General features: G+C 64.9%; 50 protein-coding genes. 20 read left to right on the forward strand and 30 right to left on the reverse strand.

What is annotated here, in order from left to right:
• Positions 1-1066 precede the first annotated feature (1066 nt).
• Complete coding sequence (locus ACNFG0_RS17675; RefSeq protein ID WP_196146325.1) at positions 1067-1324, reverse strand: DUF2790 domain-containing protein; 258 nt, start codon at positions 1322-1324, stop codon at positions 1067-1069.
• A gap of 260 nt (positions 1325-1584) precedes the next feature.
• Between ACNFG0_RS17675 and ACNFG0_RS17680 the strand changes: the two genes are divergently transcribed.
• On the forward strand, positions 1585-2043 hold the full coding sequence (locus ACNFG0_RS17680) for a GNAT family N-acetyltransferase (RefSeq protein ID WP_416765839.1): 459 nt from the start codon (positions 1585-1587) through the stop codon (positions 2041-2043).
• On the opposite strand, the gene def is transcribed toward ACNFG0_RS17680, so the two are convergent.
• Positions 1998-2534: a peptide deformylase gene (gene def, locus ACNFG0_RS17685; RefSeq protein ID WP_416765840.1), complete on the reverse strand. Its 537-nt coding sequence runs from the start codon at positions 2532-2534 to the stop codon at positions 1998-2000. The genes ACNFG0_RS17680 and def overlap by 46 nt on opposite strands.
• A complete protein-coding gene (locus ACNFG0_RS17690; protein ID WP_196146328.1) occupies positions 2531-3484 on the reverse strand; it encodes a YihY/virulence factor BrkB family protein in 954 nt (317 codons plus the stop codon). Before ACNFG0_RS17690 ends, def begins: the two co-directional genes overlap by 4 nt.
• A 251-nt stretch (positions 3485-3735) precedes the next feature.
• Between ACNFG0_RS17690 and ACNFG0_RS17695 the strand changes: the two genes are divergently transcribed.
• Entirely contained in the window at positions 3736-4116 is a 381-nt protein-coding gene (locus tag ACNFG0_RS17695) for a hypothetical protein (protein ID WP_196146329.1), read from the forward strand.
• Here ACNFG0_RS17695 and ACNFG0_RS17700 read toward each other — a convergent pair whose 3' ends face one another.
• Complete coding sequence (locus ACNFG0_RS17700; RefSeq protein WP_084858402.1) at positions 4117-4953, reverse strand: S1 RNA-binding domain-containing protein; 837 nt, start codon at positions 4951-4953, stop codon at positions 4117-4119. It lies immediately after the preceding gene.
• A gap of 130 nt (positions 4954-5083) precedes the next feature.
• On the opposite strand from ACNFG0_RS17700, the gene ACNFG0_RS17705 reads away from it, so the two are divergent.
• Complete coding sequence (locus tag ACNFG0_RS17705; RefSeq protein WP_196156270.1) at positions 5084-5941, forward strand: DUF6279 family lipoprotein; 858 nt, start codon at positions 5084-5086, stop codon at positions 5939-5941.
• Here ACNFG0_RS17705 and aceK read toward each other — a convergent pair.
• On the reverse strand, positions 5938-7653 hold the full coding sequence (gene aceK, locus ACNFG0_RS17710) for a bifunctional isocitrate dehydrogenase kinase/phosphatase (protein ID WP_416765843.1): 1716 nt from the start codon (positions 7651-7653) through the stop codon (positions 5938-5940). The two genes, ACNFG0_RS17705 and aceK, sit on opposite strands and share 4 nt — an antisense overlap.
• 273 nt (positions 7654-7926) lie before the next feature.
• Between aceK and ACNFG0_RS17715 the strand changes: the two genes are divergently transcribed.
• A complete protein-coding gene (locus ACNFG0_RS17715; RefSeq protein WP_196146332.1) occupies positions 7927-8799 on the forward strand; it encodes a DMT family transporter in 873 nt (290 codons plus the stop codon).
• A gap of 74 nt (positions 8800-8873) precedes the next feature.
• Here the strand turns inward: ACNFG0_RS17715 and ACNFG0_RS17720 are convergent, their stop codons facing one another.
• Positions 8874-9755 (reverse strand): DMT family transporter, encoded by an 882-nt coding sequence (locus ACNFG0_RS17720; protein WP_416765845.1) that lies wholly within the window; start codon positions 9753-9755, stop codon positions 8874-8876.
• 185 nt (positions 9756-9940) lie between these two features.
• Here ACNFG0_RS17720 and ACNFG0_RS17725 point away from each other — a divergent pair, with 185 nt between their 5' ends.
• The gene (locus ACNFG0_RS17725) at positions 9941-10105 is read left to right on the forward strand and encodes a hypothetical protein (protein ID WP_416765847.1); all 165 of its coding nucleotides are present in this window, start codon (positions 9941-9943) and stop codon (positions 10103-10105) included.
• Between the two features lie 216 nt (positions 10106-10321).
• Here ACNFG0_RS17725 and ACNFG0_RS17730 read toward each other — a convergent pair whose 3' ends face one another.
• Together ACNFG0_RS17730 and cysK are read right to left on the reverse strand one after the other, a co-directional pair.
• Positions 10322-11257 (reverse strand): aspartyl/asparaginyl beta-hydroxylase domain-containing protein, encoded by a 936-nt coding sequence (locus tag ACNFG0_RS17730; RefSeq protein WP_416765848.1) that lies wholly within the window; start codon positions 11255-11257, stop codon positions 10322-10324.
• 258 nt (positions 11258-11515) lie between these two features.
• A complete protein-coding gene (gene cysK, locus ACNFG0_RS17735; RefSeq protein ID WP_196146335.1) occupies positions 11516-12490 on the reverse strand; it encodes a cysteine synthase A in 975 nt (324 codons plus the stop codon).
• Between the two features lie 125 nt (positions 12491-12615).
• Here cysK and ACNFG0_RS17740 point away from each other — a divergent pair, with 125 nt between their 5' ends.
• From ACNFG0_RS17740 to ACNFG0_RS17750, 3 genes are all read left to right on the forward strand, one after another.
• The gene (locus ACNFG0_RS17740; RefSeq protein WP_196156272.1) at positions 12616-13689 is read left to right on the forward strand and encodes a DUF748 domain-containing protein; all 1074 of its coding nucleotides are present in this window, start codon (positions 12616-12618) and stop codon (positions 13687-13689) included.
• 202 nt (positions 13690-13891) lie between these two features.
• Positions 13892-14737: an AAA family ATPase gene (locus tag ACNFG0_RS17745; protein ID WP_196146337.1), complete on the forward strand. Its 846-nt coding sequence runs from the start codon at positions 13892-13894 to the stop codon at positions 14735-14737.
• A gap of 12 nt (positions 14738-14749) precedes the next feature.
• The gene (locus ACNFG0_RS17750) at positions 14750-15928 is read left to right on the forward strand and encodes a vWA domain-containing protein (protein WP_196156273.1); all 1179 of its coding nucleotides are present in this window, start codon (positions 14750-14752) and stop codon (positions 15926-15928) included.
• A gap of 92 nt (positions 15929-16020) precedes the next feature.
• Here ACNFG0_RS17750 and ACNFG0_RS17755 read toward each other — a convergent pair whose 3' ends face one another.
• The 4 genes from ACNFG0_RS17755 to ACNFG0_RS17770 are packed head-to-tail and all read right to left on the reverse strand — an operon-like array spanning position 16021 to position 19706.
• On the reverse strand, positions 16021-16938 hold the full coding sequence (locus tag ACNFG0_RS17755) for a biotin-dependent carboxyltransferase family protein (protein WP_196146339.1): 918 nt from the start codon (positions 16936-16938) through the stop codon (positions 16021-16023).
• The gene (gene pxpB / locus ACNFG0_RS17760; protein WP_416765870.1) at positions 16935-17630 is read right to left on the reverse strand and encodes a 5-oxoprolinase subunit PxpB; all 696 of its coding nucleotides are present in this window, start codon (positions 17628-17630) and stop codon (positions 16935-16937) included. The genes ACNFG0_RS17755 and pxpB overlap by 4 nt, the downstream gene beginning before the upstream one ends.
• Positions 17630-18409 carry a 5-oxoprolinase subunit PxpA gene (locus ACNFG0_RS17765; RefSeq protein ID WP_416765851.1) on the reverse strand — a complete coding sequence of 260 codons (780 nt, stop codon included), beginning with the start codon at positions 18407-18409 and terminating at the stop codon, positions 17630-17632. The genes pxpB and ACNFG0_RS17765 overlap by 1 nt, the downstream gene beginning before the upstream one ends.
• Positions 18410-18419: 10 nt before the next feature.
• Complete coding sequence (locus ACNFG0_RS17770) at positions 18420-19706, reverse strand: MFS transporter (protein ID WP_196156276.1); 1287 nt, start codon at positions 19704-19706, stop codon at positions 18420-18422.
• Positions 19707-19836: 130 nt separating this feature from the next.
• Between ACNFG0_RS17770 and ACNFG0_RS17775 the strand changes: the two genes are divergently transcribed.
• On the forward strand, positions 19837-20748 hold the full coding sequence (locus tag ACNFG0_RS17775; protein ID WP_084858387.1) for a LysR family transcriptional regulator: 912 nt from the start codon (positions 19837-19839) through the stop codon (positions 20746-20748).
• A 30-nt stretch (positions 20749-20778) separates the two neighbouring features.
• Here the strand turns inward: ACNFG0_RS17775 and ACNFG0_RS17780 are convergent, their stop codons facing one another.
• Genes ACNFG0_RS17780 through ACNFG0_RS17790 form a run of 3 tightly spaced genes read right to left on the reverse strand, consistent with a single transcriptional unit; the run spans position 20779 to position 22596 of the window.
• The gene (locus tag ACNFG0_RS17780; protein ID WP_196146342.1) at positions 20779-21300 is read right to left on the reverse strand and encodes a DUF2937 family protein; all 522 of its coding nucleotides are present in this window, start codon (positions 21298-21300) and stop codon (positions 20779-20781) included.
• 11 nt (positions 21301-21311) lie between these two features.
• Positions 21312-22085, reverse strand: coding sequence for a class II glutamine amidotransferase (locus ACNFG0_RS17785; RefSeq protein ID WP_196146343.1), 774 nt, complete (start codon positions 22083-22085; stop codon positions 21312-21314).
• Between the two features lie 16 nt (positions 22086-22101).
• Positions 22102-22596, reverse strand: a complete 495-nt coding sequence (locus tag ACNFG0_RS17790) for an MFS transporter (protein WP_196146344.1) — start codon at positions 22594-22596, stop codon at positions 22102-22104.
• 200 nt (positions 22597-22796) lie between these two features.
• On the opposite strand from ACNFG0_RS17790, the gene ACNFG0_RS17795 reads away from it, so the two are divergent.
• Positions 22797-24839: a S9 family peptidase gene (locus ACNFG0_RS17795; RefSeq protein ID WP_416765852.1), complete on the forward strand. Its 2043-nt coding sequence runs from the start codon at positions 22797-22799 to the stop codon at positions 24837-24839.
• A 60-nt stretch (positions 24840-24899) separates the two neighbouring features.
• Here ACNFG0_RS17795 and ACNFG0_RS17800 read toward each other — a convergent pair whose 3' ends face one another.
• Positions 24900-25175 carry a hypothetical protein gene (locus ACNFG0_RS17800; protein WP_196146346.1) on the reverse strand — a complete coding sequence of 92 codons (276 nt, stop codon included), beginning with the start codon at positions 25173-25175 and terminating at the stop codon, positions 24900-24902.
• 131 nt (positions 25176-25306) lie between these two features.
• On the opposite strand from ACNFG0_RS17800, the gene ACNFG0_RS17805 reads away from it, so the two are divergent.
• The 3 genes from ACNFG0_RS17805 to ACNFG0_RS17815 all read left to right on the forward strand — a co-directional run bounded on the left by ACNFG0_RS17805 (position 25307) and on the right by ACNFG0_RS17815 (position 26808).
• Complete coding sequence (locus ACNFG0_RS17805) at positions 25307-25678, forward strand: YajD family HNH nuclease (protein ID WP_084858381.1); 372 nt, start codon at positions 25307-25309, stop codon at positions 25676-25678.
• Positions 25679-25747: 69 nt separating this feature from the next.
• Positions 25748-26218: an RNA methyltransferase gene (locus tag ACNFG0_RS17810; protein WP_196146347.1), complete on the forward strand. Its 471-nt coding sequence runs from the start codon at positions 25748-25750 to the stop codon at positions 26216-26218.
• Positions 26219-26472: 254 nt separating this feature from the next.
• Positions 26473-26808, forward strand: coding sequence for a DUF2892 domain-containing protein (locus ACNFG0_RS17815; protein WP_196146348.1), 336 nt, complete (start codon positions 26473-26475; stop codon positions 26806-26808).
• 133 nt (positions 26809-26941) lie between these two features.
• On the opposite strand, the gene ACNFG0_RS17820 is transcribed toward ACNFG0_RS17815, so the two are convergent.
• The 6 genes from ACNFG0_RS17820 to ACNFG0_RS17845 all read right to left on the reverse strand — a co-directional run bounded on the left by ACNFG0_RS17820 (position 26942) and on the right by ACNFG0_RS17845 (position 33315).
• Positions 26942-28150, reverse strand: coding sequence for a hypothetical protein (locus ACNFG0_RS17820; protein WP_196146349.1), 1209 nt, complete (start codon positions 28148-28150; stop codon positions 26942-26944).
• A 47-nt stretch (positions 28151-28197) separates the two neighbouring features.
• A complete protein-coding gene (locus ACNFG0_RS17825) occupies positions 28198-28647 on the reverse strand; it encodes a YcgN family cysteine cluster protein (RefSeq protein WP_084858377.1) in 450 nt (149 codons plus the stop codon).
• Positions 28648-29160: 513 nt separating this feature from the next.
• Entirely contained in the window at positions 29161-30093 is a 933-nt protein-coding gene (locus ACNFG0_RS17830) for a D-2-hydroxyacid dehydrogenase (RefSeq protein ID WP_416765855.1), read from the reverse strand.
• Positions 30094-30171: 78 nt separating this feature from the next.
• Positions 30172-30465 carry a YcgL domain-containing protein gene (locus ACNFG0_RS17835; protein ID WP_043215465.1) on the reverse strand — a complete coding sequence of 98 codons (294 nt, stop codon included), beginning with the start codon at positions 30463-30465 and terminating at the stop codon, positions 30172-30174.
• On the reverse strand, positions 30465-31595 hold the full coding sequence (rnd, locus tag ACNFG0_RS17840) for a ribonuclease D (protein ID WP_196167099.1): 1131 nt from the start codon (positions 31593-31595) through the stop codon (positions 30465-30467). The genes ACNFG0_RS17835 and rnd overlap by 1 nt, the downstream gene beginning before the upstream one ends.
• A 79-nt stretch (positions 31596-31674) precedes the next feature.
• Positions 31675-33315: a phosphoethanolamine transferase gene (locus ACNFG0_RS17845; RefSeq protein ID WP_416765857.1), complete on the reverse strand. Its 1641-nt coding sequence runs from the start codon at positions 33313-33315 to the stop codon at positions 31675-31677.
• Positions 33316-33579: 264 nt separating this feature from the next.
• Here ACNFG0_RS17845 and ACNFG0_RS17850 point away from each other — a divergent pair, with 264 nt between their 5' ends.
• Positions 33580-33813, forward strand: a complete 234-nt coding sequence (locus ACNFG0_RS17850) for a YdcH family protein (protein WP_196156283.1) — start codon at positions 33580-33582, stop codon at positions 33811-33813.
• A 228-nt stretch (positions 33814-34041) separates the two neighbouring features.
• On the opposite strand, the gene ACNFG0_RS17855 is transcribed toward ACNFG0_RS17850, so the two are convergent.
• The gene (locus tag ACNFG0_RS17855) at positions 34042-35217 is read right to left on the reverse strand and encodes a PLP-dependent aspartate aminotransferase family protein (RefSeq protein ID WP_196167101.1); all 1176 of its coding nucleotides are present in this window, start codon (positions 35215-35217) and stop codon (positions 34042-34044) included.
• A gap of 156 nt (positions 35218-35373) precedes the next feature.
• Between ACNFG0_RS17855 and ACNFG0_RS17860 the strand changes: the two genes are divergently transcribed.
• Complete coding sequence (locus ACNFG0_RS17860) at positions 35374-35832, forward strand: Lrp/AsnC family transcriptional regulator (protein WP_196146355.1); 459 nt, start codon at positions 35374-35376, stop codon at positions 35830-35832.
• 118 nt (positions 35833-35950) lie between these two features.
• Here the strand turns inward: ACNFG0_RS17860 and ACNFG0_RS17865 are convergent, their stop codons facing one another.
• Positions 35951-38275 (reverse strand): FdhF/YdeP family oxidoreductase, encoded by a 2325-nt coding sequence (locus ACNFG0_RS17865; RefSeq protein WP_416765859.1) that lies wholly within the window; start codon positions 38273-38275, stop codon positions 35951-35953.
• Positions 38276-38554: 279 nt separating this feature from the next.
• Between ACNFG0_RS17865 and moaA the strand changes: the two genes are divergently transcribed.
• Both moaA and ACNFG0_RS17875 read left to right on the forward strand, forming a co-directional pair.
• A complete protein-coding gene (moaA, locus tag ACNFG0_RS17870; protein WP_196146371.1) occupies positions 38555-39559 on the forward strand; it encodes a GTP 3',8-cyclase MoaA in 1005 nt (334 codons plus the stop codon).
• Positions 39560-39578: 19 nt separating this feature from the next.
• On the forward strand, positions 39579-40478 hold the full coding sequence (locus tag ACNFG0_RS17875; protein WP_416765861.1) for a bestrophin family protein: 900 nt from the start codon (positions 39579-39581) through the stop codon (positions 40476-40478).
• A 351-nt stretch (positions 40479-40829) separates the two neighbouring features.
• On the opposite strand, the gene moaB is transcribed toward ACNFG0_RS17875, so the two are convergent.
• Complete coding sequence (gene moaB / locus ACNFG0_RS17880) at positions 40830-41369, reverse strand: molybdenum cofactor biosynthesis protein B (protein WP_416765863.1); 540 nt, start codon at positions 41367-41369, stop codon at positions 40830-40832.
• A gap of 180 nt (positions 41370-41549) precedes the next feature.
• Between moaB and ACNFG0_RS17885 the strand changes: the two genes are divergently transcribed.
• A complete protein-coding gene (locus ACNFG0_RS17885) occupies positions 41550-42440 on the forward strand; it encodes a LysR family transcriptional regulator (RefSeq protein WP_416765864.1) in 891 nt (296 codons plus the stop codon).
• A gap of 118 nt (positions 42441-42558) precedes the next feature.
• On the opposite strand, the gene ACNFG0_RS17890 is transcribed toward ACNFG0_RS17885, so the two are convergent.
• The 3 genes from ACNFG0_RS17890 to ACNFG0_RS17900 all read right to left on the reverse strand — a co-directional run bounded on the left by ACNFG0_RS17890 (position 42559) and on the right by ACNFG0_RS17900 (position 46105).
• Positions 42559-43893, reverse strand: a complete 1335-nt coding sequence (locus ACNFG0_RS17890; RefSeq protein WP_416765866.1) for an MFS transporter — start codon at positions 43891-43893, stop codon at positions 42559-42561.
• Positions 43894-43951: 58 nt separating this feature from the next.
• Complete coding sequence (locus tag ACNFG0_RS17895) at positions 43952-45022, reverse strand: C45 family autoproteolytic acyltransferase/hydolase (RefSeq protein ID WP_416765867.1); 1071 nt, start codon at positions 45020-45022, stop codon at positions 43952-43954.
• A gap of 153 nt (positions 45023-45175) precedes the next feature.
• The gene (locus tag ACNFG0_RS17900; RefSeq protein ID WP_196146365.1) at positions 45176-46105 is read right to left on the reverse strand and encodes a LysR family transcriptional regulator; all 930 of its coding nucleotides are present in this window, start codon (positions 46103-46105) and stop codon (positions 45176-45178) included.
• A gap of 244 nt (positions 46106-46349) precedes the next feature.
• On the opposite strand from ACNFG0_RS17900, the gene ACNFG0_RS17905 reads away from it, so the two are divergent.
• Both ACNFG0_RS17905 and ACNFG0_RS17910 read left to right on the forward strand, forming a co-directional pair.
• Entirely contained in the window at positions 46350-48071 is a 1722-nt protein-coding gene (locus ACNFG0_RS17905) for an amidohydrolase (protein WP_196156773.1), read from the forward strand.
• Positions 48072-48231: 160 nt separating this feature from the next.
• Positions 48232-48957 (forward strand): TorF family putative porin, encoded by a 726-nt coding sequence (locus ACNFG0_RS17910; protein ID WP_416765869.1) that lies wholly within the window; start codon positions 48232-48234, stop codon positions 48955-48957.
• 72 nt (positions 48958-49029) lie between these two features.
• Here ACNFG0_RS17910 and ACNFG0_RS17915 read toward each other — a convergent pair whose 3' ends face one another.
• Both ACNFG0_RS17915 and ACNFG0_RS17920 read right to left on the reverse strand, forming a co-directional pair.
• Complete coding sequence (locus ACNFG0_RS17915) at positions 49030-49641, reverse strand: helix-turn-helix transcriptional regulator (protein ID WP_196156775.1); 612 nt, start codon at positions 49639-49641, stop codon at positions 49030-49032.
• Between the two features lie 16 nt (positions 49642-49657).
• Positions 49658-50290 (reverse strand): hypothetical protein, encoded by a 633-nt coding sequence (locus ACNFG0_RS17920; RefSeq protein ID WP_196156776.1) that lies wholly within the window; start codon positions 50288-50290, stop codon positions 49658-49660.
• Positions 50291-51072 lie beyond the last annotated feature (782 nt).

A 51072-nucleotide genomic window follows, 5' to 3' on the forward strand; every position in this document is an offset into this window, starting at 1 on the left:
GCGCTCCGGGGTTCCCTCGCTCCGGCATTACTCCCGGTGGGGCGCGGCGAAGGGCCATCCATGGCCCTGCGCCGCTTGCCGGGCATCCATGCCCGGCACCCACCTCCGTAACGCCTCCACTCGGCCTCCTGACGTCGCGTTTGGCGGCGCCTGGACTATCGCGCATCGCAAGCAGAAGCAAAGGCAAAAGCCAGTCGGTTAATTTTGGGACATCTCATTGGGGCTGCTATGCAGCCCATCGCGGGACAAGCCCCCCAGGCAACCCGCCAGTGGCAAGCCTTGCATAACCCTGTAGGAGCGGCCTTGTGCCGCGATGGGGCGCGTAGCGGCCCCAATTATTAAGGCAAAGCAGCTACTTAATGCGTGAAGCGCAGTCAAAAGATTCGATCCCTCACAAGATCCTGCTCACAACAGCACCAGCGGCATGATCCTACCAAGCAGCCCTTCTGTTGCTCTTGATACGCGATAGCCCAGGCGCCACCAAACGCGACGTCAGGAGGCCGAGTGGAAGCCTTGCGCAGGTGGGTGCCAGGCATGGATGCCTGGCAAGCGGCGCAGGGCCATGGATGGCCCTTCGCCGCGCCCCGCCGGAGCAAGGCTGGAGCGAGGGAACCCCGGAGCGCAGCGCAGGGGCCGGATGCAGGAGCCAGCGTTTTTTGGTTACTTTTTGTCGCGTTTGACAAAAAGTGACCCGCCGTAAGGGCGGAAAGGTGAATAAGCGTCGCCATCGCAAATGGACTTTGCGCTTACGTCAAAACCAACAATTTATCGACTGCATTGAAATAGCGAAATATCCATTCGCCATGGCGGCGCTCACTCACCTTTTCGCCTTTACGGCGACCTACTTTTGCTCTTGGGCAAAAGTAGGCAAAAACCGCTGGCTCCTGCATCCGGCCCCTGCGCTTCGCTCCGGGGTTCCCTCGCTCCTGACGTCGCGTTTGGCGGCGCCTGGACTATTGCGCATCGCAAGCAAAAGCAAAAGAAGGTCGGTCGGTTAATTTTGGGCCATCTCATTGGGGCTGCTACGCAGCCCATCGCGGCACAAGCCCGCTCCAGGGGGGCGCATTCAGCCCTGGCTGCAACCTTCACCCATGGCGCGGTATTGGATGGTGTGCACCTGGCCCTGGTGGTCTTCGTAGGTCATGGTGGCGGGCACCACTTCGCAGACGTTGGGGATGGTCGAGAGGCTGATCACTCGCTTGATATCCAGGTTGGTGGAATAGTCGTACTGCTCGACAACAGGCTGGGTAGAAGCGGTCTTGACCTCATCTGCCAGGGCGAGTGAGGACATACCGACCAATGCAAGAATCAGTAATGGTTTCATGGAGTTTGGCCTTAAAAGCAATCAAGCTGATCGATTGACTTCATATGCCGGAAAGGGCGCGGAGAAGTTGTCATCGGAGTGCGAGATGACACGAAGTACCGATCCCGCTGTGTACGGGGGATGCAGAAAGTTTACTCCTGACAGGTAATAGTTGAACCCCGAAGTCGGACATTCACCCTTGCGTGATCTGCAACAATTCATGACAGCAGGTTGATTCTCGACGAACTGCACAACCGTGCTCGAGGTGTCACAATCCTCCCATGACGACCCTGCCTGAACTTCACTGCACGCCTTTGAACAGCCTCGAGCGCAAGTTGCTCGACCACTTCTACCGCCAATACGGTTCGCGCATGCGCGCAGCCGCCGATGGCGAGCTTTGGGTGGCGCGGGCCAAAGGTATCGTCGGCGGCATGAGCTTGACTCCCATGGCCGGTGGCCGCTGGCTCACCGGCCTGTTCGTGGCACCGCAGTGGCGTGGCCGGCAGGTTGCCACGCAGCTGATCGAGACCGCGCTGAAGGATGCCTCGGCGCCCATCTGGCTGTTCTGCCATCCGGACCTGCGCACCTTCTACCAGCGTCTGGCTTTCACCGACACCGACGCGCTGCCCGAGGCCCTGGGCGCTCGCCTGGCGCGCTACCAGCGCAGCAAGCGCCTGGTGGCGATGGTGCGAGATCAGTCGTCGCGGGCATCCAGCCCAGGGAACAGCACGTCGGTATAGCCGAACCGGCTGAAATCCTGGATGCGCGAGGGGTACAGGCGACCTATCAGGTGGTCGCACTCGTGCTGCACCACCCGGGCGTGGAAACCATCGGCGAAACGGTTGATCGGGTTGCCTTGTGGGTCAATGCCTTCGTAGCGGATATGCCGAAAGCGCGGCACCACGCCGCGCAGGCCCGGCACCGACAGACACCCTTCCCAGCCATCCTCGACCTCCATCGCCACGGGGGTGATCACCGGGTTGAGCAGGATCGTCTGCGGTACCGGCTCGGCATCGGGGTAGCGCTCGCTGCGCTCGAAGCCGAAGATCACCAGCTGCAGGTCAATGCCGATCTGCGGCGCAGCCAGGCCCACGCCCCCCACATGGCGCATGGTCTCGAACATGTCGTCGATCAACTGCTGCAGCTCGGCGCTGCCGAGCAATGCCTGCGGCACGGGCGGGGCGATGCGCAGCAGGCGATCGTCGCCCATCTTGAGAATGTCACGGATCATCGCGGGTTCGGCTCGCTGGGCTGGGGCTCGACCGGGTGCTCATGGCCGAGCACGGTGAGGGTTTGCTGGGTGGCATGGCCAGCGGCTTCCTTCTCGCCAGGGTTCTTGCCTTCGCTCGACATGTGCTCGATGACCGCATTCATCTCAGCGCCCAGCAGCAGCACCGCGGCGGAAATGTAGAAATACAGCAGCAGTACGATGATCGCACCGATGCTGCCGTACATCGCGTTGTAGTCGGCGAAGGTCTTCACATAGTACCCGAACGCCAGCGAGGCGATGATCCACACGACGACCGCCAGCACCGAGCCCGGTGTGATGAAGCGAAACTCCTGCTTCACGTCGGGCATCACGTAGTAGATCAATGCCACCGCCACCATCATCAGGATGATGATCGACGGCCAGCGCAGAATGGTCCACACCGTGACGATCACTTCCTGCATGCCGACCTGGGCGGCGATCCACTCCATCACCTGTGGCCCGAGCACCATCAAGGCCGCAGCGGCCAGGAGCATGCCGGCGATGCCGACGGTATAGATGATCGACAGCGGCAGGCGCTTCCACACCGGGCGCCCCTCGGGCACGTCGTAGGCGGCATTCATCGCGCTCATCATCAGGCGTACACCGGCCGAGGCGGTCCACAGGGCAATGACGATACCCACCGACAGCAGCCCACCCTTGGACTGCTGCAGCTGGTCGATCACCGGGTTGACCTGTTCCAGGGCCTGGGGCGGCAACACCAGCTCCGACTGCAGGCGCAGCCAGGAGAAGAAGTCCGGCAGGTGCAGGAAGCCGATCAGGGCGATGAGGAACAGCAGGAAGGGAAACAGGGAAAACAGCATCTGGTAGGCCAGCGCAGAAGCGTAGGTGGACATCTCGTCATCGAGGAATTCTCGGACGGTGCGCACCAGCACGCGGTGCAGGGGCAAGCCGCGCAGGTCGGGGAAAATCATAGCGTCTCCTTTCGCCGCAGGATCGTGTCAGGCAAGGCCAACTGGCAGGGGTAGGCCCTTTCAATGGTGCAAGTCTAATAGACCACGCCGGGTGCGGTGCTGCTCAATTGCTGTGGTAGCGGCGATCCGGGGGCAAGCCCGCTGCACGCCTCTGCAGAACCAGGGTGTTGCCCGACCACATCAGGCTTGTTCGCCAGCAGCGCCCAACGCACAATACCAGGCCTTTCTAGCGTCAACCCGCAGGAACCTGCATGAAACTCGACAAAACCACCGCCATCGCCCGCCGCAACGAAGTGCTGGAACGGCCGGTGCTCAACCGCGACAACACCTTGTTCGCGATCCTCGACCGCAAGCGCAACCTGTGGTGGTTCGATGTGCCGACGGCGCTGCTGCGCAAGGGCCAGCCCGACTGGGTCAACCTGCTGCTGCACACCCCCGAGACCGACACGCTGCAGCACCTGAAGGTGCCGACCAACTTCCTGCGTGCCCATCAGGAGCAGATGGAAGTCCGACACCCCGGTAAGCGTCGCTCGACCATCAGCCTGGCCCTGAGCGCCGACCGTGACTCGCTGCTGCGCGACACCCGCCCCGGTGGCGAGCAGTTGGACTTCACGCCCTTCCTGCAGGCCTGATCAGGCCCGCTCGATGCGATCGTCAAGGATGACGATACGGCCCTGCTTGTACAGCGCGCCAATCGCTTTCTTGAAATTGCCCTTGCTGACATTGAACAGCCGGCTGATCACCTCCGGGTCGCTCTTGTCGCAGACCTCGAGCATGCCGCCGGCGGCCTCCAGGCGCGCCATGATCTGCTCGGGCAGGCTGTCGGCCAGCACCTTGCCCACCGGCTGCAGGCTCAGGGCGATCTTGCCGTCGTGGCGCACTTCCTTGATATAGCCCTTCTCGTGCATGCCCGAACGCAGGAACTTGAACACCTCGTTCTTGTGGATCAGGCCCCAGTGGCGGTTGTTGATGATCGCCTTGAAACCCATGGGCGTCTGCCCGGCCACCAGCAACTCGACCGGCTGGCCGGCCTGGTAGTCGGCCGGAGTGCGATCCAGGTAACGGTCCAGGCGTGCGGTGGCGGTGATGCGGCGGGTGCGTTTGTCCAGGTAGGCATGCACCACGCAGTAGTCGCCGATCTTCAGCGGGCGCGACTCTTCCGAGTACGGCATCAGCAGGTCCTTGGACAGGCCCCAGTCGAGGAAGATGCCGGCGCCATTGATGTCCTTGACCTTGAGGCTGGCGAACTCGCCGACCTGCAGCTTGGGCTTCTCGGTGGTGGCGATCAGCTGGTCCTCACTGTCGAGGTAGATGAACACGTTCAGCCAGTCGTCGACCTCGGTGGCGGTGTCCTTGGGGATGTAGCGCCTGGGCAGCAGGATCTCGCCGTCGGCCCCACCGTCGAGGTACAGGCCGAAGTCGGTGTGTTTCACGATTTGCAAACTGTTGTAGCGCCCAAGCAAAGCCATTTACGAAGATCCTCAAGACAAGGCGGCTATTCTACACCTGAACAGCCCCGGCCGCCTGTCCGTCCATGCCCAGGAACTGCCGTGGCCAGGTTGCGTCTACTGCCAGGCAAGCCCCAGCAAGGATTCGCCCATGCTCCTGACCCTGCGCCATGCGTTCCTCGTCCTCTGCTTCGCCCTGGCCGTGGTGGCCTGCAGCCGCATCGACCTGGCCTATCGCAACCTCGACGTGCTGGTGCCCTGGTCCCTGGGCGACTACCTGAACATGAACCGCCAGCAGAAGGCCTGGCTCGACCAACGGCTCAAGCAGCATCTGACCTGGCATTGCCAGACCCAGCTGCCCGGCTACCTGGCCTGGCTCGACCAGATCCGCCGGATGGTGGCCGACGATCAGGTCACCGACCAGGCCCTGCGCCAACGCACCGACGAAGCGCGTCAGGCCATTGCCAGGGTCGCCGAGGCGATCACCCCGTCGGCCACCGAGCTGTTGCGTGGCATGAGCGACGACCAGGTCAAAGAGATGAGCCAGGCCTTCCGTGACGATATCCGCAAGCGCCAGGCGCAATACGACAAGACACCATTGCCCAAGCAGGTCAGCGAGCGCGCCCAGCGCATGGAAGAACGCCTGGAGCCCTGGTTCGGCGAGCTCAACGCCCCTCAGCGCCTGCGGGTGCTGACCTGGTCCCAGGCGCTGGGCGACCAGAATGGCCAGCGCATTGCCAACCGTGCCCACTGGCAGCAGCAACTGGTGCAGGTCCTGGCCCAGCGCGATACCCCGGCCTTCGAGCCGCGCCTGGCACAGCTGCTGCAGCGCAAGGAAAGCCTGTGGACCCCGGAATACCGCATCGCCTTCCAGCGCTCCGAACAGCAGGCGCGCAACCTGTTGGTGGACCTGGTCAGGCAGAGCACACCGGGGCAGCGGCAGCACCTGCTGGCGCGGCTGGCCAAGGTGCGCAGCGACTTCACCGAGCTCAAGTGCATGAAGGGCTAGCGCCCTTTGCGCCTATACGGGAATACGTCAATCACCCGGCCATCGTTGATCGCCGCCTGCAGCCCCTTCCAATAATCGGCGTCATACAACTCCCCGTGCAGCCGGCTGAACAACCGCCGCTGGCCGATATCGGCGAACAGGAACGGCGGGAACTCCTCGGGGAACACATCGTGGGGGCCGATCGAGTACCAGGGTTCGCCGGACATTTCATCTTCCGGGTAGCGCGGCGGCGGGATATGTCGGAAATTCACCTCGGTGAGGAAGCTGATCTCGTCATAGTCATAGAACACCACCCGGCCATGGCGGGTGACGCCGAAGTTCTTCAGCAGCATGTCCCCCGGAAAAATATTCGCCGCCGCCAGTTGTTTGATCGCCAGGCCGTAATCCTCCAAGGCCTCCAGCACCTGGGCTTCGCTGGCCTGCTCGAGGTAGAGGTTGAGCGGAATCATGCGCCGCTCCGTCCAGCAGTGGCGGATGCATACGGTGTCGCCTTCGAGCACCACGGTCGAAGGCGCCACCTCCAGCAATTCGGCCAGGCACTGGGGTTCGAACTTGGCCTTGGGGAAGCGAAAGTCGGCGAACTCTTGGGTATCGGCCATGCGCCCAACCCGGTCGACGCTTTTCACCAGGCGGTACTTGTCGATCACCGTGGCCCGATCGACAGTCTTGGAAGGCGAGAAACGGTCCTTGATGATCTTGAACACCGTGTTGAATCCGGTCAGGGTGAACACGCTCATCACCATGCCCCGCACCCCCGGCGCCATGATGAAGCGGTCCTCGGTGGTGGCCAGGTGGTTGATCAGGGCACGGTAGAACTCCGACTTGCCATGCTTGTAGAAGCCGATGGAGGTGTACAACTCGGCGATATGCTTGCCGGGCAAGATGCGCTTGAGGAAATTGACGAATTCCGCGGGCACCGGCACATCGACCATGAAATACGACCGGGTGAAGGAAAAGATGATCGACACTTCGGCTTCGTCGGTGATCAGCGCATCCGCCTCGATGCCATGGCCCTCGCGATGCAGCAAGGGGATCACCAGCGGCCACTGCTCGTCGGGGGTATACAACCGTCCGACCAAGTAGGCGCCCTTGTTGCGGTACAGCACCGGCGAGAACAGCTCCGCGGCCAGTGCCGGGTCCTTGCACACCCAGTCCGGCAGGCAGTCGCGCAGTTGTTCCTCGAGGCGCGCCACGTCGCCCTCCAGGTCGCCGTAGGGCACATCGAACGGGTAGTCGGCGAACACCGCCCGCAGCAGGTTGCGCAGGCTGCCGTCCGGCCGGTAGGTACGGGTCTGCGCTGCACGTTCATGGCCGCGCATCGATGGCCGGGTGGTGTGGATGAACATGCAGCCATCGCTGATCAGGTCATGGCTGAACAGGCTGCAGAAGATCGAGTTGTACCAGGTCTCCGACAGTTCATCGTCCAGCCGCGGGTCGATCAGCCGAATATAGGCGCTCTTGACCAGCGGCCACTGCTCCACATCCAAAAGCACCGCCTCGGCGAAGCCTTGGCGCAGCCAGCCGTTGACTTCATTGACCTTGGCCTCGTAGAGGTTGATCCGCGCCGCAGCCGCGCGCTGGATCTCCTGCCATTGGGCCTGCTCGAAACGCTCGCGGGCACCGAGCGTGATGCGCCGGAAATGCTCGCGGTAGTCGTCGAAGCCATCGAGGATCATCCGGGCGATCTGGGCCGCCGGCCAGGGCTGGGACATGCAAGGGACCTCCGTGCTGGGGTTCAACACGTCAGCTTAGTTTCATCTCCCGCTCTTGGTATCGCCGTTCGTGGGTAAACCGCACACAGCGGCAGCACTCCGCTGCACCTGTGGGCTGCGTTGTCGCGCAGAGAACAAGCGGCTAGCGCCGGTCCCCTGTGTGCGGGCTTGTCCCGCGATGGGGCCAGCGCGGATTCACACCGCAAGAAAGAACAAGAACCGCGCTCCCCCGCTAGCGTACACTCGCGCCCTTGCCGATCGCTGGAGACCACCGTGAGCCCCACTGCCCTTGCCCGCCTGCTGACCCTTGCCGCCGTCTGGGGTGCGAGCTTCCTGTTCATGCGCATCATCGCTCCCGAACTCGGCACAGTGCCGACCGCGTTCTTCCGTGTGTCGATCGCCTGCCTGGGGCTGATGGCCATCCTGGCGGCGGCGCGGGTACGCTGGGACTTCGAAGGCAAGCTGGGTGCCTGCCTGGTGCTGGGGATGATCAACTCGGGGATTCCGGCCACCTTCTATTCGGTGGCGGCCCAGGTGCTGCCAGCCGGCTATTCAGCGATCTTCAATGCCACCACGCCGTTGATGGGGGTGCTCATCGGCGTGCTGTTCTTCCGTGAGCCGATGACCCTGGCCAAGCTGTGTGGGATCTTCCTGGGGTTGCTCGGTGTCGGCATCCTCAGCGGCGCAGGCCCTGTGGCCCTGGACCTGGCTCTGCTGCAAGGCGCCCTGGCCTGCCTGGCGGCGACCACCTGCTATGGCTTCGCCGGTTTTCTCGCCCGGCGCTGGCTGAGCGACCTGGACAGCCGGCTTTCAGCCCTGGGCAGCATGCTGGGCGCCACCTTGCTGCTGACCCCGCTGTTCGCCTGGAGCGCCCTGACCCAGCCTCCGGCCAGCTGGGGCGGCTGGCAGGTCTGGTCGTCGCTGTTGGGCCTGGGCCTGTTGTGCACGGCCTTCGCCTACATCCTGTACTTCCGCCTGCTGGCCGAGATCGGGCCGGTCAAGGCCAGCACCGTGACCTTCCTGATCCCGGTGTTCGGCGTGCTCTGGGGTGCCTGGCTGCTCGACGAGCCGCTGTCGATGGCGCACCTGTACGGCGGGATGCTGATTGGCATGGCGCTGTGGCTGGTGCTGCGGCCGGCCCGATAGAAATCGCAAAGCAAGGCCGCTCCCTGCAGGAGCGGCCTTGCGCCGCGAACGGGCCGCAAAGCGGCCCTCACACCTCAAGCCTCAGCCACCCGCAACCCAGGCTTGCGGAACACGAACAACAACCCGACGACGATCAACCCCATCCCCAGCAGGCTCAGCGGCGCCAGCCGGTTGCCGAAGATCAGGAAGTCCATCACCGCCGTCACCGCCGGCACCAGGTAGAACAGGCTGGTGACATTGACCAGATTGCCCCGGGCAATCAGCCGGTACAACAGCAAGGTCGCCAGCAACGACACCACCAGGCCCATCCACAACAGCGCGCCGAAGAAGCTCGCGTTCCATTGCACATGCAACGGCTGCAAAGGCGCGAATGCCGCGCACAGGGCGAAACCGGCCAGGTACTGCAACGGCAAGGTACCCATGGGATTGTCGGTGATGCGCTTTTGCAGGATCGAGCCGAAGGTCATGCTGGCCAGCGCCAGCAGGGCGAACAGCATCCCGGCCAGGGATACCCCGCCCAGGTTGATCCCCTGGTACACCACCATCACCAGCCCACCGAGCCCCAGGCCCAGGCCGAACAACCGGCTCCAGGAACGCTGGCGCTCCATCAGCACCACGGTGAGGATCGGTTGCACGCCCATCACCGTGGCCATGACGCCGGGCGTGACGTGGGTATCGAGCGCCAGCAGGTAGAAGATCTGGTAGGCGCCCAGCAGTACGCAGCCCGTCCCCAGGGCACGCAGGATCGCACCCGGGGTGCGTGGCCAACGTAGCCCCAGCAACGGGCCGATCAACAGCAGGCCGGCCAGGGCCAGTGCCGAGCGCAGCAGGAGGAAGGCGAACGGGCTGGCCTGGGCCAGGCCGAGCTTGGAAACGATCGCCCCGCTGCTCCACAGCAGGACGAACAGGCTGGTCGTGGCCGCCGAGGCCACGGATGCTTTGCAAAAGACAGACATGTAGTGCCACCTGTATTGGGCAAGTAAGCCAAACGGCGGGCTGTCGCGTTAGCGAGGGATAGAGCCGACCGTGTTCAGTAGGTTGCGCGTGCGATGGGTGCGGCCAGGGGCCGTCAGCCCAGCACCACGATTGCGCAAGGAGGCGGAGCTACGCCGCCTACGACGCCACTGACAGGTGGTGGGTAGTGACTGATCATGGCCGGCTGCTGGCTGCCACGCACGACCAGGCCCGCGACAGGCGCGAGGACGGCAGCAGTGGCAGAAGGGATGGCTGGCATGAACAGGTCTTCTGGAAGGACGTGAATGGAATCGACTATAGCGGCGTAACCACTACCGAGCAAGGTGCGTGATGATCGGAGCCCAATCGCCGGCAAGCCAGCTCTCATGGAACAACGCATAACTATTTGAGTTTGCAGGTCCGTTGTGGGAGCGGGCTTGTCCCGCGATTGGGCCGGGCCCGATATCACCGTCGCCTGGCAAGGGCTTCGCCCTTGATCGCGGGACAAGTCGGACCGCCGCACCGCCGCTCCCACAGGGGGACCCACGCTAGCCGCGCTGGTCCTCGGTCAGAACAACCAGCGGTACAGCAGGTAGGCCACCACCACTGCCAGCACCGGCCGCAGGACACGGTAGGCCTTGGGGTTGGCGCGTTTGAACTGCTTCATCCGAGCGCTGATCCGGTTGCTGAAGCGCTTGCTCCAGGCGTAGGCCTGGTTGATGCCGCCCACGCGCTCGTCATCGGTGTTCTGTGGTGCGGTGGCGCGCCCGAGGAAGGCACTGACCTTGCGGTTGATGCGGGTCATCAGCGGGCTGCTGAGCGGGCGCTCGATATCGCAGAACAGAATGACACGGGTGACATCTGTCTCGTTCTTGACCCAGTGCACGTAGGTTTCGTCGAACATCACATCCTCGCCGTCGCGCCAGGCGTACGGCTGGCCATCGACATAGATGCGGCAATTGTCCGAATTGGGCGTCGACAGGCCCAGGTGATAGCGCAGCGAGCCGGCGAAGGGATCGCGGTGTGGATTCAGGTGGCTGCCGCCCGGCAGCAAGGCGAACATGGCACCCTTGACGTTGGGGATACGGCTGACCAGTTCGACGGTCCTGGGGCAAAGCATTTCGGCCGAGGGCAACGGCTTGTCGTACCACTTCAGGTAGAAGCGCTTCCAGCCCTTCTTGAAGAACGACCCGAAGCCGGCATCGTTGTCCTTCTCCGCCGCGCGGATGTAGCCCTCATCGAACAGGCGCATGGCCTCCTCGCGGATCACCTCCCAGTTGTTCTTGAGCACATCCAGCTCCGGGAAGCGCTGGCGGTCCAGATACGGCCGGGAGGGTACGCCGGAAAACAGGTACATCAGGCTGTTGTAGGGAGCGAACAGCGCCGAATGGTTGACGAACTGACGCAACACCGGCAAGCGCGCCTTGCCGCGCAAATGCACGAACAGCACACTACCGAAGAACACCAGCAGAACACCTGCCTTGGCTGCAAAGGAAAAAGTCATGCAACAACTCCTAGGAGAGGAAACCAGGCCGTAACCTGCTCCCACGCAAAATCATCCGGCCATCATAAACCCATCCGGCCCCGGTAAAAAACAACCGAGGTCGGACTGCAGTGTTGAGGATTTTGCAACAAAGCACGCAATCGGGCATTGCGCCGGATCAGCGGTGGAGCACAAATGCGCGCCTCGACCACCGGTAAGCTGGCTCCACCTGTGGGAGCCGGCTTGCCGGCGATTGGGCTGCGCAGCGGCCCCCTGCGCTTATTGCTGGTTTTCCTGCTCGGTGAACAGATCGCTGAACAGCATGCTCGAGAGGTAACGCTCGCCGGAGTCCGGCAGGATCACCACGATGGTCTTGCCCTGCATTTCGGGTTTCTCGGCCAGGCGCACCGCAGCCGCCATCGCCGCGCCACAGGAGATACCACAGAGGATGCCCTCTTCCTGCATCAGGCGCAGGGCCATGGCCTTGGCCTCTTCGTCGGTGACGGTCTCGACCTGGTCGACCAGCGACAGGTCCAGGTTCTTCGGCACGAAACCTGCGCCAATACCCTGGATCTTGTGCGGACTGGGCTTGAGTTCCTCGCCGGCCAGGGTCTGGCTGATCAGCGGCGAAGCCACAGGCTCCACCGCCACCGACAGGATCGACTTGCCCTGGGTGTTCTTGATGTAACGCGAAACACCGGTGATGGTGCCACCGGTGCCGACGCCCGCCACCAGCACGTCCACCGCGCCGTCGGTGTCGTTCCAGATTTCGGGGCCGGTGGTCTTTTCGTGGATCGCCGGGTTGGCCGGGTTGTCGAACTGCCCCGGCAGGTAGTATTTGCCGGGCTCGGACGCAACGATCTCGTTGGCCTTCTCGATCGCGCCCTTCATGCCCTTGGCCGGGTCGGTGAGCACCAGTTCGGCGCCCAGGGCCTTGAGCACCTTGCGCCGCTCCAGGCTCATGGAGGCAGGCATGGTCAGGACCAGCTTGTAGCCACGGGCGGCGGCAACGAAGGCCAGGCCTATACCGGTGTTGCCCGAGGTCGGCTCGACGATGGTCATGCCCGGCTTGAGCTTGCCGCTGCTCTCGGCATCCCAGACCATGCTCGCGCCGATCCGGCACTTGACCGAATAACCTGGGTTACGCCCTTCGATCTTGGCCAGGACGGTCACCCCGCGCGGGGCGATGCGGTTGATCTGCACCAGCGGCGTGTTGCCGATGGAATGGGCGTTGTCTGCGTAGATGCGGCTCATGGCAGGGTCCTTAACCGTGCGGGGAAAGCCTCAAGGGTAAGCCCGCCCCACAGGCCAGTAAAGCCCGTTCGAACTCGGCCAAGCCCGGTGCGGTCAACCGGACAACCCGCCTCGGAGGACCTTCGATGAAAGCGCGTTACCGCTGGCCGTTGCTCAGCGTCACCGGCCTGCTCGCCCTGTTGCTGGCCCTGCACCTGGCCCTACCCTACCTGGTGCGCGACTACCTCAACGACAGGCTGGCCGACATGGGCGACTACCGCGGCCGCATCACCGACGTCGACCTGGCCTGGTGGCGCGGCGCCTACCAGATCAACGGCCTGGAAATCGTCAAGACCACCGGCAAGGTCCCGGTGCCGCTGCTCGATGCGCCGCTGATCGACCTGTCGGTGAGCTGGCGCTCGCTGTGGTACGACCACGCCGTGGTGGCCGAAGTGGTGTTCGTACACCCTGTGCTGAACTTCGTCGACGGTGGCAACAAGCGCAACTCCCAGACCGGCCAGGGCACCGACTGGCGCCAGCAACTGGAAAAACTGCTGCCCATCACCCTCAATGAAGTGCGCATCGATGACGGCACCCTGACCTTTCGCAACTTCACCTCCAAGCCGCCGGTGGACCTGAAGGCCACCCAACTGCAGGCCAGCATCCGCAACCTCACCAACGTGCGTGACGAGCAAGGCCGGCGCGACGCCAGTTTCGACGGCACGGCGCGCCTGCTGGGCGACGCCCGGGTGGAAAGCCGCGCCACCTTCGACCCGTTCAGCGACTTCGACGACTTCGAATTCCGCCTGCGCGCCACCGACATCCAGCTGCGCCGGCTCAATGATTTCGCCAGCGCCTACGGCAAGTTCGACTTCAATGCCGGCCACGGTGACCTGGTGATCGAAGCCCAGGCCGAGAAGGGCCGGCTCAGCGGCTATATCAAGCCGCTGTTGCGCGACGTGGACGTGTTCAACTGGCAGCAGGACGTCGAAGACAAGGACAAGGGCTTCTTCCGCTCGATCTGGGAAGCGTTGGTCGGCGCCAGCGAAACCGTGCTGAAGAACCAGCCCAAGAACCAGTTCGCCACCCGCGTGGAACTCAGCGGCAGCGTGCACCAGCAAGACATCAGTGGGTTCGAGGCGTTCTTGCAGATCCTGCGCAATGGCTTCATCCAGGCGTTCAACGCACGTTACGAGCAGCCGCCGCCCGATTCCGACTGAACCGGGGCGCGACGCACCATTCAGAGACTGAATACCCGGTCTGCGTTTGCAGGCGCCGGGCGCGGCGTTATAGTCGCTGACAAATCACCAACAGATGTTGCCTGCACGGGCCCTATCGCCCGCAAGCCAGCCCTCACCTCGACCCGGTGGGAGCCGGCTTGCCGGCGAAAGGCCGATGCAGGCTTGCGCAGAGGATCGGTTCATGAAGTTCGAAGGCACCCGCGACTACGTCGCCACAGACGACCTGAAGCTGGCGGTCAACGCGGCCATCACCCTGGAGCGCCCGCTGCTGGTCAAGGGTGAGCCCGGCACCGGCAAGACCATGCTCGCCGAACAGCTCGCGGCCTCCTTCGGCGCCCGGCTGATCACCTGGCACATCAAGTCCACCACCAAGGCCCACCAGGGGCTGTACGAGTACGATGCGGTCAGCCGTCTGCGCGACTCGCAACTGGGCGTGGACAAGGTCCACGACGTGCGCAACTACCTGAAGAAAGGCAAGCTGTGGGAGGCCTTCGAAGCCGAGGAGCGGGTGATCCTGCTGATCGATGAAATCGACAAGGCCGACATCGAGTTCCCCAACGACCTGTTGCAGGAACTCGACAAGATGGAGTTCTACGTCTACGAGATCGACGAGACCATCAAGGCCAAGCAGCGCCCGATCATCATCATCACCTCCAACAACGAGAAGGAGTTGCCGGACGCCTTCCTGCGCCGCTGTTTCTTCCATTACATCGCCTTCCCCGACCGCGACACCCTGCAACAGATCGTCGACGTGCACTTCCCCGGCATCAAGCAATCGCTGGTCAGCGAGGCGCTGGACGTATTCTTCGACGTGCGCAAGGTGCCGGGCCTGAAGAAGAAGCCCTCCACCTCCGAACTGGTCGACTGGCTCAAGTTGCTGATGGCCGACAACATCGGCGAGGCGGTGCTGCGCGAGCGTGACCCGACCAAGGCCATCCCCCCGCTGGCCGGCGCCCTGGTGAAGAACGAGCAGGACGTACAGCTGCTCGAGCGCCTGGCCTTCATGAGCCGGCGCGGCAATCGCTGACAGGAGCCGGCCATGCTGCTCAACCTGTTCAATGAAATGCGCGCAGCCAAGGTGCCGGTGTCGGTGCGCGAGCTGCTCGACCTGCTGGCGGCCCTGCAGCAGCGGGTGGTGTTCGCCGACATGGACGAGTTCTATTACCTGGCCCGGGCCATCCTGGTGAAGGACGAGCGGCATTTCGACAAGTTCGACCGGGCCTTCTCTGCCTACTTCAAGGGCCTGGAGAACCTCGATCGGCACCTGGAGGCACTGATTCCCGAGGACTGGCTGCGCAAGGAGTTCGAGCGCTCGTTGAGCGACGAGGAGCGTGCGCAGATCCAATCGCTGGGCGGGCTGGACAAGCTCATCGAGGCGTTCAAGAAGCGCCTGGAGGAGCAGAAGGAACGCCATGCCGGCGGCAACAAGTGGATCGGCACCGGCGGTACCAGCCCGTTCGGTTCCGGCGGCTACAACCCCGAGGGCATCCGCGTGGGCGAGGCCGGCAAGCGCCAGGGCAAGGCAGTCAAGGTCTGGGATCAGCGCGAATACAAGAACCTCGACGACCAGGTCGAACTGGGCACGCGCAACATCAAGCTGGCTTTGCGTCGGCTGCGCAAGTTCGCCCGCGAAGGCGCCGCCGAGGAGCTGGACATCGATGGCACCATCGACCATACCGCCCGGGATGCAGGGCTTTTGAACATCCAGATGCGCCCCGAGCGACGCAACACGGTCAAGCTGCTGTTGCTGTTCGACATCGGCGGCTCGATGGACGCCCACGTCAAGGTCTGCGAGGAACTGTTCTCGGCCTGCAAGACCGAGTTCAAGCACCTGGAGTACTACTACTTCCACAATTTCGTCTACGAGTCGGTGTGGAAGAACAACCTGCGCCGCACCTCGGAGCGCTTCTCCACCTTCGACCTGCTGCACAAGTACGGCGATGACTACAAGGTGGTGTTCGTTGGCGATGCGGCCATGGCGCCCTACGAGATCACCCAACCCGGTGGTAGCGTGGAGCACTGGAACGAGGAAGCCGGGTATGTGTGGATGCAGCGGTTCATGGAGAAGTTCAGGAAGATCATCTGGATCAACCCCTATCCGAAGCAGGCCTGGGACTACACCGCCTCGACCCACCTGGTGCGCGACCTTATCGAAGACAAGATGTATCCACTGACCTTGCAGGGGCTGGAGGAAGGGATGCGCTACCTGTCCAAATAGCGTGCAACCTCAATCGCCGGCAAGCCGGCTCCCACAACGGCTGCTGGTGCTGCCCCGTGGGAGCCGGCTTGCCGGCGATCGGGCCGCAGGCCTTACCGCCAGCGATCCAGGTATTGCTGCTGCTCCTGCCACGCCAAATCCTGCACCACTGCCCTGAACCGCACCGCCGCCCCCGGCAGGCATTGCGCCAACCGGGCCAACGCCAGCGGCGTCAACGCCCCCAACCGCGGATACCCGCCAATCGTCTGCCGGTCGTTGAGCAGCACGATCGGCTGTCCATCCGGCGGCACCTGCACCGCCCCTAGCGGTATACCTTCGGAAATCATCGGCGCCCCTTGATACGCCAGTTGCGGTCCGAGCAGACGAATGCCCATGCGATCGGCGCGGCTGTCCAAGGCCCAGTCACGGTTGAACGCCTCGAACAGGCTGATGCCACTGAACTGGCCAATCTGCGCGCCGATCACCAAGTCCAACTCTGGCGTACCGTGATAGGCCGGACGCAGCGGCTCCGGTACTTCCCGAAGCGCCGCGGAGCCACCGGCAAACGCCAGTACCTGCCCCTTGGAAAGCGCCGCGCCGTACCCGGTGACACCACCAAGCGCCTCGCGTACCACCGTCGCGCAACTGCCCAGCACCGGCTCGGCCTGGAACCCGCCCGGTACGGCAAGATAAGCGCGGGCACCCTGCCGAGGCTGGCGCAGGCTCAGGTGCTGGCCCTTGGCGAGCCGCATGCTGCGCCAGGGCTGGACGGGCTGGCCATCGACCTGTGCATCCAGGTCAGCGCCCGTCAGGGCGAGCGTGCAATCCTGCTCGGCCACCACACCGAAACCTCCCAGCGTCACCTCCACCACCGGCGCATCCAAGGCGTTGCCCAGCAGCCAGTTGGCCCAGCGCATGGCCACCCAGTCCAATGCACCGCCCTGGGTGACGCCCAGGTGGCGCACGCCGAAACGCCCGGCATCCTGCACCTGGCACAGCGGCGTGCTGCTTTCGATCGTCAGTTGGTTCATGCCAGGGCCTCCAACGGGGTGTCATCGCCGCCCAAAGCCATGAACTCGGCATGGGACACCGCCACGAAACGTACCCGGTCCCCCGGTTGCAGGAGGCTGTAGCCGTCACGCTCGCGGTCGAACAGCTTCACCGGGGTACGGCCGATCAGGTTCCAGCCGCCCGGGGACACGGCCGGGTAGACAGCGGTCTGCCGCTCGGCGATGCCCACGCTGCCGGCGGCCACGCGCTTGCGCGGGGTACTCAGGCGCGGGCTGGCCAGGCGCTCGTCCACCAGGCCCATGAAGCCGAACCCCGGGGCGAAGCCCAGGGCGAACACCGGGTATTCACGCGCGCAATGCAGGCGCACCACCTCGGCCTCACTCAGGCCGCTGCGGGCTGCCAGCTGCGGCAGTTCCGGCCCAACGCTGGCGTGGTACCACACCGGGATCTGGTGCCGGCGCCCGGTATTGCCAGTGTCCGGCTGCAAGCCCTCCAAGGCCTTGCCGATCAGCGCCCTCGCCTCGCCCGGTGCCGAGGTGAACTGCACCATCAGCGTGGTATAGGACGGCACCAGGTCGACCAGGCTCGCCCCGAAAGCCGCGTGCAAACGCTCGCTAGCCGCCAGTACCCATGGCATGTTGGCCTCGTCGATGGTGTCGAACAGGCGCACCATCACACTGTCGATGGCCACCACCTCGATGCGTGGGTTCATCATGGTTGCCCCCACGCATCGAGGGCCTGGCGGATCTGCTGCACCGCCGCCACGGAGCTGTCGTTGTCGCCATGTACGCACAGGGTACTGGCGTCCAGTTGCACAGCGCTGCCGTCATCGGCCACCAGTGCCTGGCCACGCGCCAGGCGCATGGCCTGCTCGACCACCTGCGCAGGGTCGTGGTGCACTGCACCGGGCTGGCGCCGGGACACCAGATGGCCGCTGGCGGTGTAGGCGCGGTCAGCGAAGGCTTCGAACCACAGCGGCACGCCCACCGCCTCGCCCAGGGCCCGGGCGGCGCTGTCATCGGCAGTGGCCATGAGCATCAGCGGCAAGCTGGCGTCATAGGCGGCCACGGCCTCGAGCACGGCGCGCAGCTTGAGCGGGTCGGCCATCATGTCGTTGTACAGCGCCCCGTGGGGTTTGACATAGGCCACGCGGCCGCCAAGCACCTTGCAGATCCCCTCCAGGGCACCGATCTGATAGTGCAGCAGGTCGCGGATCTCCTCACTGCTGCAGGCCATGGAACGGCGGCCGAAGCCGACCAGGTCGGGATAGGCCGGGTGAGCACCGATGGTGACGCCGTGTTCCAGCGCCAGGGCCACGGTGCGGCGCATGGTGCCCGGGTCACCGGCATGGTAGCCGCAGGCGATGTTGGCGCAGTCGATGTATGGCATGACCTCGGCGTCCAGGCCCATGCGCCAGCTGCCGAAACTTTCGCCCATATCGCAATTGAGTAGCAGGCGTTTCACCGGTGGGGTTCCCTTGTGGCTATTCATGTTGCCTACCTTACCGTGCCTTGAGTTGTTTGCCGCGTGTTTCCGGCAGGCTCAGGGCGGCAAGAATCACCACACCGTAGGACACCGCGGCGAAGCCACCGATACCCAGCCCCAGCGGCACCTTCTGGCTGAGCACGCCGATCAGCAGCGGGAAGAGCGCGGCGATGGCCCGCCCCACGTTGTAGCAGAAGCCTTGCCCCGAACCACGGATACGCGTGGGAAACAGTTCGGTGAGGAAGGCCCCCATGCCGCTGAAGATGCCCGAGGCGAAGAAGCCCAGGGGGAAGCCCAGCCACAGCATGACGCCATCGCTCACCGGCATCTGGGTATAGAGCAGCACGATGACGAACGAGCCGACGGCGAACAGGATGAAGTTCTTCTTGCGACCGAGCAGGTCGGTCAGGTATGCGCTGACCACGTAGCCGACGTAGGAGCCGACGATGACCATGGCCAGGTAGCCTCCGGTGCCCAGCACGCTCAGGCCCCGTTCGTTCTTGAGGAAGGTCGGCAGCCAGGAGGTGATGGCGTAATAGCCACCCAGGGCGCCGGTGGTCAGCAGCGAAGCGCGCAAGGTGGTCCAGAGCATGCCCGGGGCGAAGATTTCGTAGAAGCGCGACGGCGCCTCGGTCTTCTCAACCGCCTTGGCCTCGCGATAGACCTCCGGGTCCTTGACCAGACGGCGAACGAAGATCACGAACACCGCCGGCACGATGCCCAACAGGAACAGCGCGCGCCAGGCCTGTTCCGGTGGCAGGAAGGAGAACAACAGCGCATACAGGATGGCCGTCAGGCCCCAGCCAATGGCCCAGCCGGACTGCACCATGCCCACCGCCTTGCCACGGTCCTGGGCGCGGATCACCTCGCCGATCAACACTGCGCCAGCGGTCCATTCGCCGCCGAAGCCGAAGCCCATCAGGGTGCGCGCCACCAGCAGTTGCTCGTAGCTTTGGGCGAAGCCGCAGAGGAAGGTGAAGAAGGCGAACCACAGCACCGTCAGCTGCAGGGTACGCACGCGGCCGATACGGTCGGACAGGATGCCGGCGATCCAGCCCCCCAGGGCCGAGGCAATCAGCGTGCTGGTGTGGATCAGCCCAGCTTCGGCGGTGGTGATGCCCCACATGAGGATCAGGGTGGGGATGACGAAGCTCAGCATCTGGGTGTCCATGCCATCGAGGCCATAGCCGATCTTGCAGCTCCAGAAGGTGCGTCGCTGTTGGCGGTCGATGTCGCGGTACCAGGCGAAGGGGCCGGTGGACGGGCGGGTGGGCGCCTGCTGCTGCACGCCGGTTGGGTTCATGGTTGCCTCGGCTTGTTGATATTGTTTTATGGACGACGCCTGGCGTCGCGGCCTGGGTATCATTGTTCAAAGGCTGCGGGGGCAGCGTCCAACGATAAAAACCGCCGGTCTGGAACAAGAAAAACTGATCATGAATCTGCGCTTTCTCGAAACCTTCGTCTGGGTCGCCCGGCTCAAGAGCTTCAGGCTCACCGCCGAGAAGCTGTTCACCACCCAGGCGTCGGTGTCCAGCCGTATCGCCGCGCTGGAGGCGGACCTTGGGGTGAAGTTACTGCTGCGCGACTCTCGCGGCGTCAGCCTGACCCCGGAAGGCAGCAAGGTGCTGGAGTACGCCGAACGCATGCTCGACACCGCCAAGGCCATGAAGCAGTCACTGGACAGCGACCGAACCAAGGTCGGGCGGATCCGCATCGGCGTGATGGACACGGTGATCCACACCTGGATGAGCGCGCTGGTGGCCGAGCTCACCGAGCGCTACCCCCAGGTTGAGATCGAACTGGTGGCCGATACCGCGCTGAACCTGCGCGAACAGCTGCAAAAAGGCTTCCTCGATGTAATCCTGCAAACCGACCTGTTGCGCCAGGAGTCGATCCGCAGCACCGACCTGGCACGCTACCCGATGGGCTGGGTCGTCGCGGCGGGCTCCCTGCAACATCGCGACTACGCCTCGCTGGCGGAGCTGGCCCGGGAGCGTATCGTCACCTTCTCCAAGAATTCCCGCCCGCACCAGGAAGTGCTCAGCCTGCTGCAGGCCGCAGGTGCCCAGGCGCCACGGCTGAACTGCGTGAACTCGGTCGCCGCCATCACGCGCCTGCTGCGCGATGGCTTTGGTATCGGCGCCCTGCCCCCGGCACTGGTGGATGCGGAACTGGCCCGGGGCGAGCTGGTGTTGCTGGGCGGGTTGCAGCCGCCGCCGAGCCTGGAACTGGTGGTGGCCTGGCAGACCGGCGTGGCATTGGTGGATGAAGTGGTGGGAGTGTGCAAGCAGGTGCTGGAGCGTTATGCGCGGGATGTGGGGGAGCAGCGGATCGTGCTGGTCTGACAGGCCTGGGGCCGCAAAGCGGCCCCAGGCCTAGCGCCAACTCTCTTTGACAGCCTTGCGCCGACCGCCAAGCACCACCCAGCCAAGCCCCACCAGCAGGCTCTCGACCACCAACGCCAGCACGAACCCCACGCCAAGCCCCCAGCCGATAGCCTCGGGCACCAACAGCACCTGGTAGCTGTAGCCCGCGAGCGTCTCGTCGCGCAGTTGCGGATCGGCCTGCACCAGCACATGCCAGGTGCGGCTCGGCCAGGGCGCTTGCAGTGCCTGCCACTCCTTTTCCAGCAATTGGTTGCGAACCAGCAGGCTTTCGATGCTGTTGGCATCACTGTTGAACACCGGATCGTCGCTGGTACGGTAATGGCGCACCAGTGCCTGCAGGTCACCGTTGAAGAAGCGTTCGGCGGTCTGCCGGAAGCCGTCGAGCGCCTCGCGCGACTCGAACAGGTGCGCCTCGACCCGCTGGCTGTAATCCTTGATCAGCCCAGGTACCTGGAGGCCGGCCAGCAGGCCGAAGGTGAACAGCAGCAACCGCAGGTAACCTCTGAACATGCAACGGCTTCCTAGCTCTGCCCCTGGGCGATGCATTCGCCATGGCGCCACAGGGCCCATTGACCCGGCTCGTAGCGCTGCCAGGTCTCGTTGTCGGTCAGGGCCTCGGTGGCGATCACCGTGACCACGTCGTTGGGGGTGGTTTCGGACTGGAAGTCGACATTGAGGTCGACATCCTTCAAGCGCGCCGGGCCGAACGGCGCGCGCCGGGTGATGTGCACCAGTTTGGTCGAGCAGAAGCAGAACAGCCAGTCGCCATCGCTGAGCAGGCAATTGAACACGCCCTTGCCGCGGTACCCGGCACAGGCTTCGACCAGCACCGGCAGCAGCTGTTCAATCTCGACAGGCTCCGGGAAGGCGGCGCGCACGCGGTTGAGCAGGTCGCAGAAGGCCGCCTCGCTGTCGGTGTCGCCCACCGGCCGGTAGAAGGTGACCTGGCCACGGAACTCGCCAAGCTGGCCGTTGTGCGCGAAGCACCAGTTGCGCCCCCACAGCTCGCGTACGAACGGGTGGGTGTTGGACAGGCAGACCTTGCCGACGTTGGCCTGGCGGATATGGCCGATGACCACTTCGCTCTTGATCGGGTAGCGCTGCACCAGGTTGGCCACTTCCGACTCGCTGCTCGCTGCGGGGTCCTGGAATACACGCAGGCCACGCCCTTCGTAGAAACCGATGCCCCAGCCGTCGCGGTGCGGGCCGGTACGGCCGCCGCGCTGCATCAACCCGGTGAAGCTGAAGACGATGTCGGTGGGAACGTTGGCGCTCATGCCCAGCAGTTCGCACATGCTCCAGGCCCTCCGCCTACAACCGTGGCTCGACCCGGCCGCGGCCGGTGGCCACCGGCTGCGGGTCGTCGCGGTAGCGGTCATGGCGCTCGGCGGCCAGCGAAGCCCGGGACGTCACCTGTTCGTCCTCGGCGGCCTGGCGTTGGGCGGCGGCGTCGGCCTTGGCCCGGCGTTCACGGGCGCGCTTTTCCAACGGCCAGCGCACCAGGACGAAAACGCCATACAGAATGAACGCGATCAAGCCGTACATGGCCAGGTCCGAGGCGGCACGCCAGGCGTTGTTGCCCACCTTGAAGGCCAGGTCCAGAGCGGTGATGGCGATGGCCGGGGCGAAGCTTTCCTTGACCGGGTCGACGATGGTCGGGGTCAGCAGCAGCACTGCCAGGACCACCCGCAGCGGTTCGCGCAGCCAGCGCCACATCCAACCGGTGAGCTTGAAGCCCACCCACAGGCAGCCAAGGGCGGCCAGGGCGTACAGGCCCCAGGCGAGCGTATAGTCGTTCTCGGTCATGGTGTTCGTGCAAGCCAGGTAAAGAGATGCCTATGATAAACACTTTTCAGGGCGCACACAGCGTCTCCCTGTCCCGGCCCCAATCGCCGGTAAGCCGCCGCCCACAGATTCAGCGCTGCCCTCGAGGCTAAGCAGTACCTGTGGGCGCGGGCTTGCCGGCGACAACGCCAGGCAGGCCGCCCCCAGCCAAGAGATCCCCAATGCCCAACAAGCCCCAGCCGCCCGTCGCCCGTAGAGACAACGCCCCCGACCCCTACGCCTGGCTGCAGCAGCGAGACACGCCCGAAGTGCTCGCTTACCTGCACGCCGAGAACGCCTACCAGCAAGCCTGCCTGGCCGACCAGGCGCCCCTGCGCGAACAGCTGTTCGAGGAAATCAAGGCACGCATCCTCGAAACCGACCTGTCGCTGCCCTCCCCCTGGGGCCCATACCTGTACTACACCCGCACCACGGCCGGCGATGAATACCCCCGCCACTACCGCTGCCCGCGACCTGCCGACGACTCCAACACCGTCGACCAAAGCCAGGAGCAACTGCTGCTCGACCCCAACGCCCTGGCCAATGGCGGCTTCCTGTCCTTGGGCGCCTTCAATGTCAGCCCCGATCACCGCCTGCTGGCCTACAGCCTCGACACCAGCGGCGACGAGATCTACACCCTGTACGTGAAGGACCTGGCCAGCGGCACGGTCACCGCCCTGCCCTTCGACGACTGCGACGGTAGCCTGACCTGGGCCAACGACAGCCAGACGCTGTTCTTCGCCGAACTGGACGACACCCACCGTCCCTGGCGCCTGCGTCGCCATACCCTGGGCAGCAGCGAGGCACAGACCGTGTTCGAAGAGCCTGATGGGCGTTTCTTCCTGCACTGCTACCGGGCCAGTTCCGAGCGCCAGCTGGTGCTGCTGCTCAACAGCAAGACCACCAGCGAGGCCTGGGTGCTCGACGCCGCGACCCCACAGGCGGCCTTCACCTGCCTCGCGCCGCGGGTCGAGGGCCATGAATACTTCCCCGACCACGGCCAGCTCGACGGCCAATGGCGGTGGTTCATCCGCAGCAACCAGGACGGCATCAACTTCGCTCTGTTCCACGCCCCGGCCGAGCAGGTGCCCAGCCGCGAGCAGTGGCAGGTGCTGGTACCCCACAGCGACGCGGTGATGCTCGAGGGCCTGAGCCTGAACGCCAGCGCCCTGACCCTGAGCCTGCGCGAAGGCGGCCTGCCGATCATCGAGGTGCGGCCCCAGGGCCGGGCGCCCTACCGTGTCGAGCTGCCGGACGCCGCCTACAGCCTGTACGTTCAGGACAGCCTGGAGTTCGCCAGCACCCGCGTGCGGCTGCGCTACGAAGCACTCAACCGGCCGGCCCAGGTACGCCAGCTGGACCTGGCCAGCGGCGAGCAGGCTGTGCTCAAGCAGACCCCGGTGCTGGGCGAGTTCGATGCCGACGACTATGTCAGCGAACGCCTGTGGGCCGTGGCCAAGGATGGCACCCGCGTGCCCATCAGCCTGGTGCGCCGGCGCGATGACCTGGGCCGCTGCGTACCGCTGTATCTCTACGGTTATGGTGCCTACGGCGAAAGCCTCGACCCGTGGTTTTCCCACGCCCGCCTGAGCCTGCTGCAACGCGGCGTGGCCTTCGCCATCGCCCATGTGCGCGGTGGCGGCGAGCTGGGCGAGGCCTGGTACCGGGCCGGTAAGCAGGCGCACAAGCAGAACAGCTTCGACGATTTCATCGCCTGTGCCGAGCACCTGATCACCGAGGGCGTGACCACCCGCGAACGCCTGGCCATCAGCGGCGGCAGCGCCGGCGGCCTGCTGATGGGGGCAGTGCTCAACCAGCGCCCGGAGCTGTTCCGCTGCGCCATCGCCGAGGTGCCGTTCGTCGACGTGCTCAACACCATGCTCGACCCGGAGCTGCCGCTGACCGTCACCGAGTACGACGAATGGGGCAACCCCGAGGAGCCGGACGTCTACCAGCGGATCAAGGCCTATGCCCCATACGAGAACGTCAAGGCCCAGGCCTACCCGGCCATGCTGGTGGTCGCCGGCTACAACGACAGCCGCGTGCAATATTGGGAAGCGGCCAAGTGGGTGGCGCGCCTGCGCACCTGCAAGACCGACGACAACCTGTTGCTGCTCAAGACCGAGATGGGCGCCGGACACGGCGGCATGAGCGGGCGTTACCAGGGGCTGCGCGATGTGGCGTTGGAGTATGCGTTCGTCTTCAACGCGTTGGGCGTGGTGTAGCCACAGGCCGCGTGGATCCGCAGCTCCCTGTGGCAGATCACCCAGCCCTTCGAGGCCGTCTCAGTCTTGCTTGGGTGACTGTTTTGGCGACTCCTGCAACCCCGGCAACGGCTGATCCTTGGGCGGCCCAGGCACCGGCATCGGTGGCAGCAATGGCGCGCCGGGTTGGTTGTCACCCGCCTTGGGCGGCGTACTCGGGGTGATCTGTGGATAAGGGGTTGGCGTCGGTGTACCCGGCGCGCCAGGCACCGGTGTGAGGATCCGTGGCTGCTGGCCGGCAGCGTCGGCCAGCGGCACGGCGGCGAGGATCAGTGCGGCGAGGATCGCATGGACCATCGGCAACCTCCTGTCAGGGGATTCCTACAGGCTATGCCCAATCGGGCGTTTTCGCCTGTCCGACCAGGGTGCAGGCGCGCTAGACTCAGTGGCATAACCGTCATCCGCCCGATTACAGGAAAGGTAACACCATGAGTTCGGCCTCCACCTCCGCCGCCACCGCCCGCCTCGAGCGCATCCTTGCCGACGCCAAGCGCGACAAGGAAATGGGCTACCGCGACAAGGCCCTGAAGATGTACCCGCATGTCTGCGGCCGCTGCGCCCGTGAGTTCTCCGGCAAGCGCCTGTCGGAGCTGACCGTGCACCACCGCGACCACAACCACGACAACAACCCCCAGGACGGCTCGAACTGGGAACTGCTGTGCCTGTACTGCCACGACAACGAGCATTCGCGCTATACCGACCAGCAGTACTTCAGCGAAGGGTCCACCAGCACCCCGAGCATCGCCAAGGCCACCCACAACCCGTTTGCCGGGTTGGCGAGCCTGCTCAAGAAGGACTGACCATCGAATCGCCCCCCGCGGCTGCCGGTGAGCCCGTATAATCGCGCTTTTTGCGAAGGGCCCCGGTACGTGGCAAACAAACGGTACAGCTGCATCGGCCTGTTCAACCCCAAGTCCGCGCAGAACGTAGGTTCGGTGATGCGCGCAGCGGGTTGCTATGGCGTCAACTCGGTGTTCTACACCGGCAAGCGCTATGAGCGCGCCCGCGACTTCGTCACCGACACCAAGCGCGTGCACTACGACATACCGCTGATCGGCATCGACGATCTGCAGCGCATCATTCCCCTGGGCTGCACCCCGGTGGCGGTGGAACTGGTGGACGGCGCCCGGCCGCTGCCCGAGTACACCCACCCAGACCGCGCCCTCTACATCTTCGGGCCCGAGGACGGCAGCCTCAGCGACGAGGTGCGGGCGTGGTGCGAAGAGACCATCTACATCCCCACCCAGGGCTGCATGAACCTGGCGGCAACGGTGAATGTGGTGCTGTATGACCGCATGGCGAAGGGGCTCAATACCCGCTCGGGCCCCAAGTTCAAATAAAAAGCCGCCCCTGTGGCGCCAGTGCTGGCGATAGGGCCAACAATGACGCCACAAGAGCGGCCGGGGTGCCGAACTCCGTCAGAACAGCACCGGTCTTGCGCAAGCACACTATGTCAAGCTTCTGCCAGGCGGCGCATTCCAGATAAGACTTCACCTGCTCGAAATGCGACTCGCTGAGCACCGCCCGGCAAGTGAAGTGAACGCACCGACGAGGCAGCGAGTCAGCTGCTTACACCTCAACTGGAGCGTTCGTCATGCGAGATACCCCTTTGCTTGTGCATACACGTAACGTCCATGGCTGGGAGCGCGCCAGCTCCCTGGCCGGTGGCGCCTTGATGATCAGCAAGGGCCTGCGCCACGGCGGCCTGGTCGGCCTGCTGCAGATCGTGGTCGGTGGCATGGCCCTGGCCCGGGGCGTCAGTGGGCACTGCTCGACCAAGGCCTGGTGGCAGCGACACCGGGCCGAGTACCTGCAACTTCGTGGAGACATCGAGCGCAGCGCAGCAGAGCTCAAGGCGCTCAAGGCCAGCGCCGAGGCGGCGACACAGGGCGTGACAGTGACTGGGGTCGAGCCCAAGGCCAAAGGCTGAGGCGCCTGGGCCGGCGCTATCGCGGGGCAAGCCCGCTCTCATAGAACAACGCATAACTATTTGATTTTGCAGGCCCTTTGTGGGAGCGGGCTTGCCCCGCGATAGCGCCGGCCCTGCCATCCAGGGCCTCGTCTCAACGCAGGACCTTGCTCTCCAGCACCTCGGAACGCCGCCCCAGCACGCTCTCGCTGAGCTGGATGAATTCCTCGGTGTTGACGCTGGGCAGGCGCATCAACGCCCGGGTGACATCGTCCAGCGACCGCTTGTCATGGGTGTGCAGGCGAATCTCGCGATCCAGCGCCTGGAGCAGCAGCACGCCACGGGCAACCTGGGCGACATCGGCGTGTTCGCCGCGCAGTTGGGTAACCTTGGCACCACGCTTGTGCAGGCGTGCCTGCCAGGCTTCGTAGCGGTCGTCACTGATGCCGCCGGCGCGGCGCAGCAACTCGGTGGCGTAGTAATCAGCCAGGCTTTCGCCCAGCCAGTCGCTGCCGTCACGGTCGTTGACCTGGGCGAACAGCTGCACCAGCTCGCGCAGCAGCGGGCTGGCGCCGCTCTCGCCGATCAGCGGGCGGGCGCTGTGCAGGTAGATCGAGTTATGCCCGGCCAACGCGCCCCGCCACATTTCGTCGCGCGCGCCCACCAGCAGCAGCTTGGGCGGGTTGCGCGGGAACACCGCCTGCAATTGGGGCCAGATGAAGGTCAGCAGGGTCAGGGTGTCCATCCGGCGCATGCCCTGCCCCTGCGGCGCGGCCACGGTCACTTCCGTATCGCCCAGGCGCGCGCGGCGGCTGCCCAGGTTGCCGGCGAGCATCCAACCGGTGGGCCGGTCGAACAGCCGCGAAACATCGTCGATGCGAAACTTCTGCTTGCCGATACGCGGCCAGGCGGTTTCGACGCTTTTCCAGCCAGCCGGCAGCTCGAACGCCAGGCGCGCTACCAGCTCGGTGCCATCCTGCTGGTCCAGCCGCGCCGCCGGTACCAGCAGGTCGCCGCGCAACAGTGCCCAATGCGCAGTGATGCGGCTCTCGTAGGCGCCACCGCGCGGCTTCTGGTCCAACTGCACGCGATAGCTGAGCTGGGTCTTGCCCGCGGCCGGGTGCCAGACGCCCCGCTCGCCCTGTACCTGCCATTGGCCATCGGCCTGGAAGTCGCTGTAGGCGCCCTGCTTGCCCAGGTCGAAATCCAGACTGCGCACGACGCTGCCATCGGCCAGGGTCAATTGCACCTCGGCCTGGCCGCTCGCCGGCAACAGGCGCACCTGGTAATCCAGGTCGACCTTCTTGGCCCAGGCCGGCGCACAGGCCACCAGGCCCAGAACCCACAACAGATGGCAACGCATTCAGAACTCCTTGTTCCAGAGGCGAAAGGAAGACAGGCGCGGTTCGCTCAGCTCGCGCGGAAGATGAGGTGGTCCTCCCAGTCGTCTTCGTCGACATCATGCTCGCTGAGCATGCGCCCGGACTGGGAGATACGTTGTTCGTGCACCTGCGTACGGTCGCCGCATACCAGGTGGTGCCAGGCTGGCAGGTCCTTGCCTTCGCTGACCAGGCGATAGCCGCAGGTGCTCGGCAGCCATTTGAACTGGTCGGCCTTGCCGGGGGTGAGCTGGATGCAGTCAGGCACCTGGGCGAAGCGGTTGGGGTAGTCGCTGCATTGGCAGGTGGTCAGGTCCAGCAGCTTGCAGGCGATACGCGTGTAGTAGACGCTGTTGTCGTCCTCGTCCTCGAGCTTCTGCAGGCAGCACAGGCCGCAGCCATCGCAGAGCGACTCCCACTCCTGCGGGTCGAGCTGTTCAAGGGTCTTGCGCCGCCAGAAGGGCGCGTTGTCGGCGATCATCACACGTGTTCCTGCATTGAACTTCAATCCGCGGCGCGCGGCGGCGCCAGTCTAGAGCCTGTCCGGGGCCAATGCCAGACCGCTGGTCAGTGCTGGCAGGAGGCAGTAGCGTGCGTGCTTTCTCCCGGGTGCCAGCGAGGAAAGACCGGCGCTGTTGGCGGCCGAACCGGGGCTGGCCCTATCGCGGGCAAGCCCGCTCACAGAGGGTCAGCACTGGCCGTTTGTTCTGTGCTCGACAGCGCAGCCCAAAGGGCTGGGTGACCTCCCGCAACAAGCGTACACAGGGCCTGTGGGAGCGGGCTTGCCCCGCGATTGGGCCGGGCCCGCTATCACCGCCGCCAAGCAAGGGCTTCGCCCTTGATCGCGGGACAAGCCCGCTCCCACAGGGTGTGGTTGGCGCTGCACCAGTGGGAGCCGGCTTGCCCACAACCATAGAATCTCCCACAGGCTCGCCGCAGCTGCAGAACCGGCGCAGTGGCTGTGGGAGTGGGCTTGTCCGGCGATGGAGTCGATTCAATACCCGCGCTGAAAATCCACTTCGCCGCGCAACCCCTGCCCTGCCTGGTACGCCTGCACATTCTCGACGAACAACCGCACCATCGCCGCCGGCGAGGTAGGTGCCGAGCTGTGCCCGGTCAGCAGCAGGCCCCAGGCGGTCCAGAACGGGTGTTGTCGGGGCAACGGCTCCTGGCGGCAGACATCGATCACCGCCCCGGCCAGGTGGCCCTCCTTCAACGCATGCACCAAGTCGGCATCGACCACCGCCACGCCGCGCCCAGCATTGATGAACAACGCACTGGGCTTGAAGCGCTTGAACAGCGCCGCATCGTACAGGTCGTGGGTGGCTGGGGTGTCCGGCAGCAGGTTGAGCACGTAGTCGGCCTGCTCCACCATGCGAGGCAAATCCTCGAGCCCCGCCACTTCGACGAATGGCGCCTGTGCCCGCGCCTGGCTGGCGACACCGTGAAGGATCGCCCCGAACGGCACCAGGAACTCGGCCACCCGCTGGCCGATATCGCCCGTGCCGACCACCAGCACCCGACGCCCCTCCAGGCTGCGCCCCGGGCGGTCGTCCCAGCGCCGCTCGACCTGGCTCACCAGGCGCGCCAGCACATCGCGCTCGTGGATCAGCATATAGGTAAGCATGTATTCGGCCATTACCTGGCCGAAGATGCCCACGGCCCGGGTCAGGCGATAGTCACGTGGCAACCCTTCGGCCAGCAGCGGGGTGATACCGGCCCAGGTGGACTGTATCCACGCGGGGCTGTGGCCCTGGCGCAGGAGGCTGGCCAGAAGGTCCGGCTGGCCCAGCCATACCGGGCAACCGGCAGCCTGGCGCGCAAGCTCGGCGGAATCGCCGCTGGTGACGATCTCCAGCGTCGGCGCCGCCTCGCCGAGCAGGCGGGCATAGTTGGCATGATCCTGTTCAGCGATCAGAACGCGCATGTACGAAACAACCTTGGCAAACAACGAAGACGACCCGACAGGCGGGCCGCTTGACGAACGATGGGGACCAGGCCGGGATCAGGCCGGGTCGTTGCGGCGCAGCAGCTCTTCGGGCAAATGCTCGATGTAGTCGTCCTCGGGCGGCGGCATCTGCAGGTGGTAGCCCTGGTTGTCGAGGTTCTCCAGCACCTTGGCGATGTCCTCCCGGGCCAGCTTGCGCTCGGGGGTCAGCACCAGGTCGAAGGCGTGCACGGGGGTGCCGAAGAACGGCAGCAAGGCCTCGGGAACGCGCGCCAGGCCTTCGGCCTTGAGCACATAGAGGTACATTTCGTTCTTGCGTGGGCTCTTGTAGATCGAGCAGATACGTTTCATCAGGATTCTCCGGCGCCCGCCAAGTTGTCCAGCAGGGCCTGGCCCATGCGCTCGCGACGCCAGCCGCGCAGCGAATCGGGCAGTTGATAGGGGCCGTTGGGGAAGCCGCTCTTGAGCAGGGCTTCGAGGGTTTTCTTGCGCAGCATGAGCTCTGGCGCGATGCCCAGGCGCTCGCCTTCGGCCTGGCCGACCGCGCGCAGGCGCTTGAGGATGCCCGAGGCTTCGATCGGCAACGGCTCGGGCAAGGCTTGCGGCCACTGCTCGGCCGGCAGGCTCGCGGCGCGCTTGATCAGCTCCAGGAGGAACTGCCCGTCCTGGCGGATGGTGCGCGGGTGCATGTCGTCGATCCTGGCCAGGGCCGACAGGTTGTCCGGTTGGCTCTTGGCCATGGGCCACAGCGAGTGCTCGCGCAGCACACGGTTGCGCGGCAAGTCGCGGCTGCGTGCCTCGCGCTCGCGCCAGGCGCACAGCGCACGCAGCACCGCCAGTTGTTGAGGGTTCAGCTTCCAGGCCAGCTTGACGTCGCGGTACAGCGTCTCGGGCTCCACCTCGCGGCGCAGCTGGGCGACCAGCTCGGCGCCGTCTTCCAGCACCCAGGCGTACTTGTCGTCGGATAACCGTGGCCGCAGCGCGCTGAACAGCTCGGCCAGGTGCACGGCATCTTCGGCAGCGTAGCTGACCTGGGTCTCGGACAGCGGGCGCTGCAGCCAGTCCGAACGGGTTTCGCCCTTGGGCAGCTCCAGGCCCAGCACCTCCTGGACCAGACGCGAATAGCCCATGGAGAAACCGATGTTCAGGTAGCCGGCGGCCAGCTGGGTATCGAACAGCGGCTGCGGCAGCTTGCCGGTCAGGCGCAGGAGCACTTCCAGGTCTTCGCTGCAGGCATGCAGCACCTTGACCACGCCCGGGTCTTCGAGCAGTTCGGCCAGCGGCTGCCAGTCGCGGATCAGCAACGGGTCGATCAGGTACGCCCGGTTGCCCTCGCCGACCTGGATCAGGCCGGCCTTGGGGTAGAAGGTGTCGACCCGCATGAATTCGGTGTCGAGCGCTACGAAGGGCAGTTCGCGCCAGGCCCGGCAGTGTTCGGCCAGGGTCTGGTCGTCACGTATCCAGTGTATTTCGATGGCCACGAGGCTCTCCCACAAATATTGGCGCGCAGTATATACGGCGCGGGCATTGGGGGTGAAACCTGCGCCATCCTTGGTTTGATCAACGGTCAGCGGTCATCCACGGACGACAGCTGGCGAACATGTCCATCGATTGCCGGTAGACCTCGGTGCGCACCTGCAACAGGCCGAGCATCGAATGGAACAGGTTGTCCTGGCTCAACGGCGCGTCGCGCAGGCGGCCCAGGCAGTCACTGTCGAGCGAAAAGTCCTGGCGATAGCTGTCGGAGAACCACATCAACAGTGGCACGTGGCGCTGCTGCTCAGGGGCCAGCATGTAGGGGGTGCCGTGCAGGTAGAGGTTGTATTCGCCCAATGATTCGCCGTGGTCGGAGAGGTAGATCATCGCCGTATCGACCTTATCCTGGCGGCTGCGCAGTAGGTCGATCAGCGCGGCCAGCACCTGGTCGGTATAAGCCAGGGTATTGTCGTAGCTGTTGACGATCGATTGCTGGTCGCACTGGTTCAGGGCATTGCTCTGGCACACCGGGGTGAAGCGCTGGGCGCTGGCCGGGTAGCGTTTGTAGTAGTCGGGGCCGTGGCTGCCCATCTGGTGCAGCACCAGCACGGTGTCATGGTCGAGGTTGTCGAGCAGCTCGCCCAGGCCCTGCAGGAGGATCTCGTCGCGGCACTCGCCATCGGCACACAGTTTCGGGTCCTTGAGGTTGCTGACATCGACGAACTGCACCCGGTCGCAGGTGCCTTTGCAGCCGGACTGGTTATCGCGCCACTGCACGCTGAGGCCGGTACGCTGGAGGATGTCCAGAAGCCCTTCGCGGTTCTTGGCGACGCTGGCGTCGTAGTCCTTGCGCGGCATGCCGGAGAACATGCACGGCACCGACACGGCCGTCTCGGTACCACAGGAATGTACATCGGAGAAAGCCAGCAGGCCCTGTTCCTTGCCCAGGTTCGGGGTGGTGTCGCGGTCGTAGCCCAGTACACCGAAGTTCTGCGCCCGGGCGCTCTCACCCACCACCAGCACGGTCAGCGACTTGCGCGCGTGGCGTTGCCAGGCGGCGCTGTCACGTTTGGCGTCCTCCCCGTAGTGCTGGAATGGCCGGGCGGCGCTGCCCAGGCGTTCACCGACATAGCCGAACGAGGCGCCGACGATGTTGCTCGGGGTGAGCATCAGGCGGATCTCGTGGTGGTTGCGAAACAGCGAGGCCAGGCCCTGGTAGTTGACCAGTGCCACCGAGCCCAGGGCCGCGACGCACGCGCCGCTGACCACCAGCTTACCGAACAGCTCGCGGTGCCAAGGGCGATAGACGATGGGCGCCTTCCACACCAGCAACGAAGGCAGCGCACCGAGCAAGATCATATACAGCGCGAACGTCAGGGAGAGCAAGTCACGTACTTCCGTGACATTGGTCTCGGCGATATTACGAAACATGCCGGTGTCGATCAGTACGCCATATTGGTTCATGAAGTAAGCGACGCCCGCACCACTCATGAACAACAGGATCAGCACCGGTTTTAGTACGTACTTGAACGCCACCAACGTGAGGATGAGATTGAACGCGAAGAACATCAGCACGGCGAATGCCAGCAGCAGCCAGAGCCCCACCATGCCGGGCGGTACCACGGTCTGCAGGTGCTCCCAAAGCGCAGTGTTGAAACCGATCAACAGGTAAAGACTGGCCAGCAACGTGACCCATTCGGCCCGCAGGTTTTTGAAGTTCGGCATGATGTTCGCAGATGAGAGTTATTATCGGCCGTCGCACCAGGCGGGGCACCGGGGAAGTTGGCCGAACTCTAGAAAGCGTGCCATCAATATTTCGTGAAAAAGACGCCAACGAATAATGGGCGGTGCGGTTTTTTCAGATGAAATGAATTTCATGTTTGCCAAGGCGGCAAACGGTCCCTTGGCGCCCCCTCCCCCGCAACCGGGCAAAGGCGACTATCCTCAAGATTCAGGACTTTTTACCAACCCCTGACCCGAGGTGAAGAAATGCCAGTCCCGCATGATCTGCTCGCTGACCTGCACATTTCCGCTGACGATTTCCAGGCGCTGATCGACAAGGACCAGACGCTCCATCAACTGCACAAGGAGTACAACGCCAAGGACAAGGAAGTGGTGGCCGCCGAAGGTAACGGCACCTCCGACGACGCGGTGAACCGCCTGCGCAAGGAGCGCTTGTTGCTCAAGGACAGGATCGAACGGATCGTTCATCCAGCAAGCTGACCCCGCCTGCCAGTACCGACGCCGTCGCGGGGCAAGCCCGCCCCCACAGCGGGTAACGCCATCCTGGCCTGCCCCAAGGGTTGGATGGGTGTCCAGCTTCTTGGGGGGGCAGCCCATCCTGTGGGAGATTACCCAGCCCTTCGGGCTGCGCTGTCGCGCAGAGAACAAGCGGCTAGCGCCGCCCTTGTGGGAGCGGCGGTCCGACTTGCCCCGCGATGCCTTCTACGCTCAGGCCGAAGCCTTGAGCGCCGTGTCCAGGTCCTCGATCAGGTCGCGGTAGTCCTCGATCCCGACCGACAGGCGCAGCAGGTTCTCGCTGATGCCCATCTGCCCCTTCTGCTCCGGGCTCAGGGAATTGTGCGACATGCTCCAGGAGTGGTTGATCATGCTCTCCACCCCGCCCAGCGAGTCGGCCAGCACGAAGATCGACAGCGCTTCCACCAGGCGGTTGACCGCTGCCCGGTCGCCCTTGATCTTCATCGCCACCACCGCCCCGCCGGTGCGCATCTGGCGCTTGCACAGCGCGTGCTGCGGGTGGCTTTCAAGTTCCGGGTAGTACACCTGCTCGACCTGTGGGTGCCCCTCCAGGAAGCGCGCCACGCGCAGGGCGTTGGCGCACTGGCGCTCCATGCGCACGTCCAGGGTCTTGAGCCCACGCAGGGCCAGGTAGCAGTCGAACGGCCCCTGGATGGCACCGACGGCCATGCTGATCCGGCGCAGGCGCTTGAGCAGCTCTTCGTTGGCGGCTACCACCACACCACCGATCAGGTCGGAGTGGCCGCCGATGTACTTGCTCGCCGAGTGCATCACCAGGTCCACGCCGAGGGTGATCGGCCGCTGGTTCCAAGGCGAGCAGAAGGTGTTGTCGATGCAGGTGAGGATACCGCGCGCACGGGCCAGCTTGCACACCGCCTCGATGTCCACCAGGTGCAGCAACGGATTGGTCGGCGACTCGATCCAGATCAGCTGGGTCTCGGGGCGGATGGCCGCGGCCACGGCATCCAGGTCGTTGAGGTCGACATAGGTGGTGCTCAGGCCCGAGGTGCGGCTGCGGTAGTCTTCCATCAGGCGGAAGGTGCCGCCGTAGACCCCGTTCATCACCACCACGTGGGCATCCTTGGACAACAACTCGAGCACGGTCGCCGTGGCGCCCACGCCCGAGGCGGTGGCTACTGCGCCTGCGCCTTCCTCGAGGGCGGCGACACAGGTTTCGTAGGCATGCCGGGTCGGGTTGCTGACCCGGCTGTAGGCGTATTCGGGGTTGTCGTCCAGGCCGCGCTTGATGAACGAGCTGGTGGTGACGATGGCCGGAAAGATGGCATTGTCGGCGACGCTGGACTGCTCGCCGGCGTGGATGGTACGGGTGGCGAAATTGCGCGGCTTGTCGGACATGGTCGGGTCCATTGACTCTGCTGAGGTTGGAAAGCGCCACTATCGCATATCCGGCGGGGTGGCGCCGAATGGGAATGAACCTGTCGCATTCCCTTGCTGGCTATTTTTTTCGTTCCCCAAGCGCGCTAATCTCGAGAAACTTTTCCTCACGCCAGCCAGCCACTCAATATGGACAGTTTCGATCAGCACATCCTCACCCTGCTCCAACGCGACGCCTCCATCTCGCTCAAGGACCTGGCCGAAGCCGTCAACCTGTCTACCACGCCCTGCTGGAAACGGGTCAAGCGCCTGGAGGACGAAGGCTATATCCGGGGGCGTGTCGCCCTGCTCGACCCCGAGCGCCTGGGCCTGGGCCTGACCGTGTTCGTCCAGCTCAAGACCCAACGCCACGACAGCGCCTGGCTGGAGCAATTCGCCCGGGTGGTAACGGGGTTCGAGGAAGTGATGGAGGTGTACCGCATGTCCGGCGACTGGGACTACATGCTACGGGTGGTGGTGGGCGATATCGCGGCGTACGACCGGTTCTACAAGAAACTCATCACCAGCACCGACGGGCTGTCGAACATCACTTCGAGCTTTGCCATGGAGCAGATGAAGTACACCACGGCGTACCCGGTACATCGGTGAATGTCGGGGCCGTTGCGGCCTGATCGCCGGCAAGCCGGCTCCCACAGGTACGACGTTAGCGCCGTCCAGGTGGGAGCCGGCTTGCCGGCGATTGGGCTGCGCAGCAGCCTCCAATGGATCAGGCCACGCTCGCCTCGATCCGGTTCCCGACCCGCGCCTTCTCCAGCTTGATGGCCACGAACTTCGAGGTCGGTGTATAGGTGCCCTCGCCATAGCTCTCCAGCGGCACCAGCGGGTTGGTCTCCGGGTAGTAGGCCGCCGCCTGGCCTTCAGGCAGGTCATAGGGCACCAGGCGGAAGCCCGACACCCGCCGCTCGCGGCCGTCCTCCCAGAGCGACACCATGTCCACGTGCTCGCCAGGCTCGAAGCCCAGGCGGCGGATGTCCGCCTCGTTGACGAACACCACTTCACGCAGGCCGAACACACCCCGGTAGCGGTCATCCAGGCCATACAACGTGGTGTTGTACTGATCGTGCGAACGCAGGGTCTGCAGGATCAGGTCCGGGTTGTCGCCTCGTGCCAGCACCTGGGCATTGACCAGTTGCCGGGGCAACTGGCTGGCGGTGAAGCGCGCTTTGCCGGTCGCCGTGCGCCATTGGCGTTCGGATGCCGTGTTGCCCAGGTAGAAGCCGCCGGGGTGCTGCAGGCGCTCGTTGAAACTGCTGAAGCCCGGAATCACCTCGGCGATCATGTCGCGGATGCGGCTGTAGTCCGCGACGGCATATTCCCAGTCGATCGGCCGGTCGCCCAAAGTGGCCTTGGCGATGCCCGCGATGATCGCAGGTTCCGAACGCAGGTGCGGCGAACGGGGTTTGAGCTGGCCGTGGGAGATATGCACCATGCTGAAGGTATCCTCCACGGTGACGCCCTGGGGCCCTTCGGCCTGCAGGTCGATCTCGGTACGGCCCAGGCACGGCAGGATCAACGCATCGCCACCGGTGACCAGGTGCGAGCGGTTGAGCTTGGTGGAGATCTGCACGGTCAGCGCACAGTTGCGCATCGCCGCGTGGGTACGCGGGGTGTCCGGCGTAGCCTGGGCGAAGTTGCCCCCCAGGCCGATGAACACCTTGGCCCGGCCCTCTTCCATGGCCTTGATCGCCAGCACCGCGTTATGCCCATGCTCGCGCGGCACCTTGAACTGGAAGCGTTCTTCCAAGGCATCGAGCAGCCTGGCCGGGGGCTTCTCGTCGATGCCCATGGTGCGGTCGCCCTGCACGTTGCTGTGGCCACGCACCGGCGACAGGCCCGCGCCGGGCTTGCCGACGTTGCCGCGCAACAATTGCAGATTGACGATTTCCTGCACCGTCGCTACCGAATGGCGATGCTGAGTCACGCCCATGGCCCAGCACATGATCACCCGCTCGGCCTTGCGGTACATGCGCGCGGCCAGCTCGATCTCGGCCAGGCTCAGGCCCGACTGCTCGACGATATGGTCCCAGGACGTAGCATCCACCGCAGCCAGGTAGGCGTCGACGCCATCGGTGTGTTCGGCGATGAAGGCATGGTCGAACACCGCCGGCTCGCCTTTGGCCTGGGCTTCGCGCTCCCACAGCAGGAGGAACTTGGCAATGCCGCGCATCGCCGCCATGTCGCCGCCCAAGGCCGGGCGGAAGTAGGCGGTGTTGGTGGGCTCGGAGCCGTTGCTGAGCATCTCGAAGGGGTGCTGCGGATGCTGGAAACGTTCCAGCCCGCGCTCCTTGAGCGGGTTGAAGCACACCACCTGGGCGCCCCGCTTGACCGCCTCGCGCAGCGGTTCGAGCATGCGCGGGTGGTTGGTGCCCGGGTTCTGGCCGATGACGAAGATCGCGTCGGCCAGTTCCAGGTCATGATAGACGACCGTGCCCTTGCCTACACCCAGGGTACTGGCCATGCCCACGCCACTGGCTTCGTGGCACATGTTCGAGCAATCGGGGAAATTGTTGGTGCCATAGGCGCGCACGAACAACTGGTAGAGGAACGCCGCCTCGTTGCTGGCCCGGCCAGAGGTATAGAATTCGGCCTGGTCCGGCGATTCCAGGGCGTTGAGGTGCCGGCCGATCAGGGCGAAGGCTTCGTCCCAGGAGGTTTCCACATAGTGGTCGGTAGCGGCGTCGTAGCGCATCGGGTGAGTCAGCCGGCCCTGGTACTCGAGCCAGTAATCGGTCTGGGCAGCCAGGGCGCTGACGCTGTACTTGGCGAAGAACGCCGGGTCCACCGAGCGGCCGGTGGCCTCCCAGTTGACGGCCTTGGCGCCGTTTTCGCAAAACTTGACCATGTCGCTCTCGGGCGATTCGCCCCAGGCGCAGCCGGGGCAGTCGAAGCCGCCGTTCTGGTTGGTCTTGAGCATGGCCCGCAGGTTCTTGAAGGCATTGTCGCTGCCCAGCCAGCTCTTGGTCACGCTCTTGAGTGCGCCCCAGCCGGCGGCCGGTCCTTTGTAGTCCCTGATATGTTCGTCTTGGCTCATGCGATGGATCCTCACGCTCTTGAAAAAGCACCGGCTGGTCAGGTCCGGTGTTTTTCCAGCCTATGGACCCCGGCCCAGAGCCGTCCAATCGAAATACCTTAAAGCGTGATAAGCCCTCTCGATCACGGCCCTCAGCCCTTGTAGGCCGTGGCCTGCAGCCGTGATAGACACGGCTGATCGAACAGTCAGGGAAAGCAATTTGACGAGGGTGCCTGCAGGTTATAGCTTGGAGGTTGCCTGCGGCGACGCGCCGCCTCACCCAACACCCAGAGCATGAACGTGGAAGAGAACACCCAGGCACTGATCGACGGCTTCAATCGACGCATCGACTACCTGCGGATGTCGGTCACCGACCGCTGCGACTTCCGTTGCGTCTATTGCATGGCCGAGGACATGCAGTTCCTCCCGCGCCAGCAGATCCTCAGCCTCGAGGAGCTGTACCAGGTGGCCGAGCGCTTCGTCGCCCTGGGTACCCGCAAGATTCGCCTGACCGGCGGCGAGCCGCTGGTACGCCAGGGCATCGTCGAGCTGTGCGGGCGTATCGCCGCCCTGCCCGGCCTGCGCGAGCTGTGTCTGACCAGCAATGGCTCGCAACTGGGTCGCCTGGCCCAGCCGCTGTTCGACGCCGGCGTGTCGCGCCTGAACATCAGCCTCGACAGCCTCGATGCCGAACGCTTCCGCAGCCTGACCCGCACCGGCGACCTGCACCAGGTCATCGCCGGCATCGATGCCGCACGCCGCGCGGGTTTTCGGCGCACCAAGCTCAATTGCGTGGTGCTCAAGGGCCGCAACGATCACGAAATCGTCGACCTGGTGCGCTTCGCCGTCGAGCGCGAACTGGATATCTCGTTCATCGAGGAAATGCCGCTGGGCGTGATCGACGAGCACGAGCGCGGCGAGTCGTACTGTTCCAGCGACGAAGTGCGCGCGCGCATCGCCGAGCACTTCACCCTGGTGGAGTCGGCCGAATCGTCCCAGGGGCCGGCGCGCTACTGGCGGGTCGCCGAGGCACCGCAGACCCGAGTTGGCTTCATCTCGCCGCACAGCCACAACTTCTGCGCCACCTGCAACCGCGTGCGCCTGACCGTCGAAGGCCGCCTGCTGCTGTGCCTTGGCAACGAGCATTCGATGGACCTGAAACAGGTCATGCGCGCCCACCCCGGCGATGCTGAACGCCTGGAAAAGGCCATCCGCGACGCCATGCATCTGAAGCCCTACCGCCATCACTTCGAGGTCGGTGGCGAGGTGCAGATCCTGCGTTTCATGAACATGACCGGCGGCTGATTGCCGCCTCTGGACCACCATGATCGTCCATCCCCGCCCCGACGTGCTGCGCGTGCTCTTCACCCTCAAGGGCTCGATCGTCAAGCGCATCGCCCTGCGCTGCCTGATGGTCACCCTGTTGGCCGCCCTGATCGTGCTGATCGAGCACCACTACCCGGCATTCTTCTACCCGGTCAGCGCCACGCCCTTCACCCTGCTGGGCCTGTCGCTGTCGATCTTCATGAGCTTTCGCAACACTGTCTGCTATGACCGCTGGTGGGAGGGCCGCAAGGCGTGGGGGCGGATGATCATCGAGACACGCTCGTTCATCCGCGAAAGCCAGGCGATCGCCGACCAGCGCCTGCGCGCCGAACTGCTGCGTGGCCTGTGCGGCTTCGCCCATGCGCTCAACGCCCGTCTGCGCAACGAAGACGAACTGGCCGCCGCGCGGCCGTGGCTGGCCGAGGGCACGCTCATCAGCCCACACAACACCTGCGACGGCATCCTGCGCCAGCTTGGCGAGCACTGTTCGCGCCTGGCCGAGCGCCAGTTGATCAGCGAATGGCGCTACACCCTGCTCGAACAACGCCTGGTGGGGCTGACGGAAGTCCAGGCCACCTGCGAACGGATCAAGGGCACACCGTTACCGTTCCCGTATACCTTGCTGCTGCACCGCACCAGCTACATCTTCTGCGTGCTGCTGCCGTTCGCCCTGGCCGAGCCCCTGGGCTGGCTGGCGCCGATCTTCACCACCATCATCAGCTACACCTTCTTCGGCCTGGACGCCATCGGCAACGAGCTGGAAGACCCGTTCGGCCGCGATGAGAACGACCTGCCCACCGACGCCATGGTGCGCACCCTCGAGCGCGACGTGCTGTCGGCGCTGGGGCACGAGCCGCTGCCGCCGGCGCTGGTGCCGGTGGATCATGTGTTGAGTTGAGAGTCCGGGGCTGCCATGCAGCCCTTTCGCGGCACAAGGCCGCTCTCACAGAGGGTCAGCACTGGCCGTTTGTTCTGTGCTCGACAGCGCAGCCCAAAGGGCTGGGTGACCTCCCGCAACAAGCGTACACAGGGTGTGGTTGGCGAAGTACCGGTGGGAGCCGGCTTGCCGGCGATTGGCCAGAACGGGCAACAGCATCATGAATCCTGAGCGAGCAGGGCTGGTTGAGTGCATGGTGATTACCCACACCGGGATGCGATCTGGCTTTGGGTAAAAGGGTTGTCTTCATCGCCGGCAAGCCGGCTCCTACAGGACTGTGTGAGCGGCCTTGTGCCGCGAAAGGGGCGTAATCTACCCCCGGCTTTCACACAGCCCCACCGCCTTCAGGTGCGGCACGAAATTGCATGGCCGATGCCGCGCATCGAGCTGTTCCACCAGAATCCCCTCCCAAGCCGTGCGGCAGGCGCCGGTCGAGCCCGGCAGGCAGCAGACCAAGGTGCCGTTGGCCAACCCGGCCAAGGCCCGGCTCTGCACCGTCGAGGTGCCGATATCGAGGATCGACAGCGCCCGGAACAGCTCGCCAAAGCCATCGATGCGCTTGTCCAACAGGCACTCCACCGCCTCGGGTGTGCTGTCTCGCCCGGTGAACCCAGTGCCACCGGTGACCAACACCACCTGCACCTGCTCATCGGCGATCCACTGGGCGACCTGGGCGCGGATCTTGTAAAGGTCATCCTTGAGCAGCGCCCGTGCCACCAGACGGTGACCGACTTCCACCGAGCGCGTCGCCAGCAGCTCGCCCGAGGTGTCGTTGTCGACGGTGCGGGTATCGCTGACGGTCAGCACGGCGATATTGAGCGGTACGAACACCGCGTCCGGTTTCACACTCACCTTGGGGTTCCTCTCGAAAGGGCATTGTCATGCCACGCTAGGGCCAAGGCCGGGCGGCGTCCAATCGATATGGCGTACCACGCCATCAACCGCCTCTATCAGCACAGCGACACAAAACGAATGGCCAGCTACGGCAGACTTGGTTAAGGTCAGCCCATCTCGCTTCCACCAGGCCGCACCATGGACATCAAGCAGCTCAAGTTCCTCATCGCCCTCGACCAGACCCGTCACTTCGGCCAAGCCGCGGCGCTGTGCCATATCACCCAGCCGACGTTGTCCATGCGCCTGCGCAACCTGGAGGATGAACTGGACCTGGTGCTGGTCAAGCGTGGCCAACGTTTCGAAGGGTTTACCGAAGCCGGTGAGCGCATCCTGGCCTGGGCGCGCACCTTGCTCGCCGCCCACGATGGGCTGCAGGCCGAGGCGGCCAGTTGCCGTGGCCAGGTGGTCGGCAGCCTGCGCCTGGGCACCGTGCCGCTGGCGAGCTTCAACCCCATGCAATTGTTGCTGCCATTGCGCGAGAAGTTTCCGGAGCTGCATTTTCAACTCAGTTCACTGAGCTCCGAGCAGATCATCGATGGGCTGAGCCGCAACCAGCTGGATCTTGGTATCTGCTACTTGGACCAGGTCAATGCCAGCTTCTTCGAAGTGATCGAACTGGGTACCACCACCATGGGCCTGCTGCACGACACCCGCTACTTCGAGTTCGACGCGCCCGAGCTGCGCTGGGAAGCCTTGGCCAACCTGCCCCTGGGCTTGCTGAGCAAGGGCATGCACTACCGCCAGTCGCTGGACCTGAGCCTGCGCAGCCGTGGCCTGGAACCGGCTGCGGTGCTGGAAAGCGACTCCACCTTCCAACTGATCCAGGCCATCAATACCGGCATGTGCTGCGCCGTCATGCCATTGGATTGTGGGCTGGAGGACCTGTCCGACCACATGCGTATCCTGCCGATCGTCGATGCCAGCATCCACAGCCCGGTGGGGCTACTGTTGCGCCGCAGCGAGCCACGTTCGGCGATTGCCGAGCAATGTTTCGCCGAAGCCAAGGCGTTGCTCACTGCCACGCCCTGAGGGCTGCGTTCGGGGAGCGCTTCGCTTTCGCGGCACAAGGCCGCTCCTACAGGTGTCGTGCTGGCTTTGTAGGAGCGGCCTTGTGCCGCGAAAGGGCTGCGCAGCAGCCCCATGCCCATCAATGCCTGGCCAACACCGCCTCCACGGCACACCCCGAAGGTTCCTCGTCGATCTGCGCCATGCTCAAGCGCGACGTTTCGCGCAACATCAGCGAACACACCGCCACCAACGCCAAGGCGCCGGCCCCGTACAGCGCCACGCCCAGCGGGTCATGGTCGGTGAGGATCAGGATCGCCGTGGCGATGCTCGAGGCCGTACCACCGCCCAGCGCCGCACCGATCTGGTAGCTGGCCGAAATCCCCGAGTAACGCATGCTGCGCGGGAACTGCTCGCCGAGGAACGCCGGAATCGGCCCCTGGGTCGCCCCCATCAGCAGGCCGGTCAGGCTGTAGGCGAACAGGGCGATAGGGAAGCTCTGCATGCCCACCAGGGCGAAGAAGGCGAACAGCCCCAGGGCCATGACCAATGCACCGAACACCATCACCGTGCGCCGGCCCAGGCGATCGGACAGGTGGCCGAACAAAGGTGCCGACAGCACGATGGCGATCGACAGGGTCAGGTCGAACATCAGCGCCTGGGTGCTGCCGTAGCCCACCTGGGTGGCGTAGGTCAGGAAGAATGTGCTGCCGATGTAGGCGATGGTGCAGTAGCCGAAGGCGATGCCGGTGCACAGCAACAATTGCCGCGGCCGCTGGCGCAGCGCCTCGGCCAGGGGGGCACGGACCGGCTTGGCTGCAGGTGCCGCCAGCGGCGCCGGGGCCTTGAGGCGGGCATACAGGCCGATTAGCACCAAGGTGCCGCCGAGCCAGAACGGAATGCGCCAGGCGAAGTCCGCCAGGTTGTCGTCGAACGTTGCGCTGACGATGGCGAACACCGCGGCGCCAAGGATGCCGCCGACGCCGATGCCCATGCTCGTGAAGCTGCCCCACAACCCTCGCCTGCCCGGCGGTGCCGACTCGATGCCGAACAGCGCGGCCCCGCCCCACTCGCCGCCGGCGGCGAAGCCCTGGATCAGGCGCAGCAGCACCAGCAGGACCGGCGCCATCGCGCCGATGCTGGCGTGGCTGGGCAGGCAGCCGATGAGGAAGGTACTCAGGCCCATCAGCAACAAGGTCGCCACCAGCACCTTCTGCCGGCCGATGCGGTCACCGAAGTGACCGAAGACCAGCCCGCCCAAGGGGCGGGCAAAAAAGCCGGCACCGAAGGCACTGAAGGCCACCAGGGTCGCGGTCAGGTGGTCCATCTGCGGGAAGAACACCTGGGGAAACACCAGCGCCGCCGCCGTGCCATAGATGATGAAGTCATAGAACTCCAGCGCAGTGCCCAGGCCGGAGACGCAGAAGGTCCGCAACGCAGACCGGGTTGACGCAGGGTGGGAATATTCCGCATGCATTGTTGTTGTTCTCGTTTTGCGGGTGCCGCCCCATGGCAGGCAGCGGCACCGGGTTGGCTCAGAAACGTTCGAAGCCGGCCTTGGCCAGTTGCAGCGGCGTGCCCGCCACGTAGTCCAGGAAGCAGTGCTCGGTGTCGATACCGACGCTGAGCAGCGTTTCCCAACGTTCGGTGTCAGGCATGGCCATGTCCGGGTGGAAGCAGATCGGTGCGCTGTCGCCATCGGCGCCGCACATGGCCTCGGCGCGGGCGCGCAGGTCGCTGCTGCCCATCTGGCCGATCACCTGTTCCAGATGGCCCAGGCGACATTGGGTGTCGGCCCGGTCGGCCACGTGCTCGCCCAGGCTCAGTTGTGGGTCGAGGAAATGGTTGGTGTGCAGCAGCCAGCCGTCCTCGCGTGGCAGCACCAGCGCGGTGCGCTCGGGGCTCAGCTCGATGCTCACCGCGCGCGGGCTGCAGTCCTCGCGGGAAAACACGGTCAGCACGGTCGAGGCGCTGACCCGCGCCGAACGCGCCAGCTCCACGGCTTCCTCGACGCTGCTCGCGTCTTCCAGCAGGCGACGGGCGATGGCATGCACCGGCACCCCGCCGCTGTCGTTGTCGCTGGTGTGGTGCAGGATATTGAAGTGCAGGCCCAGGCCTGCGCTGTTCACGCCCAGCTTGGCCAGCATGCCGAATTCGCAGAACAGCTTGACCTGCATACCGCGCTCGGTATGCAGGCCCAGCATCAGGCCATGGGGGCAGAGGCTGTCGTGCCAGTCCCAGGTCTGCAAGGTCTGCGGCGCACGCGGGCCGCGAGGTGCATGCACGGTGGTGGAGCATTCGCTGTGGCGGGTGCGAGCGGCCAGCACCTCGGTGCGTGCGTTCAGGCTCGCCAGTTGCCACAGCGGCAAGCCCGTACCACTGGCCATGCCGATCACTTCCGCCGCCAGGTTCGGGCTCCAGGCCTCCAGGGCGGCCAGGCTGTTCTCGCCGATACGCTGCGCCTCGCGCAGCGACACGCCGACCCGGGGGAAGAAATCCAGGTATAGCTGGGTGGTCTGGCGGATCTGCTCGGCGAAACGTTCGCCGATCTGGCGACCGCGCTCGGCGGGGTTGCGGATGTCGGTGACGAGAGTGTGGATCTTCACTGCGGGGGAACTCCTGGTACAGCGAGCTCAAGGCATCGTTGCTGTTTGGGAAAGAGTGGAATGCCTGCTCAGGCGACCACCCTTAGCCTAGCGAGCCATCCCCGGCGGATCATCGTCATACCCCGCACAACTTTTGTGCCCAGGTGGAAAAACTCAGCGCCGAGCGACCGCCTCCAGGCCCTGCCCCCGCAGGTGCTCGTGCAGCAAGGCGATGAAGGCCTGCACCTTGCGCGTGTTGCGCCGGTGCGGCAGGTACAGCACATGCACCCAAGGCCCGAACGCGCTCAAGGCCCGCCAGTAGCCAGGCAGCACTTCCACCAGTTGCCCCTTGGCCAGGTAAGGCGCGGCGCACCAGGTGGGCACGAACTGCAGGCCCTGGCCGTCGAGCAGGCAGGCCAGGAGGAAATCGAAGTTGTCGCTGATCAGCTTGGGCGTGGGCTGACGCACGCGCAGGGTCTGGCCGTCCTGCTCGATCCACCAGTAGCTGCGGTTGAGCAGCGGATGGCGCAGCAGCAACCAGTCGTGCTGGGCGTAGTTCTCCAGGGTGATCGAGTCGCCGCGCCGGGCCAGGTAGTCGGGGCTGGCACAGAGGATCACGCGGTTCTCGATCAGCGGCTGGGCGATCAGTTCAGGCTGGTCGGTGGGGCCGTCGCGCAGCGACAGGTCGTAGCCGCCGTCGATCAGGTCTTCATTGGCGTCGTTGAGGTTCACCTCCAGGCGCACCTGCGGGTGTTCGCGCATGAATCGGCAGCACACTTGGTTGAGAAACGCCGGGCCGAACGACGGCGGCGCGGTGATGCGCAGGGTACCCCGCAGCTCGTGCTGCAACTGTTCCACTTCTTCGGTCACCCGTTGCAGGTGCATCAATGCCTGGCGCGCGCCTTCCAGGTACAGGGTGCCGGCTTCGGTGAGCGCCATGCGCCGGGTGGTGCGCTCGAACAAGCGCACTCCCAATTCGGTTTCCAGGTGGGCGACGGCCTTGGTGATGGCCGAGGGGGTCTTGCCCAACTGCTCGGCGGCACGGCTGAAACTGCCGTGCTCGGCGGCGGCGACGAAGATGGTCAGGGCCGTCATTTTGTCCATGGTTTCTTCCTGTTCGGCACAAGCGAGGCAATGCGAAGGCGCGGCGAGTATCCGCGCCTTTTCATCAAGCCGGCAAATACCGCGCAATTTGAATAGGCACCGGCATGCCCAGGCTTTGCACCATGGCAATCATAGGCAACGGATTATTTCCCCAACGCGAAAAAAGTTGTGCCTGCCTTCGCATTTAATCGCGCGTGTGCCTTGGCTAGGCTGCGGCCCCATCACAACAAGAACGAGGCATCGAATGAAGCAGCTCCTGAAGATGGCGATCAGCGCGGGCCTGGCCTGCACCGCCCTGCCGGGCTTCGCGGCGGTCGACCTGATCCTGCACAACGCCAAGGTCTACACCGCCGAGCCAGGCCAGCCGTTGCAGCAGGCTGTGGCGGTCGAGGGCGAGAAGATCGTCGCGGTGGGTTCCGACCAGGCTGTGCTGCGCCTGAAGGCCAGTGGGACGCAGGTGATCGACCTGGGCGGCAAGGTGCTGATGCCGGGCATGCTCGACTCCCACTCCCATGCGATCAAAGGCGGCCTGCAGCTGGAGCTGGCCAACCTGGCCGGCGAGCAGCTCCCCCTCGACGAGCTGGAGCAGCGCCTGCGTCAGTGGCGCCAGGACGGTAAGGCCGTGCGTGGCGAATTCCTTTCCGTCGGTGGCGTGCCGGGTACCTACTGGGACGACATCCCAGCCCTGGAGCAACGCTTCAACCACGGCGAGTGGGCCAAGCAGCCGATCCTCTTCGCGGCCAACGACATGCACACCGGCTGGGCCAACCAGGCCATGCTCGAACGCGCCGGGATCGACGCCAAGACCATCGCCGCGCTGCCCGCCGAGGCGCGCAACACCATAGGCCAGCACCAGGACGGCACCCCGAACGGGTTTCTCGCCGACGCCAGCTACTACCCGGTGACCGACCTGCTGCCGCCGCTGAGCCACGACACCCTGATGACCGCCGGGCGCATGGCCCTGGACTACAACAAGCAGCTGGGCATCACCGGCTGGATGGACCCGCTGGCCAATGAGCTGCCAGGCGCCGACGTGAAGAACGATTCTCTGGGCGTGCTACCGGTCTACAAGGACCTTTCCGAGCGCGGCGAGTTGACTGCCCACGTCGCCGCCCTGCTGATGGCCGACGCCAAGGCGCGCCCTGCCGACTTGGACGAGCTGGACAAGGTGCGCCAGCAGTTCCTCGGTGTGCACAACCTCACCCTGCCGGGCATCAAGGTGTTCGCCGATGGCGTTGCCGAGGCCCCGGCACAGACCGCGGCGATGCTCGAGCCTTACAAGAACTCCGGGCAGAACGGCGAGCTGCTGCTGGACCCGAAACACTTCGGCGAGCTGGTCAGCGCCGCCGATGCCCGCGGCTGGCTGGTGCACGTGCATGCCATCGGCGACCGCGCCGTGCGCGAGGCGCTCAATGGCGTGGAACAGGCCCGACGTGAGCGCCACAGCGGCATCCCCCACTCCATCACCCACCTGCAGATGGTCAACCCGAAGGAATATGCTCGTTTCAAAGGTCTGGACGTGATCGCTTCGATGCAGCTGTACTGGGCCAGCGCCGACGAAAACAACCTCGACCTGGTCAAGCCGTACGTGGATGCCATGGCCTTCATGCATACCTTCCCGGCCCGTTCGCTGCTGAAGAACGGCGCGACCATCGCCGGCGCCAGCGATTGGCCGATCACCACGCCAGAGCCGTGGAAGGCGATCTACCAGGCGGTCAGCCGCAAGGGCCCCAAGGGCGTGCTCAATGCCGACGAGGCCATCGACCGCGAAACCATGTTCCAGGCCTACACCCTCAATGCTGCACGGGCCATGCGCCTGGAACACCAGATCGGTTCGCTCAAGGCAGGCAAGCAGGCGGACATGATCGTTCTCGACCGCGACGTGCTCACCGTCGAGCCCGAAGCGCTGCGAGACACCCAGGTGCTGCAGACCTGGTTTGCCGGCAAGCAGATCTACGCGCGCTGATCGCTTCGCGGCCCCTGTGGGAGATCACCCATCCCACCGGGCCGCGCTGTCGCACAAAGAACAAGCGGCTAGCGCAGCCTCCCCTTGTGGGAGCGGGCTTGCCCCGCGATAGCGCCCGCCCTGCCATACACCACACAAAAACAATAACGGAACCCCTCGAATGCGCCCACGCACCTTCATCGCAGGCAGCCTGCTCGCCTGCGCCCCGTTCGCCCACGCCATCGACCTCAACGACGCCTTCAGCCTCGAGGCCAAGGTCGGGATCTTCAGCGACTACCGCACCCGCGGTATCTCCCAGACCCAGAACGACCCGGCCCTGCAAGGCTCGCTGACCCTGGCCCACACCAGCGGCCTGTACGCCGGGGCCTGGAGCTCCAACGTCGACTTCGGCTTCGGCAGCCGTACCCGCCAGGAGCTGGACTACTACGCGGGCTATTTCTGGCAGATCAGCGACGATGTCACCCTCGACACCTCGTACATCAAGTACGTCTACCCACGCCAGGGCAACTTCAACTACGGCGAATACCATGCCGAACTGCGAGCCTGGGGTGTGCTGCTGGGCGGCAACTACTCGGATGACTTCAACGGCGACCAGTCGATGCTCTACAGCTATGTCGGCTATGGCACCCTGCTGCCCCACGACATCGGCCTGGAGGTGCGCTACGGGCGCAACGACTACAAAGACCCGAGCTGGTTCGCCAACGACGGCAGCAGCCGCAACGCCTACCACGAATGGGAGGTGGAACTGAGCCGCACGATGCTGTCGCTGGACTGGTCGCTCAGCTACATCGACACCGACCTGTCCCAGGCCGAGTGCGCCAGCTACCTGGGCTTCAAGGACGTCTGCTCGGCCACGGTGGTGGCCTCGGTCAGCAAAGGTTTCTAGCGCTTGTAAAGCCCATTGCGGGGCCCTTGTGGGAGCGGGCTCGTCCCGCGATGGGCTGCACAGCGGCCCCCGTTACCTGGCTTTGAGCGAAAACCGACACACCGCCCCGCCACGCAGCATGCATTCCTGGTGCACCGCCTCCCCCCCGCCCAACGCCCCGATCAACGCCAGATCCAGCTCGCACACCACCGGGTGGGCCTTGGCCAGGTGATGGAACACGCAGTTGTGGGCCACGATCTCAGGCTCCCCGGACGAACGAAAGAACACCTGCGCTTCGTAGCCGGCATTGTTCATGTGCTCGACAATGCGCGCCTCGTCGACCACCTCATGTTCCATGTCCTCGGCCATCTTGCGCCCCAGGTTGCGCATCAGCGCCAACAGCGCGTCCTGGCCGATCAGCCCGGCGACTTCATCGATCAGCAGGTTGGCCAACAGCGGGTACTGCCGCGGAAAAAGCTCCCGCGCATGGTCGGTGAGCTGGTGCAGTTGCTCCGGGCGCCGCCCGGTGGGCCGGGTGGCGCCGCGTTTGACCAGGCCGTCGCGCTCCAACGCCGCCAGGTGCTGGCGCACCGCGGTGCGGGTGACCGCCAGGGCCTGCGACAGTTCGTCGATGCTCATGCCGTCGGGCCGGTAGAGCAACGCGTTGAGCAGGTCCTGCTGGGTACGGCCCAGGCCTTCGAGCATGGGTGTGGCTCCTCGTTCAGAACTTGTCCGGGAACTGCTTGACCAGCGCCCCGGCCAGGGCATCGGCCAACGCCTGCATGTGCTGGCGCATCATCTGCCAGGTCTGCGCCTCGCCGGCATAGTCACCAGCGGCGAACTGGTCGATCTGCGACAGGTGATGCCCACCATGGGCGGTGAGCATCGACAGCAGGGTCTGCTCCGGCAGATAGGGGTTGGCCTTGGCCAGGAAGGCCGACAACGCCTTGGCATTGCTCGACAGCTCGTTGACGGCCGTTTGCTTGCCGGCCTTGTCCTTGGCCACGGTCGCATCGCTGTAGTGTTTCACGGCGCCCCAGTGCCCGGCCAGCAGCTTGAGCAACTGGTCGGCAGCAGGCTGGCCGTACAGCGGGGCGATGCTGTTGGCGATGGTAGTGGCATTGTCGACCACCTGTTTGGCGGCCACATCGGCTTGCTTGTGGTTGCCCGCCTGGTTGGCCATGGCGTAGTTCCTGACCCAGAACACATGCTCGACCCACAGGTCGCGTAGGGCCAGGCGCGTGGTCAGCGCTGCGGAGTCGGTGGTGGGGGAAGCAGCGGGGGCAGAGGTTTGGCTCCAGGCTGGCTGGGCACACAGGGCGAGCAGCAGCAAGGCGGCGATCTTGAGATTCATGGCAGCACCCTCGGATGGGATCGGACTGACAAGAATAATTTAAGCATCAAAATATGTTTTTATTGACCCGCCATGGGAATTCCGATCAGCGGTCTCAAACAATTGCTTCCCTTCTCCTGTAGGAGCGGCCTTGTGCCGCGATCGGCTGCGCAGCGGCCGCAAACCCGGCATAACACCGCCCGGTATAACGAGCTGCCAGGATTTGCGGCCGCTGCGCGCCCGATCGCCGGCAAGCCGGCTCCTACATGTCTGGCGGTGTCTTTGAAAACAGCGCAGGACCGGTGGGAGCGGGCTTGTCCCGCGATCGGCTGCGCAGCAGCCGCAAACCCGGCATAACACCGCCCGCCCGGTATAACGGGCTGCCAGGATTTGCGGCCGCTGCGCGCCCGATCGCCGGCAAGCCGGCTCCTACATGTCTGGCGGTGTCTTTGAAAACAGCGCAGGACCGGTGGGACCCAGCCCTTCCGTGCTGCGCTGTCGCGCAAAGAACAAGCGGCTAGCGCTGGTCCCCCTGTAGGAGCGGCCTTGTGCCGCGATCGGCTGCGCAGCAGCCGCAAACCCGGCATAACACCGCCCGCCCGGTATAACGAGCTGCCAGGATTTGCGGCCGCTGCGCGCCCGATCGCCGGCAAGCCGGCTCCCACATGTCTGGCGGTGTCTTTGAAAACAGTGCAGGACCGGTGGGAGCCGGCTTGCCGGCGATAGGGGCGCCTCAGATCCTGAAGCTGCCCACCAGTTGCTTCAAGCGCCCCGCCTGCTGGCTCAGGGCATCGCAATGGCGC

This window comes from Pseudomonas sp. NY15372, assembly GCF_048068215.1.
Lineage (GTDB): Bacteria > Pseudomonadota > Gammaproteobacteria > Pseudomonadales > Pseudomonadaceae > Aquipseudomonas > Aquipseudomonas guariconensis_A.

Excerpts from the sequence above, each read along its gene's own strand:
- ACNFG0_RS17675 (WP_196146325.1), bottom strand. The coding sequence starts at position 1,324 with ATGAAACCATTACTGATTCTTGCATTGGTCGGTATGTCCTCACTCGCC.
- ACNFG0_RS17680 (WP_416765839.1), top strand. The coding sequence starts at position 1,585 with ATGACGACCCTGCCTGAACTTCACTGCACGCCTTTGAACAGCCTCGAG.
- def (WP_416765840.1), bottom strand. The coding sequence starts at position 2,534 with ATGATCCGTGACATTCTCAAGATGGGCGACGATCGCCTGCTGCGCATC.
- ACNFG0_RS17690 (WP_196146328.1), bottom strand. The coding sequence starts at position 3,484 with ATGATTTTCCCCGACCTGCGCGGCTTGCCCCTGCACCGCGTGCTGGTG.
- ACNFG0_RS17695 (WP_196146329.1), top strand. The coding sequence starts at position 3,736 with ATGAAACTCGACAAAACCACCGCCATCGCCCGCCGCAACGAAGTGCTG.
- ACNFG0_RS17700 (WP_084858402.1), bottom strand. The coding sequence starts at position 4,953 with ATGGCTTTGCTTGGGCGCTACAACAGTTTGCAAATCGTGAAACACACC.
- ACNFG0_RS17705 (WP_196156270.1), top strand. The coding sequence starts at position 5,084 with ATGCTCCTGACCCTGCGCCATGCGTTCCTCGTCCTCTGCTTCGCCCTG.
- aceK (WP_416765843.1), bottom strand. The coding sequence starts at position 7,653 with ATGTCCCAGCCCTGGCCGGCGGCCCAGATCGCCCGGATGATCCTCGAT.
- ACNFG0_RS17720 (WP_416765845.1), bottom strand. The coding sequence starts at position 9,755 with ATGTCTGTCTTTTGCAAAGCATCCGTGGCCTCGGCGGCCACGACCAGC.
- ACNFG0_RS17730 (WP_416765848.1), bottom strand. The coding sequence starts at position 11,257 with ATGACTTTTTCCTTTGCAGCCAAGGCAGGTGTTCTGCTGGTGTTCTTC.
- cysK (WP_196146335.1), bottom strand. The coding sequence starts at position 12,490 with ATGAGCCGCATCTACGCAGACAACGCCCATTCCATCGGCAACACGCCG.
- ACNFG0_RS17740 (WP_196156272.1), top strand. The coding sequence starts at position 12,616 with ATGAAAGCGCGTTACCGCTGGCCGTTGCTCAGCGTCACCGGCCTGCTC.
- ACNFG0_RS17745 (WP_196146337.1), top strand. The coding sequence starts at position 13,892 with ATGAAGTTCGAAGGCACCCGCGACTACGTCGCCACAGACGACCTGAAG.
- ACNFG0_RS17750 (WP_196156273.1), top strand. The coding sequence starts at position 14,750 with ATGCTGCTCAACCTGTTCAATGAAATGCGCGCAGCCAAGGTGCCGGTG.
- ACNFG0_RS17755 (WP_196146339.1), bottom strand. The coding sequence starts at position 16,938 with ATGAACCAACTGACGATCGAAAGCAGCACGCCGCTGTGCCAGGTGCAG.
- pxpB (WP_416765870.1), bottom strand. The coding sequence starts at position 17,630 with ATGAACCCACGCATCGAGGTGGTGGCCATCGACAGTGTGATGGTGCGC.
- ACNFG0_RS17765 (WP_416765851.1), bottom strand. The coding sequence starts at position 18,409 with ATGAATAGCCACAAGGGAACCCCACCGGTGAAACGCCTGCTACTCAAT.
- ACNFG0_RS17770 (WP_196156276.1), bottom strand. The coding sequence starts at position 19,706 with ATGAACCCAACCGGCGTGCAGCAGCAGGCGCCCACCCGCCCGTCCACC.
- ACNFG0_RS17775 (WP_084858387.1), top strand. The coding sequence starts at position 19,837 with ATGAATCTGCGCTTTCTCGAAACCTTCGTCTGGGTCGCCCGGCTCAAG.
- ACNFG0_RS17780 (WP_196146342.1), bottom strand. The coding sequence starts at position 21,300 with ATGTTCAGAGGTTACCTGCGGTTGCTGCTGTTCACCTTCGGCCTGCTG.
- ACNFG0_RS17785 (WP_196146343.1), bottom strand. The coding sequence starts at position 22,085 with ATGTGCGAACTGCTGGGCATGAGCGCCAACGTTCCCACCGACATCGTC.
- ACNFG0_RS17790 (WP_196146344.1), bottom strand. The coding sequence starts at position 22,596 with ATGACCGAGAACGACTATACGCTCGCCTGGGGCCTGTACGCCCTGGCC.
- ACNFG0_RS17795 (WP_416765852.1), top strand. The coding sequence starts at position 22,797 with ATGCCCAACAAGCCCCAGCCGCCCGTCGCCCGTAGAGACAACGCCCCC.
- ACNFG0_RS17800 (WP_196146346.1), bottom strand. The coding sequence starts at position 25,175 with ATGGTCCATGCGATCCTCGCCGCACTGATCCTCGCCGCCGTGCCGCTG.
- ACNFG0_RS17805 (WP_084858381.1), top strand. The coding sequence starts at position 25,307 with ATGAGTTCGGCCTCCACCTCCGCCGCCACCGCCCGCCTCGAGCGCATC.
- ACNFG0_RS17815 (WP_196146348.1), top strand. The coding sequence starts at position 26,473 with ATGCGAGATACCCCTTTGCTTGTGCATACACGTAACGTCCATGGCTGG.
- ACNFG0_RS17820 (WP_196146349.1), bottom strand. The coding sequence starts at position 28,150 with ATGCGTTGCCATCTGTTGTGGGTTCTGGGCCTGGTGGCCTGTGCGCCG.
- ACNFG0_RS17825 (WP_084858377.1), bottom strand. The coding sequence starts at position 28,647 with ATGATCGCCGACAACGCGCCCTTCTGGCGGCGCAAGACCCTTGAACAG.
- ACNFG0_RS17830 (WP_416765855.1), bottom strand. The coding sequence starts at position 30,093 with ATGCGCGTTCTGATCGCTGAACAGGATCATGCCAACTATGCCCGCCTG.
- ACNFG0_RS17835 (WP_043215465.1), bottom strand. The coding sequence starts at position 30,465 with ATGAAACGTATCTGCTCGATCTACAAGAGCCCACGCAAGAACGAAATG.
- ACNFG0_RS17845 (WP_416765857.1), bottom strand. The coding sequence starts at position 33,315 with ATGCCGAACTTCAAAAACCTGCGGGCCGAATGGGTCACGTTGCTGGCC.
- ACNFG0_RS17850 (WP_196156283.1), top strand. The coding sequence starts at position 33,580 with ATGCCAGTCCCGCATGATCTGCTCGCTGACCTGCACATTTCCGCTGAC.
- ACNFG0_RS17855 (WP_196167101.1), bottom strand. The coding sequence starts at position 35,217 with ATGGACCCGACCATGTCCGACAAGCCGCGCAATTTCGCCACCCGTACC.
- ACNFG0_RS17860 (WP_196146355.1), top strand. The coding sequence starts at position 35,374 with ATGGACAGTTTCGATCAGCACATCCTCACCCTGCTCCAACGCGACGCC.
- ACNFG0_RS17865 (WP_416765859.1), bottom strand. The coding sequence starts at position 38,275 with ATGAGCCAAGACGAACATATCAGGGACTACAAAGGACCGGCCGCCGGC.
- ACNFG0_RS17875 (WP_416765861.1), top strand. The coding sequence starts at position 39,579 with ATGATCGTCCATCCCCGCCCCGACGTGCTGCGCGTGCTCTTCACCCTC.
- ACNFG0_RS17885 (WP_416765864.1), top strand. The coding sequence starts at position 41,550 with ATGGACATCAAGCAGCTCAAGTTCCTCATCGCCCTCGACCAGACCCGT.
- ACNFG0_RS17890 (WP_416765866.1), bottom strand. The coding sequence starts at position 43,893 with ATGCATGCGGAATATTCCCACCCTGCGTCAACCCGGTCTGCGTTGCGG.
- ACNFG0_RS17900 (WP_196146365.1), bottom strand. The coding sequence starts at position 46,105 with ATGGACAAAATGACGGCCCTGACCATCTTCGTCGCCGCCGCCGAGCAC.
- ACNFG0_RS17905 (WP_196156773.1), top strand. The coding sequence starts at position 46,350 with ATGAAGCAGCTCCTGAAGATGGCGATCAGCGCGGGCCTGGCCTGCACC.
- ACNFG0_RS17910 (WP_416765869.1), top strand. The coding sequence starts at position 48,232 with ATGCGCCCACGCACCTTCATCGCAGGCAGCCTGCTCGCCTGCGCCCCG.
- ACNFG0_RS17915 (WP_196156775.1), bottom strand. The coding sequence starts at position 49,641 with ATGCTCGAAGGCCTGGGCCGTACCCAGCAGGACCTGCTCAACGCGTTG.
- ACNFG0_RS17920 (WP_196156776.1), bottom strand. The coding sequence starts at position 50,290 with ATGAATCTCAAGATCGCCGCCTTGCTGCTGCTCGCCCTGTGTGCCCAG.